This window comes from Chryseobacterium oranimense (assembly GCF_900129755.1).
GTDB classification, from domain to species: domain Bacteria; phylum Bacteroidota; class Bacteroidia; order Flavobacteriales; family Weeksellaceae; genus Chryseobacterium; species Chryseobacterium oranimense.
The window spans coordinates 170,663-227,103 of sequence record NZ_FQWT01000003.1; the positions used below are offsets into that span (position 1 = coordinate 170,663).

A 56,441-nucleotide genomic window follows, 5' to 3' on the forward strand; every position below is an offset into this window, starting at 1 on the left:
GAGCAGGTACCTTCTACCCTATATTCCATCCGATCCCATGAATCTATCGGAGAAAAATTCAGACCTCTTTTCGAAAGGATGTACAAGATCCCGAAAGATGCCAACCTTGAAACAGGAACCGATGAGGAAGAAGTGCTGGAAGCCATTCTGTATGGAAATTATGAACTGCCTTTTATGAGATTTGATGCCGCAGAGCAGTTGTTCAATCCAAGCATCAGGCAAAGTGACGAAGCCCATCATCATCTGAATGAATTCTGGGAAGAGGCAAGAGATCTGATTTATTCAGGGTTTACGCCACAGGCCGGGGATGTTATATTGGTTAATAACCATTTATGTGCTCACGGAAGATCGGCTTTCCGAGCAGGGATAAGGAATATTGACGGGATAGAATATCGCTGCGAAAGAAGAATTATGCTCCGTATGATGAGCAAAGTAAGTTTGATGGACATGAGAGCTCACACCCTTACTGAAGATCCGTTCTTTGTGATTGAAGAACATCTGGGCAAAAACTTTGAAAATATTTAGATTATTTCGATACTATTCAATTATAAAATCCTTTTAAGCCCCATGCTTAAAAGGATTTTTTATTAAATTGTTTTTTAACCATTATGGCTATCTTAAGAAATTAAGTTTAAAAATCTTCTGATTTAATTTTTAGTTACTTCAGGATTTTCTTCATCATCAGGTCGGTCTGTTCATCATCTCCCAACCTGAAGGTATGGTTTCCAAACACTTCAAAACCATTTTTCTCATAAAACCTAACAGCTCTTGAATTATTTTCCCATACGCCCAGCCAGATATAATTTTTATTAAGATTTTGAGCTGTTTCCAAAGCCTGATCATACAGCAGCTGCCCTACTTTCTGACCGTGGTGGCTTTTTTTGACATAAATTCTTTCTATTTCCAAAGCCGTTTCATCCTGAAGTTCTGTTTGTGCAGATCCGGAGTTTAATTTAAGATAGCCTACAGGGATATCTTCTTCCCATGCAATATAGAAATGGGAATCCGGATTATTCAATTCTGACTTTAGTTTTTCTGTACTGAAGCTTTTTTCGAGATAATTTTTCATAGCTTCCTCCGAATTGCTTTCGGAAAAAGTCTCGGAAAAGGTTTGTATTCCAATATTCTGAATGGTTTCAAGGTCGTTTATCCCTGCTTTCAAAACTGTTATTGATGACATAAATGCGTATTTATTATTTTAATTTATTAATCAGATCCTTTATTTGAGGTATGTTCAGTTCTGTTGTTGTTCCTGTTTTTTTAATGTTTTAAAGTTTTAAGACAGACAGTCTCAAATTCAAATAAAAAACAGAGTCTGAATGCGCTATGAAAACAATATCTTTTTAAACGCTTCGGAAGCCAGATGTACCTGCACTGACCAATCGTCCGCGGCATCACTTCCTGCATCATCTGAAATATATTTCAGGCATAAAAACGGAATATTTTCTTTTTGAGCTATAAGAGCCAGCGGATAAGCCTCCATATCTACAATGTTGTAATCCGTTTCGGAATGGTTCATTTCAAAACTGTCGCCACTGCCACATATTCCCTGTTCCAGGCCGTTCATTTCAAGTCCGTATTCCAGAACAGGAGGAATTCCGGATAAGGGAGTTTCATAAAGACTGAAACCCAATCCCCTTACATCCATATCGCGCTGGATAAACTTTGTGCAGCAGACCACTTCGCCTTTACTGAAGCTTTTACTTCCGGCAGATCCGAGATTAATGATCAGTTTTGGCTTTCTGGTATGAATTTCTTTTGTAAGCTCTATGGCTGCGTTTACTTTCCCGATTCCTGTTACCAGCTTATTTTTTCCTTCAAATGCTTTTCCTGCTTCTGAATCCAGAGCAAAGACAAATAAGGTTTCTGAAACGGGATATTCAGATTCAGCGTTTATTTTTATCATGGAATGCAATTATTTGAACAAAAATAAGCATTGAACAGATAAAACGGATGAACTTCTTTACTTTATTAAGATCTGGAATAAGAAAAAAACACCTCGGATGGAGGTGTTTATCAAAATTGTTATCAGAAAGCTGATTTTTATAATTTAAATACTGCAGTTATCCGTATCACATGAAGCGCCTCCCTGAGAAAGATCTTTAAACGGGCTTACTGTTTCTTTATAGGTCTGCTGTAAAGCATCTGCAAAAACCTCTGCCGGCTGTGCTCCGGATACCGCATATTTCCCGTTCAATACAAAGAAAGGAACGCTGGAAATGCCATTATTCTTCGCTTCCTGGATATCCTGATTGATTTCATAATCGAACTCGTCTGAAACTAAAGCCTGTTTTGCTTCATCCTTATCAATTCCTAAATGGCCAGCAAGAGAAATGAGTTCCTCAATATCCCCGACATTTTTTCCATCTGTAAAGTGAGCTTTAAAAAGAGCCTCTTCCATTTCATTGGCCTTGCCATATTTTTTAGCCAGATGAAGTAACTTATGGGCATTGAAAGTATTAATTATCAAAGCTTTTTCAAAGTCAAAATCAATTCCGGCACCCTTTCCCATCTGAGCCACCTGACCAATCATCTGGGCCGCCTGCTCTGCCGGAAATCCCTTCTTTTCTTTGAAATATTCAATTGTATTCTGAGGTTTTAAGGGGTCCAAAGTAGGATCTAACTGGAAACTCTTCCACTCTACTTCCACTTCATCTTTAAAAGGAAGCTGTTCAAGAGCCTGTTCAAAATTATTCTTTCCGATGTAGCAAAACGGACACATGACATCAGACCATATTTCTATTTTCATTCTTCTTTTTTTTAATTCTGGTGAAATTATTTAAAGATCAAAGGTACTGCATTTTATTATTGTAACAAAATTTGTTACAGTATAATTAAGAACACGGAAGAATGATTTTTTCCTTTTCAGCTTTTTTCTCTAAAATACTTCTCAGGATGATCATAAGAAAAGCAAGAATACCGAAAGCCAAACCTATCCACGGATTATATGCTGCTCCTTTGAAGACAATCATCCATCCTCCCAGAGTTGTACCCAAAGTCACGCCCAGGTTTCCGAAGGATGTTGCCAGACTATTGGCAAACTCCAGTGAATCAGGAACTGAAGAAATCATATAGGTAGATGCATTCTGGAAGCTGGGAGAATACAAAAATCCCCAAATAGCAATGCTGATGATATTCATAGTCATATTGTTCCCTGAAAAATACAGTAGAAAAGGCATCAGGACCGTACCGGAAAGAAACAAGGCGGTTGTTTTCGGAACACTCCAGCTCAGCATTTTTCCTGCAACCCAGTTTGAAAACACACCAATGATCCCGAACAGAAAAAGCATATAGCTTACCATTGTACTATCCATTCCCTTTGCTTTATTCAGATAATCTGCAAAATAGCTGTAAGTGGAAAACCATGCGGTAATCATGAAAAAATTCATCAAAGTACTGATAACAAAGGTAGGTTTGGTTAAAATTTTAAGCTGGCTTTTATAGGATTTCTTTTCTGTTACCGGCATTGCAGGAAGCAAAAAATAAATAATGCATAATGCCAGGGTACTTACTGCCGCCTGAACAATGAAAGATGATTCCCAGAACCAAACACTGGCCAGCCAGGTTGCAAACGGAACCGTAGTAACCATAGCCAGGGCAACCCCGATAAATACAATTCCCATTAATTGGTTAGCCTGTTTCTTTTCTGAACCGGATATTGCAACAGATAAGGCCGTTGCAATATACACAGGCTGTAAAAATGCCGGAAGTATCCGGACCAGCATCAGAAGCCAGAACGGCGGCGACATGGCAGAAATAACAGCTGTAAACAGAAAAATAGAAATAGCGGCCAGCATTACCTTTCTTCTGTCAAACCCGGACATTAAAAGAGTCATAAAAGGTCCTGTTACAGCAATAATCAGGGCAAAAGCGCTAAGAAGCCATCCTGCTTTATCTATTCCTATATGGTAATGTTCTGCAATCTGGGGCAGAATTCCTATCACTCCAAATTCAGTAGTAATTACTGCAATAAATCCCAGACAACCAATATATGCATACTTTTTCATCTTTATTTTGTAATAGTTTCAAGATGTTGATGGGCAAATTCCGCCATTTCATGCACAGCCTGATCTACCTCATTCAAAACTTCTCCCATATGCATAAAGCCATGAACCATATCTTTATAAAAAATCGTATGTACAGAAATCCCTGCTTCTTTCATATGTAATGCCAGTTCTTCTCCTTCATCCCTTAAAGGATCATGTTCTGCAATAAGAACCAGTGTAGGCGGTGTATTTCTGAAATCTTTTATCAGTATCGGAGCGGCTAAAGGATCGGGATTGTCTCTGCTTTCAGGATAATACCATTCCCAGGCCTGAATTCCGCCTTCTTTATTAAGAACAGGGCCTGTTTCATACGTTTCCCATGATTTTGTATTGAGCTGATGATCTGCGGCAGGATAAATCAGTACCTGAAATTTCAGCAGTTCTCCTATTTGGGTAGAAACACCTGTTGCAAGCGCACCTCCGGCACTGTCCCCGATAATACCGATCTGATGGGCATCAATTCCTAAAGATTCTGCGTTGTCGGCGATCCATTTTACAGAATCTATGCAGTCATTTAAACCTGCAGGAAAAGGATGCTCGGGAGCCAGGCGATAATCTACAAAGATTACCACTGAACCTGTTTTATTGGCCAGCTTCCGCACTACGGCATCGTGGGTTTCAAAACCGCCGGCAATAAACCAGCCTCCATGGATATAGATAATTGCGGATGAATTTTGAATATTCTTTCCGTTTGGGCGGTAAATCCGGACCGGAATCTGATGACTTTCCAGGGGAATATTCAGCTCTTCTATCATTCTAACAGGTTCTTTTTTTCTGCTAAGCTGAAGTGACATGGTTTCAAGGTATTTCCGGGTATCCTCTAACGGATTCTGGGCATTGAAGGAATGTATCTTTTCTAATTGATTTAAAATCTGATTAATGGGTTCTGTTAACTGCATTACTTTTATTTTTTACGTGAATGTTATTGAGGGAACGTTGAGCGCTCTTGTTCCGGAACTGCTGTTTTATTTTCAGCTTCTGAGTGCAAAATTAATTTTCAAACCTTACATTTGCACTGTATACAGCTAATTGTACGGTACTAACAAATTTGTAAGCTATGGGAAAAATAAAGGAAAATTCAACGAATAACATCAATAAAAAGTACATACAGGAATGTGATTTGTCTTATGCTGTCTGCAAAATCGGAGGCAGGTGGAAACTTCTGATTTTAAACAGGTTAAAAGAAAGAAAGCTGCGCTTCAGTGAAGTCCGCGACCGCATTTCCGGAATTACCGAAAGAATGCTCACCCTTCAGCTCAGGGAACTGGAAAAAGAAGGATTGGTAAAAAGAACAGTACATGCTGAAGTTCCGCCAAGAGTAGATTATGAGCTCACGGATATTGCCAGGGAACTGATCCCGATCTGGGAAGATCTGGAAAAATGGGGAACCAAGCACAGAAGCTTAGTTCAGAAAAATATAAAAGCACAGGCTGAAAATTAAGACTGGGAGGCGTTTACTTTATTGCTGAATACAACATGAGCTACAATGGCAAGCAGTCCGAAAGAGGCTCCTACAAAGCAAACTCCTCCCCACTGTGCATACTGCCAGGCAAGAGATGCCAGCCATGTTCCCAGTGATCCGCCAATGAAATAAGAAACCATGTAAACGGTATTCAAACGGTTCACTGCATTGGATTTAATTAAGAAATAATTGGTTTGGTTCATGATGTGGCTGGACTGCACTCCAAGGTCAACCAAAATAACTCCAATGATCAGTCCCCAGTAAGTTTCACCTGCAAAATAGGTAAAAGCCCAGCTTCCGACAACAATGCATAATGAGTACAATATTATCCTGTTGATATCCAGATACTTCTGAAGTTTTCCCACTTTAGCAGCAGCCAACGCTCCCACAGCTCCAGCCAGTCCGAAGCTTCCCACCACTGAAGAACCTGCATTAAAAGGTGGTTTCTCCATATGAAAGACCAGGGTTGTAAACAAAGCGCACATCGACCCAAAGGCCATCGCCCCACGGAAAGAAGCCAGCTGTAATATAGGCTGCGTTTTTGCCAGGTGGGCAACAGACTGCATTAATTCCTTATAAGTTCCCTTAAAATTAGGCTGCATTTCCGGAAGCATTTTGTACACAGCTATCCAAACAATAACCATCAGGCCTGCTGCAATACCAAACATAGATCTCCAGCCCCACACATCACCCACTATTCCACCTATAAATCTGGATAAAAGAATCCCTAATAATAATCCCGACATCACAGTTCCAATATTGGAAGATTTTTCCTTATCAGAGGACAGTTCAGCAGCAATAGGTATAAATAATTGAGGAATTACTGAAGTTACCCCGATCAGTAAACTCGCAGCATACAGCATCCATAATTGATTGGCAAAAGTCATCCATAATAATGAACCGAAAACCAAAAACAGATCGACCAGAATTAATTTCTTGCGGTAAAACTTATCTCCCAAAGGAACAATTAATAATAATCCTAAGGCATAGCCTATTTGTGTAAGCACAGAAATTTTACCAGCAGCGCTTTCGGAAATGTGAAGATCGTCAGAAATAAGGGCCAGTAAGGGTTGGTTATAATAATTATTGGCTACCACCAGGCCAGAAATAACGGCCATAAGCCAGATTACTGTTCTCGAAATACCGTTCATATTGCTCGTCTGCATAGTCAGATTAAAAGTTTAACTTCAAATGTAAAAATAGAATTAATGAATAAGATGTATCCTGAATTGGAAATTATGAATGATCTTATAAATAGGTTCTATCGCAATTCATTTTAAGAAATGCAAAGATAGGGAATTTAAAAAGAGGCCGCCTATTGCAGACGGCCTCTTTCAATCAACTATGGCATTTAATCTAAAAAAATAATAAATTAAGGTCAGGGATAGGGAATTTTTTTCGTCAGTAATGAGCTTACAGAAAGTAAGCCTTGTGTTATATGCTTACTTTAACGGAAAATAGTTGTTAATATTTTGCAATTATATTATTTTATTCGGATTATTTAAACAGTTTTATTCTAAACACCTTTATATAAAAGGATTTATAACAGGAATTCATTTTTTTTTAGCAAATTTGTAGAAAGACACATTCATACTTGTTCCATGGACTCTAAACAACAGCTTTTACAGCAGTCAATTGAGGCAAAAAAGACTTTTCTGCCCCATATTTCAGCTGACCCCGTTATTTTTGGATTTGAACATAATGAGCTTAAGGTTCTGCTTCTGAAAACCAATTACAGGAAGATATGGCTTCTTCCCGGCGGCTATGTAGGTAAAGACGAGGATCTGGATGATGCTGTCAAGAGAATCCTTAAGGAAAGATCAGGAATTACTGATATTTATCTTGAAGAATTTGGAGTATTCGGGAAGAAAAACAGAAGTGAATTTTACTTTGAGGATTTCGATGAAACACTTTTCCAGAAACAACGTTTTATTACTGTGGGATATTATGCATTATACAGCCCCTCCATGTTCCGCCTGATTCCGGATGAGTTCAGTGAGACCTGCGAGTGGGTTTTCGTAAGCAAACTGCCGGAGATAGAATTCGGGATGGATCATTATGAGATCATTCAAAAGGCTCTGCTTACCCTCAGAAAAGAAATTTCCACAAAGCCTATCGGAAAAAATCTGTTGCCGGAAAAGTTCACTCTTCCGGAACTTCAGAAGCTGTATGAAGCCGTTCTGGGCAAAGCGCTGAACCGTGGAAATTTTTACAGAAAAATAAAGAACCTGGGAATCCTTAAAAAGCTTGATGAGCAAAGACGTGGCGGCGCTCATAAAGCCCCTGACCTTTATTCTTTTGATGAAGAGAATTATGCCAAAGCTATGGAAAACGGACTGAACAGCTGGTAAATTATTGTTTTTTCCAATGCATTCTATTGAAAAAAAGGTTTTCGCGTTTTGGAAATATTAGGGAAATTTGCAGAATGAAAATTATTCCGCTTAAAGAAGGCAATTTTTCTGCCAGCAAAACGAAAGATTTTACCCTGCTCACGGACGAAAATTTTGATACGGTTAAAGGAATCAAAATGTCTGTACAGCCATTCCTGATCGTTACGGAACAAGACTATATTCTTATGGATGCCGGTATCGGATGGAAAAATACTGAAGGAAAAACCGTGATTTCTGAACTACTGGAAAAAGAAAATATCAACCCTGAGCAGATTACCAGACTTCTTCTCTCCCATCTTCACAAAGACCATATTGACGGCAGTATTCAGGAAACTGAAAACGGTTTTGTACCGGTATTTCCCAATGCAAAAATTTATATTCAAAAACGGGAACTGGATTTTGCAATGGAAAACAGAGGAAATCCTTCTTTTGATTTTAACACCTTGGAGAAACTGATCACTCTGCCGAATATTGTATGGATGGATGATGATCGGGGAAATATCAGTGAGGAGATCTCTTTTGAAGTTGTTGGCGGCCATACTCCTTTCATGCAGGTATTCTGGATCAGAGAAAACGGGGAAACTGTTTTTTACGGAGCAGATGATCTTCCGCAGGAATCTTACCTCAGATACCACCTGGCATATAAAAGTGATTTTGACGGAAGAAGAGCAATGGAATTAAGACTGAAATGGCAAAAAGAAGCCGCTGAGGAAAAATGGAAAATACTGCTTTATCATGATCTGGATAAAGCAGTGATCCAAATATAATCTGATACAAAAATTTAAAGGTCATTAAACCATTTGTAAATATCCAGGTCGGAAGGGATATTAAGTTTCTTCCGTATCCTGTTTTTCCTATTCTGAATGGCTTTTGGGGTCACGAAAGTATAGGTTGCGATTTCCTTGGTGGTAAAGTTGAGTTTAAGGTAAATGCAAAAAATCAGTTCAGAATTTTTGAGACCGGGATATACCTTAGCAATTTTATCAAAAAAATCAGGGTAAACTAATCTGAATTTATTCAGCAGGCGTGGCGAATTTTCTTTAGCCAATGCTATAATCTCATCCTGCATTACATTTTTTTGGTTTAAATCTTCTAAATTAGATTGTGGTTTTTCGTTTTTCATAATATTTTCTCATCTCTACTTATTTCTGGCGCTTGATAATAAAGTTTAGCCCCAGTACAAATTCTACTTCAATAGCTAAATGAATAGCTGTTCTATATGAAGGATTCAGGTCGCATGCATCAATTTATATTTTATCGGCGAATATATTTTAGGATTTTTAAAACTTAAAAATTTTCACCAGCTGGTATTCTTTCAATTTTTTTGAATCAAACAAAGAAAGAAAAAATGATTAAAATTTTACAGAATTAAAATACCACATATGTACCACGCCATCCTGTAAACAGTGTATCCGTATAATTTTATGATGATGCCCTGAAATTAATTATTTGTTATTTATTCTTAAGCAAATGTAGCAGATGTAGATTTCGCTTTTTATGATCTCGATCAATGTTTTTGAAGATTTTAGGTAGTATATTATTCCATACACAAAATTTTAGTGAATTTTTATTTCTTAGGTCTTAAGCATGGTCTATAATTCACTATTATTGATCAAGCTGCCTCTGAAATTCTTCCAGATATCTCGCAATATGAATTCCATCCGCCAGCCCGTGATGAGCTTCGACAGAAACAGGAAGAAACTTTTTACCGTCACGGATGCTGAATTTCCCGAATGTAATTTTCGGAACAGATTCGGAGTTATTATAGTTCGTAGGGTGAAGCAGTGCACTGAAAGAATTCCATGGAATGGTTGAATGCCGGATCAGATCTTTACCAAGCTCGCCATTATTCATCCTGATTCCTGATGTGCGCTGTACATCCTCTATTTCCTCCTGCATAATACTATTGAATGTATTAAAATCGCTTGAAAAAGGAATAAAAGCAAAACCAAAAGTCCCGTCTGCCCTTCCTATTGTAGTGCCAGCATGAATGGTATCATATAAAACCACCTGATTGTCCACAATACGCAGTTTCAGCTCGTCTACGGCATTTACAGCAACCATTGACCGGTGAAGATAGGTCGCGAAAAAAGAATGTCCGTTTTCCTTTGCATAGGCATAAGCTTTTGTACAGTCTACTTCAGTGGTAAAGCCAAAGTACGGGCTGTCCATTTTTGAGAAAAATTCAAAATGCTCTTTCCTGTTCCATTTTTCGACGTCTATGATCTTCATTGATTTTTATTTGCTGCAAATTTCCGGAAGTTTTCCGGGTTTTAAAAGTTAATCAACAAAAAATATGGTAAAAATACAGTCTGGTTTTGGTCGGTTTTTTGATGCAAATAGAGCGGACTTACATTATGAAATTACTTTTTTGGTGTAACTAATTTATATTCCGGTTTAAAAGCCATTGTTTAATCAAAATAAAAAAATAAAGCATGCAGAAAGAGAAAATAGGATTTATCGGGTTGGGAAATATGGGGCATCCTATGGCAAAAAATCTTGAAAAAGCAGGATTCCCGCTTTCAGTGTACAACAGATCATCTGAAAAAACTAAAGATTTTAAGGAAAAATCAACCGTTTATACCCAGATTTCTGATCTGGTAAAGAACAGCAGCATTATATTCACGATGCTTACCGATGACCATGCCGCCAAAGCAGTTTACGAAGATATCCTTAAATCGGATATTGCGGGAAAACTTTTTATAGATATGAGCACCATCTCTCCACAGGCCACGGCAGAGCTAAGTGGAGCCGTTAAGATAAAGGAAGCAGCTTTCATCGATGCACCGGTAGCCGGAAGTACCGTTCCTGCTGCAGAAGGAACGCTGATCATTATGGCAGGTGGTGAAGAAAAAGACCTTTCACGGGCCATGCCATATCTTGAAAAGCTTGGAAAAGCAGTGAAACATTTAGGGGAAAACGGAAAAGGAATTGCAGGGAAGCTTTCCATCAATTATTTCCTGTCTGCGATCTACCAGGGATTGGCGGAAACCATTCTGTTTGCAGATCAATTGGGAATCGACCGTACAGCCATGCTGGAAATCATTAATGAAAGTGCCAGCGGAAGTGGCGCTACCAAAGTAAAAACACCCATGCTGATCAAAAACCAATATGAGCCTGCTTTTGCTCTGGATCTCATGCTGAAGGACATTCTGCTTGCTCAGGATGCAGGTGCGGATTTTCCTTTATCCAAAGTATTGAGTGAAACCTATCAATCTGCACACGATGAAGGTTTTGGTAAGGATGATGTGATCGGGATTATTAATTATTTGAAAAATCAGCCTGAAAAATGATACCATGATACACCTTTTTATGCAGAAGCTTATTCTTTACTTTGAACAATTTCATTCTGAGCCGTTGCTTTACTGAAAACAGTTGTTCCTATACTGGCCACAATGACGCAACCAATTGAAATCCATTGTAAAAAACTCAGTTCTTCCGCCAGAAACACCCAACCCGAAAGAGCTGCAAATGCAGGTTCCAGGCTCATCAGAATACTGAAGGTCTTTGCGGGAAGTCTTTTCAATGCCATTATTTCCAGTGAAAACGGCAACGCACTAGACAAAATAGCCACTCCTAAACCTTTTACAAAAATAGAAGGCGTAAGATTGAATACAGCTCCGTCCCATATGGTAAAAGGGATGATAACAAGACTTGCGAATACCATTCCGGTGGTAACCGCATCTTTTCCATCCATAATTTTAGCCACTTTTCCACCCATGACGATGTATACCGCCCAAAACATTCCTGCAAGAAAAGCCAATCCAAGTCCAACCAGATCAACATGATCGCTCTGCCACGGAACAATGAGTAATATCCCAATACAGGCCAGCAATGCCCATACTACGTCCAGCAATTTCCGGGATAAAGCAATGGCCAAAAATAAAGGCCCCGCAAATTCTACCGTAACCGCCAGCCCCAACGGGATCCTTTGAATAGCCATGTAGAAAACGAGATTCATCGCTGCCAGACCAATCCCATACATTGCACAGTACTTCCATTTTTGTGCGGTGAATTGCAAAAATTTCGGACGGTTAATCAAAATGAGCAACACAGCAGAAAGCCCGATCCTCAAACTAACGGTCCCAATAGGGCCTATCAGAGGAAAGAGCTGTTTGGCAATGGAAGCACCTCCCTGTACACATATAATCGCTAAAAGTGTTGCTGAAATTGCCAGGTTTGAATTTTTCATTTCTAAATTTAGTATTCGTCAACAACCTATAAAATGAATTTCAGGATTAAACGAATTTTATTCTATAAGTTATAAACCAGAATTATCATCTAAGATAGTTACCCCAAATATATTAAAACTTTGCTTTTCCGGACACTTGCAATGATCGGTTATCATTTTAAGCATGTTATCAAATAAAAAGAGCAGCGGTAAGCTGCTCCTTTTTTATAGATCTGTGTTTTTATTAAACTTTGCTGGTCGTTAAACCAAACTTTTGTTTAAATGAATAATAGAAATGAGACAGGTTTTCAAATCCCAGTTCAAGATAAATATCAGACGGCTTTTTATTCCTATGCCGGATCTGGTAATACGCTTCTTCCAGTCTTTTTTCTTTAAGCCATTGTTTAGGCGTCATGTTGAAAGCTTTATTAAAATCACGCTTAAAACCCGAAAGGCTGCGGCCTGTAAGCCTGGCAAACGTTTCCACCGGCACATTGAATTTGAAATTCTTATTCATAAACTCCTTAAGATCGATCTTATGCGGTTCTGAAAAATCAAAAAGCAGGTTTTTAAAATCAGGATTAGCTTGCAGAATCAGCTCTATTGCCTCTTTAACCTTTAAAACTGCCAGCCTGGAAGTTGCTGTTTTTGTTTTATCAATATACGGAAGCAGTGAAGTAAAATATCCGCTGAAAAATTCATCAGACTCAAAAAAAAGTCTTTCATTATCTGGAAATCTTTCGGATGGCATCATTTTATATTCTGCTGCATACTGCCGGAGCGTTTCCTGGTCGAGAGTTATGGACAGAAACTGGTACTTTTTATTCTTTGAAGGATGTTTTACCGTTCGGATCAGTTGATTTTTTCTGACAAGTACTACTGTATTTTCCTTTATAACAGTTTTGCCTTTGTCATGAAACGCATGCGTTTCACCGGACAGCTGATAGCCCAGAAAATGATCGGGAATAAATTCCTCGTGCCCCCTGTACATTTCAAACGAACAGGAATAGACCAGTTTATCAAATATGATTTCCGAAGTTTTTTCCATACTGCAAATATCTGAAATTTAAGCCATAACAGCAGCACCTGCCTTTGCAATCTCTTTATCCTGTTCGGGAGTTCCACCGGAAGATGCAATTGCCCCTATGATCTTTCCTTCAGCATCTTTGATGACTACTCCGCCTGCAATAGTAAGAAGTCCCTCATTGGAATTCAGCATGCCGTATCCATGAATATCTGCTCCGGAAATGATTGTCCCCATTATATCACTGTCGACACCGAACATTACTGCCGTTTTTGCTTTCTTAACTGCAAAATCGATAACCCCGTAAACACTGTCCAGTCTTGCCATCGTCACAAGATGTCCTCCTGCATCCACAACGGCAATACTTACAGGAATATTGATGGATTTTGCTTTTTCTGTGGCTGCCTGAAGCGCTTTTGCAGCCTGATTATACGTTATACTCATTGTTTAACTTTTTGCAGTCCATGCATCGGCCTGTAATTGTTTTACAAAATCTTCCGTTTCTTTAGGGTGTACATTCCTGAAATTAGAATTGTCATCCAGCGCTACATTCACAATCACCTCTGCCATAGACTGCGGATCCAGCTGGTGGGCAAGAGAATCGGCTGCCCCGTCAAAAGCAGATTCCGGAGTAAAGTTCACTTCAGGATCATACCATCTGAAAATGGAGTCTACTCCCCTGTCATTAAATCCTGTTCCAAAAACGCCCGGATTACACGTTGCAATTTTGATGTTGAACGGTGCCAGCTCAGTTTTTAACCCCTCTGCAATAGCTTCCATAGCATGCTTTGAGGCGCAATAGGCTGCTACATACGGAACCGTCCATAATCCTCCCATTGAAGTCGTGAACACAATCTTTCCTGGCTTTTTTTGTTCAATGAATTTTTTAACAAAGCCTTGTGCCAGCTGCAATCCGCCAAAAACATTCACATCGAACATAGAACGGATAAGCTCCAGTGGCTGCTCGGCAATAGGACCTCCTTCCATAATACCGGCATTGCTGATCAGAATATCAATATCATATTTTTTAAGGATATAATTGATGTCCTGTGAATTCGTTACATCCAGTTTATCAACCGTAAGATCTATTCCCTGTTCGCCTGCTTCCCGGATTAAATCACTCATCTGTGGATACACCTGTGCTGTTGCGATCACTTTGTGGCCTTTTTTAGCCAGATCAAATGCGGCTATTTTTCCGAAACCGCTTGCTGCGCCTGTAATTAAAATTGTTTTGCTCATTTTGTTTTCTTTATTGTTACAGGACAAAGTTCATAGATTTCAGAAGGATATTTGTTGCTGAAAAGTTCAATGTTTTATTGCTGGAAGGCTCTGTATAAAACAGGTTTATATGGCGAAGCACCTCAGGCTTAACAATATTGTTTAAAACATTAAAATGTATGATAAAAACAGAATTTAAAGCTCGTTGAGAGATTCTCATTGAGAATAGGTAGATGAAACACAAAATAAATTGATTTTAAAATTTTAATTTCAAACTCTTTATTATTTTCATAGAAAATGTACAATTGGTTAGATTTTTGAAGGCTAAAACATAACCAAACTTCTATAAAATGTAACGTTTTATAGAAAATCAAAATATTTTCCATTGAAACTGATAACATTTACAAAAAAAGGCATTTACTGTCCTCAGGGAAAATTTTATATTGATCCATGGAGACCTGTAGATCTGGCAGTGATTACACACGGCCATGCCGACCATGCCCGTTGGGGAATGAAGAAATATCTCTGCCATCATTATACAAAACCCATTCTTTACCAGAGAATCGGCCCGGATATCGAATGCCAGGGTGTTGAATACGGTGAAATCATAATTATGAACGGAGTAAAGGTTTCGCTGCATCCTGCGGGACATATCATTGGCTCAGCCCAGATAAGGTTAGAATATAAAGGATATGTTACCGTTATTTCCGGCGATTATAAAGTGCAGGAAGACGGTTTGAGTAGTCCTTTTGAACTGGTGAAATGCAATGAATTCGTTACTGAAAGTACTTTCGGACTTCCTATTTACAACTGGCTGGAAGTTGCGGATCTCAATAAAAAACTTCAGACCTGGGTCCTTAAAAATCAGGAAAATGCAAAAACATCTGTATTTATAGGATATTCTTTAGGCAAAGCCCAGCGTATTATGAAGGCGGTGGAAGGTTTGGGTAAAATTTATGTTCATTATTCCATCGGAAAGCTCAATGAAGCTTTTGAATCCGTAGGAATTGATCTTCCGGACTATAAAATTGCCGATTTCAAGGAGAATCCAAAAGAAGTCCGCCATGAAATAGTCATCGTTCCGCCGGCACTTTTAGACAGCAATATCATCAGGAAAATTCCGGATGCAGCGACAGCAATCTGCTCCGGCTGGATGCAGGTACGCGGGGCAAGAAGATGGCGGAGTGCTGATGCAGGATTTGCGATGAGCGATCATGCCGACTGGAAAGGCCTGCTGCAGGCTATAAAGGCTACAGAAGCTGAAATGGTACACGTTACCCATGGTCAGACTGAGATTTTTTCTAAATATTTGAATGAAATTGGTATTAAAGCAGATGTGGTGCAGACTCAGTTCGGGGAAGACGAGGAAGAAGCTGAAAAAGAAATTATTGAAAATCCTGAGCCATGAAACATTTTGCTGATTTGATCAATGCTTTGGAAACCACCAATAAAACCAATGCTAAAATAGATGCCATTATTGATTATCTGGAACGCGCCCCGGATGAAGATAAAGTTTGGTTTATTGCCCTGTTTACAGGAAAAAGACCTAAAAGGAATGTGAATACCAATTACATGAAAGAATGGGCGCTGGAAATCGCGCAGCTGCCCTTCTGGCTGTTTCAGGAGAGTTATTCTTCGGTAGGAGATCTCGGGGAAACCATTTCGTTGATCCTTCCGCCTCCTTCAGAAAAAATTGACCGTACCCTTTCCCAATGGATGATGGATATTGTTAATTTAAAAGACAAATCGGAAACCGAAAAAAAAGAATTTGTCCTGAAATCCTGGAACGGCCTGGACTACACTGAACGTCTTTTATTTAATAAATTACTGGGAGGAAGTTTCCGCATAGGCGTATCCGATAAAACACTCATCAACGCACTGACCAGATTTTCATCCCAGGAATCCAGCACGCTGATGCACAGCCTGATGGGAAAATGGATGCCCGGCGAAGTAACATTTCAGGAACTGATTTCGGCAGAAAACGTTAATCCCGATAATTCGAAGCCTTATCCTTTCTGCCTGGCTTATCCGCTGGAAAAAGAACTCGAAGAACTGGGAAATCCCGAAGACTGGCAGACGGAATACAAATGGGACGGAATCCGTGGACAGATTATCCGGAGAAACGATGAAGTCTTTATATGGTCAAGGGGTGAAGAACTCATCACAGACCAGTTTCCGGAAATAAAAGAGACCGTGCAGGCCATGAAAGGAAACTTTGTCTTAGATGGAGAAATACTTGCGGTAAAGGATTCTAATGTTTTAAATTTTAATGAATTACAAAAAAGATTAAACAGGAAAACTTTAACCAAAAAAATGCTGGCAGATATTCCGATTGAAGTTTTTGTTTATGACTTACTGGAACTTGAAGGAACAGATCTCCGTGAAAAATCAATGGCAGCCAGACGGGCCATGCTTGAAGAATTACTGCTGAATGAAGCTCCTCAAAACATTAAGCTTTCTCAGGTTATTAATTTTGAAAAATGGGATGACCTCAATACAATAAGAGAAGCATCAAGAGACATTAACAGCGAAGGCTTAATGCTGAAACAGAAAAACTCCATCTACCACTCCGGCAGGAAAAAAGGCGACTGGTGGAAGTGGAAAGTAAATCCTTTGACGATTGATGCTGTTTTAATTTATGCGCAGAAAGGAAGCGGAAGAAGAAGTGCCTATTATACAGACTATACATTCGCCGTAAAAAATGGTGATAGTCTTGTTACCATTGCAAAAGCCTATTCCGGACTTACCGATAAAGAAATCATGGAAGTCAGTAAGTTTGTCAATAAGAACGCCATTGAAAAGTTCGGACCTGTCCGTACGGTAAAAGCTGAGCTGGTCTTTGAAATAGCCTTTGAAGGCATAGGGTTCAGCAGCAGGCATAAAAGTGGCGTTGCCTTAAGGTTTCCAAGAATTGTAAGGTGGCGGAAAGATAAAACTGTAGCCGAAATAGATGATCTGGAAGAAATAAAAAAACTGATCCAATAATTTGAAAGCATTTGAAAATACAGACGGGTTTAAGGTCATTCAGCAATGGATGGCTGATAAAGGCATTTCCCCTTTTAAATTCCAGGTAGATACATGGCAGAAATTCGGGAACGGATACAGCGGGATGGTCATTGCACCAACCGGGTTTGGAAAAACATTTTCTGTTTTCCTGGCTTTGATTTCAGATTTCATGAATCATCCTGAAAACTACAAAAAAGGGCTGAAAATGATCTGGATCACTCCCCTGCGCTCTTTATCCAAAGACATTGCCAAAGCCATGCAGGAAGCTATGGATGAAATTGGCTTAGATTGGACGGTTGGTGTACGAAACGGGGATACAGATCCGAAAGTCAGACAGCAGCAGGTCCGTAATATGCCGGAAATTCTGGTCGTTACTCCCGAAAGTCTGCATCTGCTCTTAGGACAGAAAAATCATGACCGCTTCTTTCAAAACCTGAAATGCATCGCAGTTGATGAATGGCATGAATTGCTGGGTTCAAAGCGTGGAGTTATGGTTGAGCTGGCTATTTCACAATTGAGAAAATACGTTCCGAAAATGAAAATTTGGGGCATCACAGCAACCATTGGAAACCTGGATGAGGCAATGGATGTCCTGATTCCCTACGACATTAAAAAAACAAAAATAACGGCTAAAGAACATAAAAAAATAGATATTCTTCCGGTTATTCCCGATGAGCTCGAAATACTTCCCTGGGCCGGGCATTTGGGTGCCAAATTAGCCGATAAAATAGTCCCTATCATCCTCGATTCCAAATCCACTATTGTTTTCACCAATACACGAAGCCAGAGTGAAATGTGGTACCAGCTCCTGTTGGATGCTTATCCTGATTTTGCAGGCCAGATTGCCATTCATCACAGCTCTATTGATGCCCATCTCCGGATCTGGATCGAAGAAAATTTAAGTGCCGGAAAACTCAAAGCTGTTGTATCAACCTCCTCGTTAGATCTTGGAATCGATTTTAAACCTGTAGATACCGTTATTCAGATCGGATCGGCAAAAGGGGTCGCCAGATTTCTTCAGCGCGCAGGACGAAGCGGACACTCTCCTTTTGAGACCTCTAAAATTTATTGTGTCCCGACCCATTCTCTCGAGCTGATCGAAGTAGCAGCACTCAAGGAAGCTGTAAAACAGAAAGTGATAGAACCCCGGGAACCCCAGGTTTTATGCTTTGATGTATTGGTGCAGTTTCTGATGACTTTAGCTGTGGGAGACGGCTTTTACCCTGAAGAAACATTTGAAAGGATTAAAAAAGTATTCGCTTTTCAGGAAATGACCGGTGAAGAATGGAAAAGTATCCTTGATTTCCTCACCATTGGCGGAAGTGTTTTAAAGAGCTATGAAGAATTTCATAAGATCGTCATTATGGAAGATGGTCTTTATAAAGTAACCTCCAGGAAAATCGCCATGCTTCACCGCATGAATATGGGAGTTATTGTAAGCGATGCCATGCTGAAAGTAAAATTTATCTCCGGCGGCTATATCGGAATGGTAGAAGAATATTTTATTTCAAAATTGAAAAAAGAAGAAAAATTCATTCTGGCAGGAAGAACACTTGAAGTAGCGATGATCAAAGATATGACCGTGTATGTCCGGGCAGCAAAAGGAAAAGCAATGGCGCCAAGCTATCTGGGCGGACGACTTCCTTTAAGTTCAAATTTAGGACATTTTTTAAGAGAAAAACTTTCCCATGCCTTAAATCCTAAAGCTTCAGAAAAAGAACTCAAATTTTTACATCCCTTATTAGCCAGCCAGGAAAAAAATTCCCATATCCCCAAAGATGATGAATTTCTTGTAGAGCTGATCAAAAACCGTGAAGGCTATCATCTTTTCATGTATCCGTTTGAAGGACGCCTCGTACATGAAGTAATGGCTGCGCTGATTGCCTATCGTGTCTCAAAACTGGCTCCTATTTCCTTTTCCATGGCGATGAACGACTATGGTTTCGAACTGTTCAGTGATAAGGAAATCCCCTTAAACGAAGAGAATCTGGATAAAATCCTGACCCGTGAAAACCTGATGAATGATGTGATAGCCAGCATCAATTCCGCAGAAATGGCACGGAGGAAATTCCGGGATATTGCAGTAATCTCAGGAATGGTCATCCAGAATTATGCAGGAAAACAGCGCTCCAATAAATCCCTTCAAAGCTCTGCAGGCCTTATTTTTAAAGTATTGGAAGATTATGATCCCAATCATTTCCTTGTAAGACAGGCGTATACCGAAGTTTTCAATATGCAGCTTCAGGAACAGCGTCTCGTGGAAGCATTCAGAAGAATAGAAAAATCAAAAATCATTTTAAAATATTCCCATACCTTTACACCCCTGAGTTTTCCGATCAAGGTAGACAGCTTAAGGCAAACCCTTTCAAGTGAAAGCCTGGATACAAGAATCAGGAAAATGGTAGAACAGGCGAGGAAAAACGGCTGAGAAATTAATTTTCAGCTTTCAAACTCAAAGTATTTCCGTCCAACCTTTCTCGATCCCGTTCCACTTCCCTGAAGGGGTGGATTTTTGCAAAGCAAAAAGACGGAGTAGTTAAAACAGATAAAATAAAAAAGCTATACTAGAAAAATTGAATATTGCCACTAAAAATATCACTCTTAACAGCGAAATTTTCACCTTAACCAATCAGCGGGCAGCTTTTTGGAAAAAAGAAAAGGCCTTGATTTTATCCGATCTTCATATTGGAAAAACCGCCCATTTCCGGAAAAACGGAATTGCACTGGCCAATCATATCATGAAAAGTGACCTGGAAAGGCTTTCGGTACTTATTGAATATTTTCAGCCGGAAAAATTTATTGTAGTTGGAGATCTGCTTCATGCAGGGGATAATTCTGATGTGGATGAATTCTGCAGCTGGAGAAATCAGTATCCGGACCTCCAGTTCTGCCTTATTAAAGGGAATCATGACCGTTTATCAGCAGCATTGGAAAAAAAACTGTGCCTGAATTTTAAATCTGAATCTCTCACCATTGATGGTTTTACTTTTGTACATGATTTTGATAAAAACCTTACCGAATTCCAGATCACAGGCCATATTCATCCCGGTGTTGTCCTGAATTCGGCGGTAAAAAGTATCAGACTGCCGTGTTTTGTTCAGACCAAAGATCAGCTGCTGCTTCCTGCCTTCAGTGAATTTACAGGTCTGGATACTAAAAATATTCCTAAAGGTGGAAAATTCTATGTTTTTACAGATTCCGAGATTCACGAAATATAAGCCGTATCGGCTTTTAAGTTTAAAATAAATAAGGACTGCCCGGTAAAAGGCAGCCCTTACAATATACCAAAGGTGAAAACTTTTTAATTTTTACTTAAACGGATGCTGTATAAGGTAATCAGTACGGTCGCCAAAAGGAACAAAGCCCCGATCCACGGTGTACTAGCCAGTCCTAATGAAGATGTTACCACAATTCCGCCGGTATAGGATCCTACAGCAATTCCTATATTGAACGCGGCAATGTTGATTCCTGACGCCACATCTTCAGTTCCCGGAAGCTCTTTTTCAGCAATCTGTACCACCAGAAGCTGAAGCCCCGGCACACTGGCAAAAGACAGGCCTCCCAAAAGGAATAAGGTAATAATGCTTAAAACCTGATCGCCGGCTGTGAAATAAAAGGCAAGCAATACCATTCCCTGTGCTGCAAACATCCACAGAAGTGCTTTTAGAGGATTTTTATTGGCTGTTTTTCCACCCAGAAGATTTCCTAAAGCAATGGCGATTCCGTAAATAAGCAGAATAAATGTTACTGTAGATTCCCGGAATCCTGTGATCTGCTGTAAGATCGGTGACAGGTAGGTAAATACGACAAATGTTCCCCCATACCCCATTGCTGTCATTAAAAATGCGAAAATCATACGTCTGTTTGCAAATACTTTGGGAAGACTTTTTAAAGAAGCGGTCTGATCACTTTTAAGATTTTTGGGAACCAAAAGCATACTGGCCAGCAATCCTATGATTCCAAGGATGGAAACACCGATAAAAGTAGCCCTCCAGCCAAAATGCTGCCCTATAAAAGTTCCCAGGGGAACTCCCGTTACAATGGCCAGGGTAAGCCCTGCAAACATAATGGAGATAGCCGTTGCCCTTTTCTCTTCAGAAACCAGCGATGCTGCAATAGTAGAACCAATGGAAAAGTAAACTCCATGTGCAAACCCGGTCAGGATTCTGGCCATGACCAGGGTAATAAATCCCGGAGCAACAGATGCCAGTCCGTTTCCTATAACAAACAGGATCATGATTGAAATTAAAAGTGCTTTGCGGGGTATTTTTCCTGTCAGTGCCGTCAGTATCGGAGCTCCTATAGCAACCCCGATGGCATAAAGGCTTACCAGAAGTCCTGCTGATGGAATACTGATTCCCAGATCTCCGGCCACCGTAGGAAGAAGTCCTACGATCACAAATTCTGTAGTTCCTATTCCAAATGCGCTTATCGTTAATGCCCATAATGCTGCCGGAAGTCCTTTGCTCTTTACAACAGGATTTATATTCATCTGTATTTCTTTTTGATTATTCATTACGTTGTAATTTTGTTGAATTGACTATGCAAAGTTCCGATGAATAATTGTATTATAAAAATTATTTAAATTCTAGCATATCATCAGAATAATAATAGTTATGTTTTTTAAAATTTCCGTTCCTTTGCAGTAAGCCAGCATATCCTAATGAAAAAATCAGAAGCAACCCGATTGAATATTCTTCAGAAAGCCTTTGAACTCATCTATGTAAAAGGGTATCAAACCACGAGCGTTGATGAGATCATTGCCACTACACAGGTAACCAAAGGAGCTTTTTACTACCATTTTAAAACAAAAGATGAAATGGGACTGGCTATTATAAACGAACTTCTGATCAACAATTTCAAAAGCACTTTCATTGAACCCCTGAAAAATAGTGATCACCCTTTGGAAAGCATTTATCAGCTGATGTACGGAATTTTAATGGAAAACGATTTCCTAAAGGTTGAATACGGCTGCCCGGCTTCTAATTTCACCCAGGAAATGGCTCCCTGGAATATAGAATTCACAAAAGCATTGAACAACCTTTCTGCGCAGTGGGAAAATGCAATCATCCAATGTATTGAAACCGGTAAGAAAAATGGGTCCATAAAAACAGATACTGATGCAAAAGAAATTGCTGTTTTTGTGATATCCGGCTATTGGGGAGTAAGAAATCTGGGAAAACTGGAAAACTCAAAATCAGTGTATCTTATTTATTTGAAAGGACTTAAAGCTTATCTTAACTGCTTTCAATAATTTTTTTACCAAAAAACATACTAATTAGTATGTTTTTGTTATATCTTTGGAATGTCCTAAAAAGTCATCATGTATCAGACGCTTACATTCCTGCATTCCCTCTTCCGTTGGATAGTTTTACTAAGTCTTATTTACTCCGTATGGATTGCTTTCAGAGGGTATTATCTTCATAAGATATTTTCAGGAAAGGATGATCTGGTCCGTCACTGGACAGCAACTATTGCCCATATCCAATTGGTTGTAGGAATTATTCTCTATTCAAAAAGTCCGGTTGTAAAGTACTTCTGGAAAAATTTCAATGAGGCTAAAGGCTCTTTGGATATTCTTTTTTTTGGTGTTATCCATATTGCTCTTATGCTCACTGCCATTGTGCTCATCACTGTAGGCTCCGCTTTAGCAAAAAGAAAAGAAACGGATCGGGAAAAATTCAGAACAATGCTGATCTGGTATATCCTTGCTCTGGTGGTTATTTTTATAGCGATCCCATGGCCGTTCTCTCCTTTTGCCAACAGACCTTTTTTAAGATAATTATGATACATTTATTAAAAACAAAAACCGGACGCCTGAGAATTCTGGCCATTCTGGAAGGAATATCCCTGCTGATCCTTGTATTCATTGCTGTACCCATGAAATACTGGCTCGGAAATCCTTCTTTTGTGAAGCTAATGGGGCCGGTCCATGGAAGCCTGTTCCTTCTTTTCCTGTTTAATACTTTAAGCGTTGGTGTCGAACAGCATTGGAAATTCCGCGAGACCACCTGGAAAGTGATCCTGGCATGCTTTATTCCTTTCGGAACCTTTTACATTGACTATAAAATCCTGAGCAAGTTATGAGAAATCTACTGATTTTTGGTGGAATTATTCTTACGATCTATATCATTTACAGGGTCTACAGATACCAGACATTGGATGAAGGGCTTGATGCATTAATCCGAAAAGGAGCAATTATTCTGGACGTAAGAACAGAAAAAGAATTTAAAACGGGTCATATTGAAGGTTCTGTTAATATCTCTTTGGGAACTATCCGGGAAAGGTATACCGAACTTAGCCGGGATAGAACTTATATCACGGTATGTTCTCATGGTTTACGGAGCGTAAAGGCTGAAAAGATCTTAAAGGAAAGAGGCTTTAAGCATGTGCACAATGGTGGTGCCTGGAGTGATCTTCAGGAAATCATTGATAAATAGTTTTATAAAACCTCCCGCAGGTTTCAATTTTTTTTTCTCGGTAAATCTGCGGGAAGTTTCAAACTTTTCTATTGTTTATCTTCCTTCATCCACACTACTTTCTGCTCCGGATGATGGGGCATTCCAATAATATCTCTGTACAATTCTGGTCTTCTTGCCTTAATATACCTACTTCCACCGGCCTGATGCAACTTTTCCGGGAAAATGGTAATGGTTTCAGAACTGTCATTGAACGAACGGCATTCCGCAATAATATCCCCGAAAGGATCAATGATCATCGAGCAGCCATTTTTCAGCTGATCATCATCCATGCCAATAGGATTTGAGAAGACTACATAAATTCCATTGTCATAAGCTCTTGCAGGCAGCCATTTAATCAGCCAGTCCCTTCCTTTCATTCCGTCAAATTCAAGGCGGAGCGAGGTAGGATCGGCTTCCCTGTTCTTCCATAATTCCGGATCTATGAAGCCTGCTCCCGGCCTGGTGGAAGGTGTACACATGGTAACATGCGGCATGAAAATAAGATCTGCCCCTAAAAGTTTTGTAGCCCTTACATTTTCAATGATATTATTGTCGTAGCAGATAAGAATGCCACATTTCCACCCGTGAATGTCAAAAACGCAGTATTGGTTTCCGGGAGTCAGATGGGGATTAATAAAAGGATGAAGCTTTCTGTATTTGGCTTTCAGTCCGGTTCCATCAACGCAAACATAAGCTTTGAAGATATGATCATTTTCATCTTTTTCGAAGAGCCCTGCCAATATTGTAATGTTATGTTCTGCAGCGATCTGCTGTAATTTTGTTATGCTTTCGCCTTCAGGTATAAATTCGGCAATATCCAGAAGCTGTTCTTTGGAAAGGTTTCTGGCAAAAGTATATCCGGTAACCGAACATTCATGAAAGGCAATGACTTGTGAGCCCTTAGCTGCTGCCTCTGCCGATAGTTTTTCTATTACTGAAAGATTGTATGCTTTGTCACCGCTTTTATTTTCAAACTGTGCAGTAGAAATTTTGAGATTGTCCATCTTTTTTTTCTGCAAAGCTATCATTCAGGATCACCTGAAGATTGTAAAAAACCGACATTTCAGCGCAACTGGATAAAATTGACTGCCAGTTTTTCTGTTTTTAAATATTGATTGGGAGTGAGACCTGTACTGCTTTTAAAATCTTTAATCAGATGAGACTGGTCACTGTAGCCTGATTCGTAAGAAAGTCTGGCCGTACTTTCATTTTCGGCATTTTCCTTCATAAGCATAAGATTGATGAAATGATGAAGACGGATGATATTTCCGTATTTCTTCGGGGTAATGCCAATATAATCTTTGAATTTCCTCTCAAGATGCCGCTCAGAATATCCGGTAAACAACTCCAGTTCTTTTGAGGAAACGATGCCTTTATTTTTAAGCATAAATGTTTGTACAGCCCTGATCAGCTGATCATCGGAATTGATTTTCCCGGATATGAATCTTGTAAAAAAATGATTAAGCTTAATAATAATAGACTCTGGATCCGTTCCGGCCAGGAGATCTTCCTGAAAAGACAAAAGTTCATTTTTCAGAACATTTTCAGCTGAAATGATCTGGTTTTCCAGCTCTTTTGCAGAAATATTGAGAAGAGCCTTAAAAAAATATGGCTGAAAAACAACTGCAATCATTGAAAACGGACCTTCAGTTGTAAAATCTTTGTATCCCGCAGGATGTCCGTAAAAAAATGAAGAAGGAACCTGATCATTTGAAACTGCTGCATAAAGATTCCGGCTGCCGGATAAAATAAGCCCGGTACTGCCATCTGTAAACAGCCTTAAATTTTTACGCTCATATTCCGAATGTTCCAGAAAAATGTAATGCCGGATATAGGAAGATAAATGCTTAGGCGGTTTGATTTGCATTCTGTAAAGTTACACAGAATATTATATCTGCATTTTAGAAGCTGAAAGAAAAAAATTAATCAATGGTACCACATTAAAATAATGTTTGGTCAGGTATTTGAATATTTTAATGAATAAAAATAGCTGATATTCAATTCCCGGAATTCAGTTTTTATTCAGTTTTCAATATCAATCACTAAATATATTATTATGTCAACACAAAACTTAACCCATCTTGAGGCCATTAAAAAGATTAAAGAACTGTCGGAAAAAGCAAGAATATGCATGTTCTGTACAGAACTTGATACCGTTCCTGTAAATTCCCGCCCCATGACCCTGCAGGAAACAGATGACAGCGGAAATCTATGGTTTATCAGCAGCGGAACAAGTAATAAAAACTTTGAAATAAAGGAAGACCGCAGAGTACAGCTGTTTTTTATGAACAACAGTGACTCCCAATACCTTTCCGTATATGGTGAAGCATCTGTTTATAAAGATAAAGCCACTATTGAAGAGAAATGGTCGCCTATGGCTAAAGCATGGTTTGACGGAAAGGATGACCCGGACGTTACCATTATCCGCTTAGAGCCTAAAGAAACTTATTATTGGGATACAAAAGCAGGAAAACTTGTAAGCCTGTTCAGTTTTGTAACAGCTGCCATTACCGGAATTAAAACAGATAATTCGGATGGTGTGGAAGGCAATGCGGTTATTTGAAAAAAATAAAAAAGCCGGAATTCCCGGTTTCTTAGAATAATATTCAATGTATTAAGTTAGTCTGAAAAATTGCTGGCAGCCCATAACTTTGGACTGCCAGTAGTTTTTATATATTAATACATGAAATTATTCCACCTCAAAAACAGCCTGAATTTCCACAGGTGAATTCACAGGAATAGATGAAGCTCCCAGCGTGGCTCTGGCATGTTTCCCTTTTTCTCCGAAAATGTCTACTGTAAGATCTGAAGCAACATTCATCAGATCCGCATGTTGGGTATAATCATCTTTAGTATTGAAAATCCCTGTAAGCTGCACACATTGCTTTACTTTATTCAGGTCACCACCTACAGCTTCTTTTAAAACAGCTATAACGTTAAGCATCGTAACTTTTGTAGCTTCTTTTACATGATTTTCATTAACGTTCACCCCTAATTTACCGGGATTTAAAATCTTGCCGTCTTTCAAAGCAACCTGATTAATGAATACCAGATTCCCGGAGCGTACATAAGGTTTGTAATTCCCGGCAGGCTGCGGAACCTGTGGCAGGATAATATTTTTCTGCTTTAGCAGTTCATTGATATCCCGAGATTGTTCTGAATTCGCCGCTATTACCTGTTTCTTAGTAAACGTACCTTTCAGGGTCAAAGCCGTTTTAGCAAAATTCCTTCCCTGAAGTTCTGCCAGTCCGCGTTCGTCTTTTGTTGGTCTTTCAACATCTTTCAATGATGCCATGCTTGTTATTCCTAACACAGTATTTCCCTGGGGAATACTTTTGTTAACCGTCTCATTTCCTCTGATTCCATTGGATACCAGCACCATTCCGTGAACCGCAAGGCTGTTCCAGAAGGCATTCAGTGCAAGCTCCTTTCCTGCCCCGCTACCCGCAGACATGAAAACCGTTGCAGGCATACCTTCCAGGGCATGATTCGTCCACAAGTTAACCGTTTTCGATAGAAACTCGCTCATTCCTGTACTGATATTGCCGAAATAAACAGGAGATCCGAAAGCAATTCCATCATAGGATGGCAGTTCATCCACTGAAGCTATGGGGATATTCTTCAGTTTTGGATTTTGGGCTTCTTTAACCTGTTTAATGATGGCTGTTGCGTTTTTGCCGCTTTCTATGCCGGATGCTATTTCTTTGGCCAGTTCATAGGTTCCGCCGTTGTCTGAATGGATGAGAACCAGGATTCTGGCTTTGTTTTCCTGTGCCATAACTGTTGTGATTTTCAGTAATAAGATTAATACAAAAACTGTACTTAGTTTTTTCATTTTTAGCTGGATAAATAATTACCATACAAAATTAGTATTGTCGTTTTTATTAAATTTGCCAAAAACTTTATGCAGAACGACACTGTGAAATGCGGTTTATCGGAACAGAACGACAGCAGATTTATAGATACTATTGAAAAGGAAGCTTACGTATGGTGCGAGACAGACTGGAAACATGACGATCATGAGCATTCCCATCAACGTTCACAGCTTACATTTGTGGAAGAAGGTTACCAGTATTTCCATATCGATCAGAAGATCTATATTGTCCCGCAGCACCATGTTATATGGATTCCTTCCGGTAAAGCGCACAGGATTTCTTCAGAAGCAAGAACAGTTAATTTAATGGTCTTTCTGTTCAAAAGTGTTTTTGCCGATGAATTCTATCGACATATTCATATTTTTACAGCTCCTACGGTCTTGAAGGAAATGCTTCTGTATGCTTCCAAATGGAATCAGCTGACTGAAAAAGATGAGGAACAGGATGTATTTTTTAAAGCGATTTTAAAAAGCCTTCCCAACTTCTGCCGGGAAAGCAGCTTTCTTGAAATTCCTGTCCCGTCCGACGCACGACTTATTCCTGTTTGTACCTATATCGATTCCAATTTCAAATACAGCCTCAATACAGCAGATCTGGCAGAAAAAGCGCAAATATCTGTAAGAAGCCTACAGAGAATTTTTAAAAGTGAAACCGGAATTACGCTTCAGAAATATCTTCAGCTTGTAAGGATATTAAAAAGTATTGAGCTGATGGATACAGGCCGGTATACTTTAAGCCAGATAGCCTATAAGGTCGGATACCAGAGTCTTTCTGCTTTTACATCTTCTTACTATTCAATTATGAAAAGCAAGCCCAAAGTAAAAAAATAAGCTAAGGGGTTTCGTCATGTGCCATATCCACTGGCTTGGATTCCGGTGATCCTTTTTCACGGAGCCAGATAGACAGGATAACTATTGAAGCTACTGCCAAAAATTCGCTCTGCCAGTTCTGAAAAGATTCGAACCAGAACCTGGATTCTGAAATATACTCAACCGCAGTTGTCTGAGGCTCATTTTTAGCTTTCTGCTCTTCATTAAAATCTTTCATGCTGCCATAAAAATGCATTCCGAAACTTAGTATAAACAGGATGGCAAAAGCTATGGATAAGGAATGCTTATAAAGGCTAAGCCATATTCCTCCTTTTTTTACCGGCCAGGGCGCTTTTGGATGGGCTTCAGGCTCCTTATCCACCTCTTCTTCTCCTTCGAGGGATTTGGATTCACTGGAACCTTTCTGCCTCAGGGAAACTGTCAGCAGAATATAAAGCATCATCTGCAGGAATTCACTTTCCCAGTTTTCAAAGGTTGCCTGTATAAAATGTCCGCTGTGAATATAAGTTGCCAAACTGAGTTGCGGGCTGCCCTCTTCAGCCAGTTCCTTATTCAGGGTGGTCCAGCCGGTAAAGAACTGTCCCGCAAGACAGGAAAGCATTAATACAATTAAAGCAATACTTAAACTATTACGGTAAAAGAAACTTTTTTTAGACATAAACCACAAGTTTGAAATGTAAGATTTAAAAACTCTTAATCTAATGCTTGAACGGCTTGTTATGAAATCTACCCGTTAACCACCAGACCACCATTCGGATGGATCACCTGCCCGGTAATCTGAGCAGCTCCGCTTCCTGCGAGAAATAAAAAGCTGGCCGCCACTTCTTCGGGGGTAGCATTTCTTTCGAAAGGTGGTTTGTTGGGGTCTTCCTCCTCTTCCCCGAAAGTTTCTTTGGTAAGCGGTGTGGCAACGGGTCCAGGGGCTACCGCATTAATGCGTATGCCTTTAGATTTTGCCTGCAATGCCAGGGAACGGGTGAAAGATACAATAGCGCCTTTTGTAGCAGAGTAATCCAGCAGTTCGGGGTGTCCCTGATAAGCAGTGGCAGAAGTCGTATTGATGACAGAGCTTCCCTCTTTCAAATAAGGGAAAACCACTTTTGTAAGCAGGATCATCCCTATAATATTGGAATCAAAGGTTTTTCTGATATTTTTTTCCTCGAGTTCTCTTATATTTTCTGCAGGAAACTGTACTCCTGCATTATTGATCAGGATATCAATGCCGCCAAATGTAGCAACCACCTGTTTTACAGTCTCTTCACAGAAATCATAATCATTGATATCACCTCCAAAAATAATGCATTTTCTTCCCAGTTTTTCAATTTCTTTTTTTACTTTTTCCGCATCATCATCGTCTGTATGATAGATAATGGCAATATCAGCTCCTTTCTGTGCAAAAAGTAATGCTGTTGCCTTACCTATTCCGCTGTCTGCTCCCGTAATAAGAACTGATTTGTCTTTTAAATCATCCATCTGAAAATTATTTTAAGATTAAAAGCTGGTTAATTTCACTTTTAAAGCATCCAAGGATAAATTCCGTATAATACAGCTGGGCATTCAAAGCCTGTGTTTTGGGATGCAACTCAAGTTTTTTGGTAAGAATGATCTCTCCTTTATAGGAAAAGGCAAAGTAGGCAAAGATTTTATAAGATGAGTTTCTGATGGGTGTACAGTAGCCCGTTGTAGCAATAGACCAGTCTGAGTTAAACATTTTTGCCACGTTAAGCGCCATGGTCCTTGCGATATTTTCTGATACGCAGTCACATTCTTCCGCTTCTTCCCTTTCCACATTCAGCAGCTTTACTTTTTGAGGCAGTGTGTAGGCCGTAACGCCTCCGTTGTAAAACAGGGAGGCATTCGGCATTTGGGAAAAAGCCAGTTGAAGACATCCGGAAGTAACGCTTTCTGCAATAGAAATAGTTTCATCTGCCGTCATAAGAAAATGACTTATATATTCTAAAAGACTTTTTTGAAATTCCATAATTTTAATATTTAATGGTGTGAAGGTGTGTGGTGATTTATCTGTTTCTTTCCTGCTCCAGCTCCCAAACTCTGTGGGCAGCTACAGCTTTAATAAACTGTTCATCGGAACCGCCGTCTTTTTCAGCAATTACAGCAGGATCTTCGTGCTGCTTCATGGCAATATTACTGTTGTCATAAAGAGCGTCTGTACCATTCCCGAAATAAATGGCTTTGCAATGCTTATAAGCTTCATTAATGAAACGCAGGGAAAGGTGTTTGTTTTCCGGCCCCATGAGCTCCTGTGCAGATTTTTCTCCGGCGCTGATATATAAAGCATCAAAACATACGCTGGCAATGCTTGTAAGAGAATGTTTCGGAATTAATGATCCGTCCGTTGTTTTAATAGGAGCTAAACTTGGTGCTATAAGCTCTACTTTGGCACCTTCTGCTTCCAGTTTTGTTTTTAAACCATTAAGAAGAGTACCATCTGCACCATTGGCTGCAATGAAGCCTATTTTCCTGCTTTTAATGGTATCTTTAATGGTGTTTTTCATGCTTAATGCTTCGGATACCCTGGTCTTAGGCTCTCTTTCTTCACTTTGAAGTTCAGCAGGATCAGCATCTGCAGGAATGCTTTGGTTAGGCTGTTTCAGCTTTTTGACTTTTACTCCTAATTTTCCGGCTACTTTATTAGCCAGGGTATCATCGATGAAGGCCAGCTGACCCACCATTCTTTCCCTGATCTCAGGGATCGTAACTTTTGAAAGTTCAAAAACCAGAGCGTTCTGAATATGGATTTGTTCCGGAGCCGACTGACTGTTGTAAAACAGTTTTGCCTGTGAATAATGGTCTACAAAGCTTTGGCTTCTTTTTCTGACTTTTTCGCCGGAAACTCTTTCTTCCTGGGAAGTAAATCCGCCTTCTGACATCATGGCCTGGAAAGGACATCCTCCACCGATAGAATTGGGTTCATAGCTTACTTTTCCTTTGGCAATCTGCTGTCTCATATGGCCATCACGCTGATTGTTATGAACCGTATTCACAGATCTGTTGATAGGAATTTCATGGAAATTGGGTGATCCCAATCTTGACAGCTGGGTATCGGTATAGGAAAATAGTCTTCCCTGAAGCAGCGGGTCATTCGTAAAGTCGATGCCGGGAACAACATGTCCGGGATGAAAGGCTACCTGCTCTGTTTCTGCAAAGAAATTTTCCGGATTTTTGTTAAGGGTCAAAGTTCCGACAAGCTGTACGGGAACTTCTTCTTCGGGAATAATTTTGGTAGGATCAAGAAGGTCAAAATCAAATTTGTGTTCGTCTTCTTCAGGAACCAGCTGTACTCCGAAATCCCATTCCGGAAAAGCTCCGCTTTCGATGGCTTCCCATAAATCTCTTTTATGAAAATCGGGATCTACCCCTGAAATTCTCTGGGCTTCATCCCAGGCTACCGAATGGACTCCCAGCTTGGGTTTAAAATGGAATTTAACGAAATGGACTTTTCCTTCTTCATTAATCAATTTAAAGGAATGCACCCCGAATCCTTCCATCATTCTCAGACTTCGCGGGATGGCTCTGTCGCTCATCAGCCACATGATCATGTGTGAACTTTCCGGCATCAGGGAAATAAAATCCCAAAATGTGTCGTGGGCAGAAGCTGCCTGCGGAATTTCATTGTCAGGTTCCGGTTTTACGGCATGAACAAGGTCCGGGAATTTAATGGCATCCTGGATGAAAAAAACGGGCATATTATTCGCTACAAGGTCATAATTTCCCTCTTCGGTATAAAATTTTACGGCAAAACCTCTTACATCCCTTGCCAGATCAGTACTTCCTTTGCTTCCTGCAACGGTTGAAAACCTTACAAAAACAGGAGTTTCCGTCCCGACTTTTGATAGAAATTTCGCTTTGGTATAAGCACTAAGACTTTTGTTTAATTTAAAAACACCATGTGCTCCTGAGCCTCTTGCATGAACGACTCTTTCAGGGATTCTTTCGTGGTCGAAATGGGTTATTTTCTCCCTTAGAATAAAGTCTTCCAGCAGCGTTGGCCCTCTGTCGCCGGCCTTTAATGAATCCTGGTTATTGTTGATTCTTAACCCCTGGTTGGTAGTCAGTTTTTCGTTTTCATTAGAAGTACTGTACGCATCCAGCTGGTCTAACTTTTTGTTGTTCTGAGTGTCGTTTTTCATATCGCTTTATCTTTTAATGTGGTGTGAAGGTTTAAAAAAAGTCAAACTAAATCTTTTGCAGATCATTCCGCTCCTGTCCTGTTTTTTCCAGGGTACTTAGCAGCTTATTGAGATATTCTTCTTCTTTTAATACTTTATAATAGGCTGTTTTGGCATATAGAGTAAAGGAAGAATTTTCAATGCTTATTTCTGTATCTCTATTTCCGGGAGAAATAGTCTTTTGCCCATGATATTCGCGGATATTCAAAATGTATTCGTTGATATAAGTGTCGATTACATTTTTCAGGATATCGCATTTAGCGTTATTTTTTATCTTTTCCAATGATTTGATCAGAAAAGCGGTAACTCCGTAAGAATTGATCACACTTGGAAATAGGGATTCATTCTCTATCATATTGTTTTTATCATTCAATCCGGAATATTTTAAAGTGTCGTTTTCAAAAATCATATTCGCAACGGTTATTAGTTATCAGAATTTTTTAAATATTTCTCGAAATAGTGAAGATCTTCTTTGTTTTTTATTGAAAGATAAAACATGATCTGTTCCGGTTCTTTCAGCCCTATACTGCTAAAGCAGTCGAAATGTGCAATCAGTGCCTGAATATTCTCAATCTCAATATCTTTCAGAATAACAAATAATAAAAAAATATTATCCTTTATTTCCTTGGCATACACAGCGGCACCATCCTCAAACCAGTCTCCTTTGTTGGAAACCTTAATAAAATCTTTATGCTTCAGGTCTTTTATGATTTTCTGACAATCCATATCTTTGAGTTTTGTGGTTATATAAAATCCTTCAGAAGAAGTTTTATTATTTCAACATCAATTTCTATGAACTGTTGTTATTTTCAGTATTTGCAACTAAAATTTAAATGAATAGCATATCCTGCTGTTCAATATTATACAGCAAAATTTGGATAGAATAATTTACCTAAAAGCCAAAAGCCTTTAACTGCCCTTACTGGGGTCTTAAGAATTGTGTTGAAACTTGCTATCTCAAATATACGCCTGAATAATTCACTTTTTTATGACCTTAATCATATAAATCGGCTAATAGAGAATTTTCCTGTTTTCTATGGTAATATTCCCTTCTTTTTCCATTTTTTTTAAAACTCTGATCACTGTTTCTACCCGGAGCCCCACCAGATTGGCTATCTGCTGTCTTGTAAGTTCTACATGGAAACAGTTGCTACAGTCTTCATCATGGTAGCTCTTAAGGTAATCGAGGAGCCCGGTAAGCCTTGATACTGGGTTCAGGGATGCCATACTCTGCAGCATGATTGCTTTGAAATAAAGCCTTTGAGAAAGACATGCATTCATTTCCAAAGAAAGTTTGAGATCCGTTTTTATTAATTTCAGAAACTGATCTTTTGGAACCCTTATAATTTGTGAAGGGCTGATGCACATTGCATTTGTCGGGTAAAACTTATCCAAAAAGAGCAGTGAATCCCCAAAGCTCTGTTTTCCTGCAAAAATATTATGGATGAATTCTTTTCCTTCATCGTCATAATTGTTAAGTTTCACTTTTCCTTCTATAATCTGGAAATAATAAAGGGCATGGTCTCCTTCCCTGTATATAAGTTCCCCTTTTTTATATTGCTTGATCTCTCCTCCGTATGAATATAGCACCTCTTCGTCTATGTTCATGCAGCTTATTGTTTTCATAAGTACTTCTTTAAATGTTCAATAAAAAATAGTGAAATTAATTATTGAAAACCACTTTTTAATATAAAATTTTTCGATCCCTGATCTGCACAATTTTATTTTTCTCCATATCCTTAATGGTTCTTATCGCCGTTTCTACCCTTAATCCCGTAAGGCTGGCCATTTGCTGCCTTGTAAAAGGCACCATGAAAGAATAGGGACGCTCATCTTCATGAAAGCTTTTAAGATAATCCATTAATCCTTTAAGCCTTACCATTGGGCTTTGGGAAGAAATATTCTGCATCATGACAAATTTGTAATACAGTCTTTGTGATAAAAAGCCACTGATTTCCATGCACAATTCTGCAGATGAATTTAATAAGTTAAAAAAAGCAGACTTATGAAGCCTTAAAATGACACATTTGGTGAGTGCCTGGGCATTCACAGGGTAAGGCTTATTGATGAAAAGAATAGCCTCTCCGCAACTGTGACCTTCAGAAAGTATATTCTGTATAAACTCTTTCCCTTCGTCATTATAATTGTTTAGTTTCACCTCTCCCTGGGTGATCTGATAATAATACATCGGGGTTTCCCCTTCATTGAATAGATATTCCGAGGGTTTATAGTGTCTGATTTCCGCCCCCGCTGAATACAGAATGTTTTCGTCAATAACCATAATATTTTTTTATTTTTTAATCTTCTGTAAAACCAATCTTAGTAAAAAATATATTGGGAACGATTCCGTATGCTTATGCAAAAATCGAGCCTTTACATTGTAAATAAGGTTAAAAATTTTAAAAAAATACAGCAATAATAACAAATTATTTAATTATCAGTACGATATCCATTTAATAACATACAATATTTAAGGAATAATGTAAATACATGAAAAACCGATCCTGCCAGAAATCTGAAGGATACAAAAACCCGCTCCTAAAAAACGGGTTTAAATCTATGACGGTAAAACTTATTTTTTGGTTGTTCTCGCGGAATCCATTTTTCTTACACTTGCCGTATCACCGGTTCGCATAGTATCTGCAGGCATAGGATTAGCCGGAGCAGTCATGGTGTCTGAAGGCATTGTATCGACAACTGTACTGTCGGATACTGTTGTATTATCCACTTTGGTTTCCTTTTTACAACTTAATACGGTTAAGCCTAAAAGCATTAATAATAGGGTAAATTTCATAATTTTATTTTTTGGTGTGGTTCAAAGGTAATCTATTCCATTTTGTAAAAACTATGATTTGAATCATAATCTTTTATTTTTAATTATTTCACAAATTTTTTAGTTCCAGCGACACATAAAATAACTCCAATAGTAACAAACAGCATCCCGATACTCACCTGCTCATGGAGAAAGTAAGCGGCAAGACCAAGCCCGAAGAAAGGCTGCAAAAGCTGCAGCTGCCCTACTGTTGCAATACCACCCTGTGCCAGACCTTTATACCAAAAGATAAAACCTATGAACATACTGAAAAGAGAAATATAAGCCATGCCAAACCACCCCTGAAAACTTACCGTCTCAATATGCTCCGGAAAGTAAATAAAAAATAAAGGAATCATAACTGGCAGCGCCAATACCAAAGCCCAGGAAATTACCTGCCAGCCGCCTAATGTTTTAGACAGTTTCGCGCCCTCCGCATATCCCATACCACATAAGATAACGGCAAGCAGCATAAGAATATCGCCTACCGGTGAAGCAGATATCCCTTGTGACACAGCATATCCGATAACTAAAAGGCTTCCTACTACCGAAAAAAACCAAAATACAGGATGAGGCCTTTCTCCACCACGGAAAACACCGAATACCGCAGTTGCCAGAGGAAGCATTCCCAGAAATACAATGGAATGAGCTGAAGTTAAATACTGAAGTGCCAGCGCAGAAAGAAGCGGAAAACCAATCACACAGCCTAAAGAAACCAAAGCTAAAGGAACCAGCTGTTCCTTGACAGGACGTTTTTCTTTGCCTATCCATAAAACGACAAAAGCAAGTATCCCTGCAATAGCGGCACGCACGATGGTGACAAAAATCGGGCTCATTTCCATTACCGCTAATTTGGTCGCTGGTAATCCGCCACTAAATAATACTACGCCAATAAAGCCGTTGATCCAGCCACTTATATTCTCATCTTTAGATATTTTTTCAGTTAGCATTCTTATATTTTTTTAATTACTCAAAATTAGAAAGGAGAAACGGATAAACACAGTCTCAGTTTTGTATATTTGCATGAGCACAGTTTAGAAAAATGAGTAAAGAATTTATATATACAGAAATTGCTGACGGAATTGCTTCCCAGATCAGAAACGGTGTATTGAAAGCCGGTGACAGGCTCCCTTCCGTGAGAATGATGTGCCAGGAACACCAGGTAAGCATGAATACGGCAAAACGGGTTTTCCTGGAGCTTGAATCCCAGTCTTTAATTGAATCCAAGCCCCAGTCAGGATATTTTGTCAGCAGACTGATGTCTGTAAAGCTTCCCCTTCCTGAAATAAGCCGCCCCTCACTGATTGCCAATAATGATGAGCCGGATGAACTGATCAGCAAAGTATATGAAAACATGGGCAAAAAAGGGATTACCTTTTTCTCTATAGGAATTCCTTCAGGAGATCTTCTGCCACAGGCTAAATTAAAAAAAGAGATCATCAATGCCACCCGTGAACTGAAAGAAGGCGGAACTGAATATGAAGAACTGCAGGGTAACTTAAAACTGAGAAGAATGATTGCTGTGAGATCGTTACAATGGGGAGGCAATCTCAGCGAAAATGATTTGGTTACTACAAACGGCGGAATGAATGCACTCTCTTTCTGCCTTATGGCCCTTGGAAAACCAGGCGATACGATTGCCATTGAAAGCCCTTGCTATCCGGGTATCCTTCAGCTTGCCAATGGATTGGGACTGAATGTTCTTGAACTCCCCACCCACCCGACTACAGGAATTGAAATTGATGCACTGAGAAGAGTAATTCCGCAAATTAACCTGTGTCTGCTGATTCCTAATTTCAACTCACCGCTGGGAAGCTGTATGCCGGATGAGAATAAAAAAGAAATTGTAAGAATCCTTTCTGAAAACAATATCCCTTTAATAGAAGATGATGTATACGGGGATCTTTATTTTGGTTCCAGCCGTCCGAAATGCTGTAAATCTTTTGATAAGGATGGAAATGTACTGTATTGCAGCTCAATCTCGAAAACTTTGGCTCCGGGGTACCGTGTAGGATGGATTGCTCCTGGAAAATACAAGGATAAGGTGATGAAACTTAAGTTGCTTCATTCTACTTCATCCATTTCTATCGTTAATGAAGCAGTGGCGAATTTCCTTAAATCCGGACGCTATGAAAAGCATCTTCAGCAAATGCGCCGGGCACTTCAGAATAATTACCAGAATTATGTGCAGACCATTGCAGACTACTTTCCTGAAGGCACAAAAACAAGCCGCCCGCAGGGAGGTCTTTCCCTATGGGTGGAATTTGATAAAGGCATCCGTACTACTGAGCTTTACGATCTGGCTATCAAACAAAATATAAGTATAGCACCCGGCAGGATGTTTACCCTTCAGAATCAGTTTGAAAACTGTATGCGCTTATGTATCGGCCTTCCCTGGACGGAAGAAACAAAATTATGTTTGCAGCAGGTTGGAAATCTGGCCAAAAAGATCTGATCTTATCTGTCTGGAACAAAGTTCTTGCGGGCCAGTTCTTTTCTTACCCTGCTCAGGCTTTCCGGGGTGATGCCGAGATAAGAGGCAATCATCCATTGCGGAACTCTCAGAAGCAGATCAGGATACATCTTGATAAACTTCATATACCTTTCTTCCGCAGTCTCACCCAATAAAGAATTGATCCTGTTTTGAAGACTTCTGATATGCTTCTGCAAAAGAAAGTCACTTCTTTCGATACTGTTAGGAAATTGTTCTACCAGTTTATTGAAGAAGTCGGGATGAAGAAACAGAACTTCCGTATCTTCCACCGCTTCTATATAATAAATAGATTTTTCGTTAAAGTAAAGACTGCTGCGGTCAGAAATGAGCCAGCTTTCAGGCGCAAACTGTATGATATGCTCTTTTCCGTTTTTATCAATGGAATACATTTTCAGCAATCCTTTTTCTACAAAGAATATGTACCTGCATATTTCACCATACTGTAAAAGAAACTGATTTTTAGGAATTTTCTTTACTTCATAGTGTAAGCTGCACGTGTTCACTTTTTCAATAGGAACATTAAGTACTTTAGCTAGATAAGTGTTTATATTCTTCATTATGTGATCTGGCTTGTGGATATATCTTCATGAGATGCGCTGTTGATGACTTTTCCGTCTTCTATTACAATCAACTGCGGACTCTCATGCCTGATTCCAAGGTTTTCAGATATTTTATTTGAAATCAGTCTGTGTTGAAGCAAATCTAAGTAATATAATTCCACTTTATGATCTAAATTATCTATTTCTTTTTCAAAATTTCTCAATACAGTTTTGCTGATGAAGCATCGTGTTGAATGTTTGAAAATAGCAATTTTATGGTGATAGGAATTTTCAATCGCTTTGGCCAGATCTTCCTCAGTTTCCATATTTTTCCAGAAAGATTCACGCTCAGGTTTTTGATTTTCTTTTCCTCCGAATATTTTATCAAAAAAACTCATAGATTAAATTGTTTTAAATGGTGATCCAGATGTTTATACTCTAAAAATCCCCAGTCTTTTTCAGTCATTTTCCCGAATAATTTGTGGCGCTCCGGAAGATTCTGATTCTCAGATAGGGTCCGGAAAGCTTTCATTGTATTCAGCAGATTGGTTTTCGATTCATCAAAATCACATTCAAAATTAACGATTAGTTTTTGAAAAGTAGGCATTTTTGGGGGAATTCCATTATTAAAGATCCGCATTTCCACTTTGGTTATCACTCCTATTGTTCTGAAAAGGATATTAATTTCCGGAAGTTCAACTTGCCTTAAAGCCACCTGTAGCACCAGGTCGCAGTGTTTCAGCATCTGTGAAGCGGTCATCTTTCCCCATCTTCGAGGAGCATTTTCAGTAAGCAGAGAAATTCTGTGAATAATTTCCTCAAAATAAACCGGATTATGCAGGCTTTTCCTTACCACCCCTTTTCTTTCTTCAGATTTTCAATGTGAGCAAAATGATGATTACAATGCCAGACATACATCGCGAGATAGCTTCTCAGGTCGTAATCGCGGTTTTGTTCAGGGTGATGAAAAGTTCTTTCAAATTGTTTATTGGTAAGGCTTTTAAGCAGGGCAGCCCATCTTTGATGAGTCCCTTTTATCATTCTCATGGCAGGTTTTATGGGCATATTTACGCTGTCCTGAAGCTCTGCCCATTTGGCCTCGTCATAAGGTCTTATGGTAGGATTTTCCTCCGTTAATGCCAGTTTAAGACGAATAAAGCTGTTGATATGGCTGTCCGCAATATGATTCACAAGCTGCCGTACCGTCCATCCTCCTTCTCTGTAAGGGGTATCCGGCTGATCATCCGAGAAGTATTCTATTAGGTTTTTAAGCTTTTCCGGAAAGTTTTTGATGACTTTTATATATTCATCAAGTTTGATATCACAAATATTATCAGGCTGCTGGTATTCACCGATAGGAAATTTTTTCTGCTCTAAATTGCTCATTGGAATAGGTTTAATTTTTGGATAGTTTTTAAATGATCAGGCTCGTAAATTTATCAAAAATTCAAGAATCTGAAATGAAGAAAGCATTAATTGTACACAGAAAATTCTATTGAAAAAGCTTCAATCCTGAAATTGAAGCTCTTATTATTTTATTTACAGGCTAATAACCATGCAAGTTAATGCCTTCCGTTCTCTGGAGTGTTACTTTTTTACCCATTTTCTTTTGGATCACCCTGAAATGCTGCAGTTCATCGTCCGTCAGAATACTGATAGCCGTTCCTTTTTCGTTGGCACGGCCAGTTCTTCCGATACGGTGAATATAATCCAAAGGAGAACGCGGAAGTTCGTAATTGATGACACAAGGTAAAGATTCAATATGGATTCCACGGCCAATTAAATCGGTTGCCACTAAAATCTGAGCGCCGTTTACTTTAAATTCTTCTAAATTATTCCTTCGGGCTCCCTGGGATTTCTGACTGTGAATGGCTACTGCTTTTATTTTATTCTTTTTAAGCTTTTCTACCAGATTATCTGCCGATCTTGTAGATGAAACAAATATAAGCGCTTTTTCAACTTTCTTTTCTTTAATCAGGTAACGTAAAAAAGGCCCTTTATTTTCTGGAGAGACATGATAGGCCAGCTGCTCGATATTATCAATCTCAACTTCTTCTTTTTTAATTTCAATGATTACAGGATTGATGGCTAACCGTTCTTTCATTTCAGAAACCTTATCATTTAAAGTTGCTGAAAAAAGAGTGGTTTGCTTTACAACTGGCATCAGAGTGAAAAGTTTATTCATTTCTTCACCAAAGCCTAATTGAAACATTTTGTCCGCCTCATCAATGACCAGATGCTGAATTCCCGAAATACTCAATGCATTATGATCAATTAAGTCCAGCAAACGGCCGGGCGTTGCAATAAGAACCTCCACCCCAAACATTCCTTTCATCTGCGGATTGATAGAAACCCCGCCATAAACCGCCATTGTACGGATTTCACGTTTTAAATTTCCTGTGAAAGCTCTGAAAACTTCATCAATCTGAATGGCTAATTCACGGGTAGGAACCAATATTAAAACCTGAACATTCCGGTCCTTTTTAACTTCCGAGTTTTGTAGTTTTTCCAGAATAGGCATCACAAAACAGGCTGTCTTTCCGGAACCCGTCTGTGCAATTCCCATCAGATCTTTTCCCTGCAGAATAACAGGAACAGCCTTCTCCTGAATAGGAAAAGGTTTCAGATAGCCTAATTTGTTGACAGAACGAATAATATGGTGTGATAATCCTAAAGATTCAAATGACATAAAATATTTATTTACTGCAAAGATAAGCTATTGTATCTGGTATAGCCTTACCCTAATGCTGTAAACAGTTTAATGATTTCTTTCAGAAAAAAAATATTGCCGATTTGGCCGATAATTTATTTTTGGACAGTTTTTTGAGTAATTTTATCAAAATTCGAGAAATCTAAATATGAAAAAAGCGTTAATAATCGTAGATGTACAGAATGATTTCTGTGAAGGCGGTGCATTAGCAGTTCCGGAAGCCAACGAGGTCATTCCTTACATTAATCTTCTGATGGAAGAAAATGAATACGATCAGATCGTTCTCACCCAGGACTGGCACCCGGCCGACCATAAAAGCTTTGCCAGCAATAACAACAGAAAAGTAGGCGAAAGTATCATCCTGAACGGGGTTCCGCAGTTTATGTGGCCGGATCATTGTGTACAGGGAACTTTCGGGGCAGAGTTCCATAAAGACCTGAACAGGGATAAGGTAACCCACATTATTCAGAAAGGGAAAAATACAGAGATCGACAGCTACAGCGGATTTCAGGATAATAACCACTTTATGAAAACCGGGCTGGACGATTTTCTGAAGTATCATGATATCCAGCTTGTTGAAGTAGTCGGCCTTGCTCTGGATTACTGTGTGAAATTTACCTGCCAGGATGCAGTGGCCAATGGTTATATCACTTGTCTCCATTTCAACGGGACAAAAGCAGTGAATGTAAAACCCGATAATGGCAGAGATGCTATTTATGACCTGATCCAGAAAGGAGTTACAGTTTTAGGGTAAAATATAAAAAGTTTGATAAAAATCTTAAACAAAAAAGGCGCAGAAATAAATTTCTGCGCCTTTTAAATTATACTTTCTTAAGCGATTAAAAACTGAGTTTATTAAAGCATCTTAAGATTATTAACTTCCAGTTCTGTAAGGATTCTCCAGTGTCCACGTTTGATATTCTTCTTGGTAAGACCGGCAAACATCACCCTGTCCAGAGCTTCCACTTCATATCCAAGTCTTTGGAAAATTCTTCTGATCACACGGTTCCATCCGATATGAATTTCAATCCCGACTTCATTTTTCGGCTTTCCTTCGATGAAAGAAATCTGGTCTACAACGGCTACGCCTTCATCCAGACGGATTCCCTCCACAATCAGTTTCATGTCTTCATGGGTAAGTTTTTTATCCAGTGTTACATGATAGATTTTTTTGGCATCAAAAGAAGGATGGGTAAGTTTTTTCGTCATATGTCCGTCGTTCGTTAAAAGAATAACCCCTGTGGTGGAACGGTCCAGCCTTCCTACAGGAAACAGACGGTATGGCGATGCATTGGCCACCAGATCCATTACGGTTTTTCTGGCTTTATCATCCTTGGTTGTAGAGATATATCCTTTTGGCTTATTCAAAAGTACATATACCGGCTTTTCAGGAGTAATCCCCTGCCCGTCGAATACAACTTTATCTGTCTTCTGAACCTGGTACCCCATTTCAGTTACAACCTGTCCGTTTACTTCTACCAGCCCTTGTGTAATCAGTTCGTCAGCTTCTCTTCTGCTGCATATTCCTGAGTTGGCAATATACTTGTTAAGACGGATGGTATCTTTATGAACATCCTTGTCAATCTTGTTTAATCTTCTTTTCTGTACAAAAGATCTTGCCTTGTCATCATTTCTGTCATCCCCGGCGGATGGCCTTCTTCCATATTTCAGGCTGCCTCTTTCATACTTGTCTCTGGTATCAAAATTTTTGCCGCCTTTTTTGGGAGCCGGTTTTCCGAAGCTTTTTCTCTCACGACCTTCACTGGAATTGGTGATGTATGCTCTGCTTTCAGTTTTCGCAGCATCTTCATCTCTGCCGGCAGCATCTGCGCTTCTTTTGAATGGTTTAGATTCAAACCTGGAATTGCTTCCTTTATGGTCGGAATTTCTTTCACCTGCTTTTGGAAAAGGTTTCTTAAAAGGTTTTGATCCTGAAGAATTTCCAGATCTGGAAGCACGAGAATCATCAGAATTGTTTCTTGTTGAAGTTCTTGGTCTTTTCGGTCTTTCTGAATTATTTTTATCTCTGCTCATTCTAAAAATTTCTGCAAAGATAGTAATTTAGTTACGAGTTAAAAATTAAGAATCATAACTTTGCAGAATAGTTCTATTTTAAATTTAAAGAAATTCCAATAATGATAACAATATTAAACGATGAATTTTCTCAATTAAATAACTTCCTTCACGAAAAATCTTTCAGCAAGATCTTTATTTTGGTTGATGAAAACACCCATGAATATTGTCTTCCGGTTCTTTTAGGAAACATGGAAACAGACTTAGGGTTTGAAATTCTGGAAATTGAAGCCGGTGAAGAAATGAAAAATATCAAGACCGCCAACCAGCTTTGGGAGATTCTTACCGAGATGCAGGCGGACAGAAAAGCGCTTGTTATCAATCTTGGTGGTGGTGTTATTACAGATATGGGAGGATTTGTGGCTTCTACCTATAAAAGAGGAATTCAGTTTATTAATATTCCTACTACCCTTTTATCCATGTGTGATGCCTCTATCGGAGGGAAAACAGGGATAGACCTTATGCACTACAAAAATATGGTAGGAACATTTGCCTTCCCTGAACAGATCTTTATTTACCCGAAATTCCTGGAAACTCTTCCGTTTAAAGAATTGCGAAGCGGTTTTGCCGAAATGCTTAAACATGGTCTTATTGCTGACAAAGCCCACTGGGAAAGCCTTATTCAGATTCATAAGCTGGATGTGGATGCAGTAGTTCCTCATATCCAAACTTCAATGGACATCAAACAGGATGTGGTGGAAAAAGATTTCCATGAAAAAAATATAAGAAAAACTTTAAATTTCGGACATACGATCGGACATTCTATCGAAAGCTTGTGCCTTAGCCAGGGAAATCCTATTCTTCATGGTGAAGCCGTCGCAATGGGAATGATCTGTGAAGCACATCTGGCCTATCTTGAAGGTCTTATCCGGAAAGAAGATGCAACAGGCATTATTGAAAACATCCAGAGATACTACCCTTATCTTGATATCAGCGACTTTACAGATGAAAACATCACTGCCCTTCTGCTGAACGATAAAAAAAATACAGACAGTAAAATTAATTTCTCTCTTCTTACCGGAATAGGCTCATGCAACTATGATCACCAATGCAGTCAGGAAAACATTTTGAAATCTCTGGATTTTTACAGGAATATCAATAATGTGTAAATTGTTATTCAAAATCAACACCTTTTCTGTATAATTTTAACGAAGAAGATAATTTAGACTTTTTCTAAACAAACGTTTAGTTAAATTTGTAATTTACTGAATTACAAATATTTAAAATCTTGTTAATTTAAAAATTAAATCGAATTATTACTGACATTTGTCATGTTTTATGTTTTTGGCAAGCAATTTGAAAGATACTCTCCGTCAAACTCAATAGTAAGGTTTGACAGTAGTAAAATTTAAAATTAGAAAATAGTAAAATATTAAAAAATTAAAGTTATGAAAAAGTTAATTTTTGGATTAGCAGTAACTGCAAGTTCACTAGCTTTCGCTCAACAGACGCCATCATCTTCTTCTAACCCGGTAACATTTGGTGTTAAAGGTGGAATGAACGTATCTTCTCTTTCTAAAGACGAAGGTTTAGATGATCAGAAATCTAAGATCGGTTTCAACGCAGGTGTATTTGCGAATATTCCAATCGCTGAATCTTTCAGTGTTCAGCCGGAGGTATTATATTCTCAGTATGGATCAAAAGCAGATCAGACTATTTTTGGAACTAAATATTCTACATCTACTAAGTTAGATTACATTGCTGTACCAGTAATGTTCCAGTATAACTTAATTCCAAATCTTTATGTAGAAGCAGGTCCTGAATTCGGATTTTTGGTAAGTGCTAAAAACAAACTGAAAAACGAAAATAACGGAAACTCTACCACTTCTGACAATTACAAAGATCAATTACAAACATTCAACTTTGGTATCGGTCTTGGTGCAGGATATTACTTCACTCCTAACTTAGGAATTACAGCAAGATATGTAGCTGGGGTAACTGATATTTTCAAAGACAATTCTGGTGATGCTATTAGAAATAATACATTCCAGGTAGGATTAGCTTATAAATTCAAATAATAAGCTTTTAAATTCAGAAAACAAATTTTATATTCAATAAGAAAACCGGATTATTTATTAATCCGGTTTTTTTGTGATTTTTATTTTCAATTTGATGTTTTTTGGCAAGGAGTTTGCCTATAATGTGGTAGCTGAAAAACCTGATTTTATATGGTTCTACAGCAAAAAGTTTCTTCATATATAAATTGATTTCAATAGAAAAGGTCAGGTTTATTCATTTAAGCCTGACTTTTTCGCCTTTAATATGATTTTTGTCACTTTTATCCCTTTGGCGGGAATTTTGATAGAATGAGTGATCGTTTAAAAATTTAATAATCATGAAAAAACTAATTTTAGGTGTAGCATTTGCAGGAAGCCTGTTGGTGAATGCCCAGGAAAAAATGAAATCTTCTTCACCTGTTACTTTTGGGGTTAAAGCAGGTTTTAATGGCTCTACCCTTACAAAATCGTCCGGCGAATATGATAATAACACAAAATTAAAAGCAGGTTTTAATGCGGGCGTATTTGTAAATATTCCAATTGCAGAAAAATTCAGCATACAGCCTGAACTTCTTTTTAACCAGATAGGTTCAAAAGCAGAAGACAAATATGTTTTTCATTCAAACTACCAGACATTTACTCAGGAAAACAATTACAAATTAACTTTGAATTACATTGCTCTTCCTATAATGGTACAGTATAATATTCTTCCTCAGCTTTATGTAGAAGCAGGACCGGAATTCGGGCTTTTATTGGGCGGAAAATCCAAAGGAGAGTACAACTACTCAAATACTTACGAAAATATTACTACAACGGGTGGTGAGACCTATTCCAATAAGATCCCAATGGGGTTGTATAACAAGTTTAATTTCGGAATTGGTATTGGAGCAGGATATTATTTCACTCAGAATTTGGCTGCAACAGCTAGATTTACAGCGGGTATTACGGACATCATCAAGGACAATTCGGGAGATGCTATCAGAAACAATGTATTCCAGGTTGGCTTCGCTTACAAATTCAAATAATAATATATATATTTTCAACAGATGCCGGGCTCTCAGGAGTCTGGCATTTTTATTTTATCATGTTTGTAATCCTGAACTTTACAGCAAACAAAAATGGACTTTTTAACAAACTAACTCCTTTTTTCATTACAGAAATTTGTACCATAAAATTTTAATAATGGAAAATAAAGAAACAGTTTTGGTAACAGGCGGCTCCGGTTTTATAGCCTCCTATTGTATAATTACCCTGCTTAATAACGGGTACAAAGTAAAAGCAACACTCCGCTCACTGAAAAAAGCAGACCTTGTAAAACAAATGCTTAAAGAAGGTGGTATCACTTCCTTTGATGATTTATCATTCGCGGAAGCTGATCTTCAGAACGAATCAAGCTGGGAAAAAGCCGTTGAAGGTTGTCAGTATGTCATCCATGTAGCCTCCCCGACTCCCCATACCGATGCCAGAAAAGAAGATGATTTTGTAATTCCTGCAAAAAACGGGGTACTTTTTGTTTTAAAAGCTGCAAAACAGGCAGGTGTAAAAAGAGTTGTTCTTACATCAGCTTTCGGAGCGGTAGGATTTGGAACGTCAAAAGCAACTCCTTATACGGAAGAAGACTGGACGGTGCTTAATGACAGTGTATTTCCTTATCAAAAATCAAAGACAATTTCTGAAAAAGCAGCCTGGGATTTTATAAAAAATGAAGGAGCGGGAATGGAACTAGCTGTGGTAAACCCTACCGGAGTGCTGGGGCCTGTTCTGGCAGATGATTTTTCACATTCAATCCAAAATATCAAGCAAATGCTGAACGGCAATATGAAGGCCTGTCCTAAAATTGTTTCAGGATATGTTGATGTACGTGATGTTGCCGATCTTCATTATAAAGCTATGACACTGCCACAGGCAAACGGCCAGCGATTTATTGCCGTTGCCGGAGGAGGCTACTCATTATTGGATATTGCCGATATTCTGAGAAAAAATCTGGATGGCAAAGCGGCCAGAGTACCTTCTAAAGAATTACCCAATTGGTTTATCAAATTATTAGCTATATTTAATCCTAAACTGAAAGCCGTTGAACCTTATTTGGGTATGGTGAAAAAAGCAAGCAGTGAAAAAGCGATCATCATGCTGGGATGGAAGCCCCGTCCCGTTGAAGAAGCTGTATTAGCCACGGCAAACAGCCTGATCAAGATGGATTTAATAAAATAAACACAATGAAAACAGCAATTACCGGCACGACAGAATTGACCGGACAAGAAGTAATTTTGATAAGCCTGGAAAATCCGGCTAAATTATCTGCCAGAAAAAAAACATTAGCCTTTCGCAAAATGGGTCCGGGCATGGTCAATTGGATATCAAAGGGATGTAGCCGGTCAATTCCGGAAGTAAAAGATATTAAATTACAGGTACAATAATGAAACGGTCTCTGAAAATATTCAAAATAACAATGGTTGCTTTGCTGTGCATCATTGCTGTCTTAACTATTGCCACTTATTTTTATCTGAAACAACCTCAGTTCGGGGCATTGCCTGAAGGTAAAAGGATGGAAATGATAAAAAAATCGCCTCATTATAAAGACGGAAAATTTAGAAATTTCGTAGAGAAACCTATTATTTCTGAAGGTTACAGCTTCACCGGGGAAATATGGAAAGCCTTGACAAAAAAATATCCTCACACGGAACCCCAGGAAGCACTACCTTCAATAAAGACAAATCTGAAAGCGATTCCGGCTGACAGGAACGTTATTGTATGGTTCGGGCATTCTTCCTTCTTTTTACAGCTGGATGGTGTGAAAATCCTGGTTGATCCTGTATTTAGCGGAAATGCATCGCCATTGCCGGGAAGCGTGAAAGCCTATAAAGGGACTGACATTTATACTGCTGCCGATATGCCGGAGATCGATTATATGCTGCTTTCACATGACCATTATGATCATCTGGATTATGAAACGGCCAAAGCAATGCAGCCTAAGGTAAAACATGTGATCTGTGGTCTGGGGGCCGGTGCTCATTACGAAAAATGGGGTTATACTTCCCAACAGATCCTGGAAAAAGACTGGGGCGATAAAACACAGGTAAAACCAGGCTTTATCATTTATGCTGAAAGTACGCATCACGACGGAGGAAGGAATTTCACAAGTTCACAGGCTTTATGGCTGTCTTTTTATATACAGTCTTCGGCTATGAATATCTATTACAGCGGTGATGGAGGCTATACCGGCCGTTTTAAGGAAATTGCAGAAAAATATCCGCCTGTCGACTGGGCTGTCATGGAGTGCGGACAATACAACAAAGCGTGGCAGTCCGTACATGAACTGCCAGAAGAAGTTGCACTGGCAACCGTGGAATTAAAGGCTAAAAATCTATTACCTGTTCATCACTCCAAATTTACTTTAGCCAAGCATCCATGGAATGAACCTCTGAAACAGATCACTGCACTGTCAAAATCAAAGCCTTATCACCTTGCCACACCAATGATCGGAGAATTGGTAGATTTAGATAACAATTCACAGGTATTCAAACAATGGTGGAACGATGTAAAGTAACAGATCATGAAAATAACTGAAATAAAATCCTGCTTTGTAGGCCCCTTAATTTCACCTGAACAATTTATAGCAGAGCATTTTTTCCTGTTTCTGGCAAAAGGTGAAATGAACGGGTATGACGGCAACAAACATTACAAGCTTACACCCGGGGAAAGCTGTATTATCCGTAAAAACAGGCTGGCCCGATACAACAAGGTAAAAGATAATAATGAGTTTGAGAAGGTGATTTTTATTTTTGATGAAGCTTTTCTTAAGAGTTTTCAGAAAAAACACAATATTCTTTTTCAGAATTATGATTCAGATGACGCTTTTATAAGGCTTAAAAGAGACCAGCTTATAGAAAGTTTTCTGCTTTCTCTGGAGCCTTATTACCAAAATTCAGGAAGTATCGATAAAACATTTTCCGATGTAAAAAGAGAAGAATTATTACTCATCCTTTTACAACTCCATCCGGCACTTTCTGATGTCCTTTTTGATTTTGGTATTCCTGGGCGTCTGGATCTGGAGAAATTTATGCAGCAAAATTACAAATTCAATGTAAGTATGGAGCGGTTTGCATTTCTTACAGGGCGCAGCCTGTCTGCTTTTAAAAGGGATTTCAAAACCATTTTTAATGAAACCCCGAACCGCTGGCTTATAAAACGCAGACTGCAGGAAGCAAGATTCCTGATTGAAGAAAAAAAGCTAAGGCCAACGGATATCTATATGGATCTGGGGTTTGAAGATTTGTCTCATTTTTCATTTGCTTTTAAGAAAGAATTTGGCATCACAACAACTGAAATTTCAGGTAAATACCATTAAAATCTCTATTTATTTATTCATTTTTTCACAGGATTTAATTCCATATCGAATTGTCAACATAAAATCAATTTACTTCAAAATCATGATTAAAAATCAAATTTTCATAATATAATTTTTCATAAAAAACAGTTAAAAGTACTATTAAAGCAATCCTAAAAACCATCACAAAACCCCTTACAGTAAGGGTTTTCAGAGTTTGGCAAGCATTTTGCAAAATAAATCAAGTCTGATTGAAAAATCGGATGAGAAGTAAAATAGTAAAATTAAAAAATAAAATTATGAAGAAGTTATTTCTAGGGTTGGCAGTTACTGCTGGCATGATGACGTTCGCTCAGGAAATACAAACACAAGAAACGAAAACAGTAAACCCGGAACCCGTTAAAAAAGAAAAACAACCTATCAGATTTGGTATTAAAGCAGGAGGAAACTCTTCTTACTTCAGTGAGCAGAAATTAAGCCTTAATAACCAGAAAATCGGATTTCATGCAGGAGTTTTAGTTAATATTCCACTTTCTCAGAAATTCAGCTTACAGCCGGAGGTTTTGTATAACCAGTTAGGGGCAAGAAATGTAATTTCCTCTACGGATGTAACCACTGGTGATACGAACATTAAGACTAAAAGCGATTACAAAACAACCATGAACTATATTTCTGTTCCTTTAATGGTGCAGATGAGACCTACAGAAAGATTTTATGTAGAAGCCGGACCTGAATTCAGTTATTTCATCAACGGGAAAAACTCAGGAAACAGCACTATTTCTACAACGACGGGAGGAGTTACAACTACTCAGTCTGTAACTAATTCTGAGGACATCAATAAGGACGATATTAACAAGTTTAATTTAGGTCTTGGTTTAGGTCTTGGATATGATATTACTGATAACATTGGTATCAATGCAAGATATATCAACAGTCTTACTGATATGAGAAATCATAAGCCTGAAGGTACTGAACCTCTTAACCACAGAACGTTTCAGTTAGGCCTGAATTATAAATTCTAACAATACCAACCAATTTTTTAACCGAAATGCAGATTTACTGCATGGTATAAAATAGCCGGAAGATTTTCTTCCGGCTATTTATATTGATCAGGACAGGTATTATTCAAATATTCTCGGATCATCACTAATGACACCGTCTATCCCTATATCCTTTAATTCTTTCAATCGCTCTTTGGTATTCACTGTCCATGGTATAACTTTCATTCCCAATGCATGACATTCTTTTACAAGTTCCGGAGTAACCAGCCTATGGTCCGGACTGTAAATAGTTGGAGTAAAACTCAGGAATTTTAAATCTCCGGCTACCCCATTCAAATGGTCCGGGTATTCCCTGAATTTAGCTACAGGGATGTTTTCGAAATGATTCATCTGCTGTGCGAGCTTTTTATCATCCACTTTTTCTACCAGCAAGGCAGTCATGACCCGCGGATATTCCTTATGAATAATTTCCAGAGTCCTGGGATCAAACGACTGGATAATCACACGGTTCTGAATTCCTTTTTCAACAATAATTTTCATCATCATATCTACAAATTCCTTAGGTTCAGGGTGAAATATATTATCTGAAAACGGACGTGTCTTTGTTTCTATGTTATAAAAAGGCAAGGGTCTTTTCAGTTCGCGGGCGTAAGCTTCACATGCATCGATTACTTCTGAAAAAAGAGGCTTCTGTGCCTTCATTTTCTTTTGGTCAGGATAATTGTTAAGTTTTTTTAACCCTACGTCAAATGTCCGGATCTTTGCATAAGACATGTCATAGATTTTATAATAGAAACCTGAATCTTTCGGAATATAAGTTCCATCCGGCTTTGTTACCAGTTCAGGGGAAAGAAAAGCATCATGAGAAAGAATTACTTTTTTGTCCTTCGTGATAGCCAGATCCATTTCCAGGGTTGTAACATTCATTTTTAAAGCATTTTTCATGGCCGGAACCGTATTTTCGGGGTATAAGGATTTTCCTCCGCGATGTGCCTGTTTATCGAAAGACTGGGAAGAATATAATTGGGCAAATACGAGAAAAATACCCGTTAAAAAAACTTTTTCCATATCCTGAAGTTATATTGTGCAAAATTAGAATTTGCTCTTCTGTTGTATGATACAGGAATGTTAAGCTTTTGATATATTTATGATAAGTGAGAAGCTGAAAGAAGAATCATGGAAAATGACATCGGACGGTTAATTGCTTATTAATCAAATTTTAACGGATAAAATTATCTTATAACAAGTTCATAAAAACAAAAGACCCGGCTTTATAAAAAGCCGGGCCTATTTATTTCAAATTGACAGAATTAATTGAACAATTCTATCTCCTCTCCTTTTTCTACAGGATATTCTTCTGTAAAGCATCCGAAGCAGTGGTTGGAAGACCCTAAAATCTCTTTAAGGTTGTCTGTGCTTAAAAATTCCAATGAATCCACACCCAGGTAATCTCTAAGCTGCTCTGTGGTCATGTTAGCCGAAATAAGATCATCTTTTGAAGGCGTATCAATACCTAAATAGCAAGGCGCAATGATAGGTGGAGAAACGCTTCTGAAATGGATCTCTTTTACGCCCGCATCTTTCAGAATTTTCACCAATCGCTTGGAAGTGGTTCCTCTTACGATAGAATCATCGATGATCACTACTCTTTTGTCTTTAATCTCGGAAATAATCGGGTTAAGCTTAAGATTTACTACTCTTTCTCTCATTTCCTGTGTAGGAACAATGAAGCTTCTTCCGATATACCTGTTTTTGATCAGAACCGGACGGAAAGGGATTCCTGAAGCTTTAGAGAAGCCTATGGCAGCCGGAACTCCTGAATCAGGAACGCCAATTACCACATCAGCATCTACAGGTGCCTGTTCCCATATTTTCTCACCGGATTTCTCCCTGATCTCATATACATTGATGTTTTCTAAGGTAGAGTCCGGTCTGGCAAAATAAATATATTCGAAAGAACAGATCCTCTGCTTTCCTTTTTCTTCATTCACCATATAGGAATTAAGTTTTCCGGGTTCGTTTTCATTGGTATAAATGATCTCTCCCGGAAGGATGTCGCGAACATACTGAGCTCCTACAGCATCAAGAGCAACAGATTCGGAGGCCACAACGTAAGAATTCTCGTTGATTGCTCCTAAAACCAAAGGTCTGATTCCGTTGAAATCTCTGAATGCAAAGAATTTATTTCTTGTCATTCCCACCACCGAATAGGCTCCTTCAATTTTCTCCATTGTTGCTTTGATTGCTCCACGAAGGCCCAAATCAAGATTTTTCTGGATTAATCTTAAAATAACCTCAGAATCGGAAGTAGCTCTGAAAACTACGCCTTCAGCTTCCAATTCGGCTTTTAATTCTTTTGCATTGGTAAGGTTACCGTTATGCGCTATAGAAAGAATAATCTGGTCATATTCGTTTTTCGCGAAAAATGGCTGGAAATTATACTTCTTTTTGTCTCCTGCAGTGGTATAACGTGTATGCCCGATTGCAGAATTTCCCATAAAAGTTTCAGGATCAGAGATCTCTTTATAAACATCCAAAACCAAACCTTCATCTTTCATATTGGTGATTTTCCCGTCCTTTAAAACAGAAATACCACATGCTTCCTGGCCCCTGTGCTGTAATGCAAAAAGCCCGAACTGTGAAAGAGAAAACGTATCCAGATCATCATCAGAATACATTCCGAAGATACCGCACTCCTCATTCGGAGCGTCCAGTCTCTCTTCTTCCTGCGTTCTGAAAAGATTCCTTCCGTAGGTTTGAGTTTCAAATTGTTTTAAATATTCACTTTTATGAATTTCTAAACTTTTCATTTCTATTTTTTCTAATCTAGATTTTATTTTGATAGATTTTTAAATTAGATGAAAAATTAAATATTATGTTAAATAAAAAAACTTAACATCTAATTTTTTATCTAAAAATCTTACTTCTGAAGAAGCGCTTTAAGACGGTTATAGATTTCCACATAAGCCTCGGTAACTTCACCCAGGTCTCTTCTGAATCTGTCTTTATCAAGCTTTTTCATGGTATCTTTATCCCAAAGTCTGCAGGTATCAGGAGAAATTTCGTCGGCAAGGATAATTTCGCCGTCTGCCGTTTTTCCTAATTCAATTTTGAAATCAACAAGGATGATATTCATTTTATCAAAAAGATCGATAAGGATTTCGTTGATATCAGAGGTAAGCTCATACATTTCATCAAGCTCTTCATAAGTGGCTGCTCCTAAGAAAACAGCATGGTGATCATTGATAAGCGGATCTCCCAACTCGTCTTTTTTGTAGCAGATATCGAAGATGGTAACCGGAGATTTAATTCCTTCCTCCACTCCTAGTCTTTGAGCCATACTTCCTGCAGAATAGTTTCTTACAACCATTTCCAGTGGAATGATGGATACTTTTTTTACCAGTTGCTCTCTTTCGTTCAATTGTTTAATGAAATGAGTTTTAATCCCTTTTTCATTTAAATATTCGAAAATAAGAGTGGTGATGGCGTTGTTCATTTCACCTTTCAGATCCACAGATCCTCTTTTCTGAGCATTAAATGCTGTAGCGTCGTCTTTGAAACGTACCACCACTTCGTTAGGATTATCGGTAGCAAATACCTGTTTTGCCTTACCTTCGTACAACATTTCTTTCTTTTCCATTTCTAAATTCGTATTAGTTAGATTTATTTTATAATTACTTAATTAAAATTCCTGTTAAAACCGCCAATCCGAAACTCAGGAGCGTACCGATCAGTACATATTCCGTCAGTTTCCGCTGTTTGGCCTGTGCCAGATCACTGAATCTGAAAACCGATTTGGCAGCCACCATAAAGCCTACTCCTTCCCAGTGATTCACCATAATAAAAGTGAAAACAAGAAGGCGTTCCAAAATTCCTATATATTTTCCGGCACTCGAAAGAGATTCGGTCTGTAAACTGCTTTGGGTCTCCGGAACCGGAGTCCATGAAGACAATAGTATCCTGATGAAAATTGAAGCCGGCGTCGTAAGGAACAATGCAGCCATCACTACTTTTAAAACTTCCTGATTCTGCAGGAATTCAAAACTGAATTCCTTGTAATAGAATGAAATTCCGGCAATCACAAGAATATGCAGCAGCTGATCAATAAAAAACCATCTTTTTTTATTTTTTACAGTCTGGAAGATCAGTTTTGAAGCATCAATAATAAAATGAGTACCCCCGACAAGCAATGCAACCCACCACAGATCTATATTCCATAGAAAAATGAAACTTAAAACGATATGGATCAGCACGTGAAGGTATAAATACGGGCTTTTCAGTTTACGACGCTCCTTATCTGCAACCCATGAATTTGGCTGAAGAATAAAATCCCCGAGTAAATGTGCCAATATGAGTTTAATAAAGATCATGCTTACAGTTCTGAGATTTTCTTTTTAAAATACTGGTTGGTTTCTACGATAAGGTCGTAGTTGGCGCGTTTCAGTCTCTGGCTTACAGAGGACTGTGAAATAGCAAATTTCTTGGCGAGATCTTCCTGTGTGATATCCCGGTTCATGATCATTTCATGGATGATTTCTGCGGTAGCTACCGTCCAGCTGTCAAAATCCTTTGAAGACCATTTCAGAAGGATATTCAAATCCCTGTCTACAGCTTCATTTGAGGTTTTTATCGAAACGGTGTGGCCGTCACTTTTCAGGTCATTCAGCAGCCTTCCGGAATACACGTAAGCTGTTCCGTTGGATTCGGTGATTTTTTCAGAGGAAAAATTTTCCTCCCCGATGCCTATGGCAATTCTCACATCTAAATTTTCCTGACTTCTTATAAGGGACTTAATGGCTAGGAAACGCCAGAATACTTCATCTATATTGCATTTGAACTGAAATTCGTCTCCTCTGTAGATTTCCCATGCGAGCGGTGAACTTCCCCAGTTTTCCAGGAGATTCTTGAGTCTGGTGATCCAAACTTCTGTGTCTGCATGCTGTGAATTTATAATATCACCGGTTATGACCGCTATCATTGTGCAAATATAAGCATAATTACTTATAAATAAAAAATATAAGCAGAAACACTTATAGATATTGATTATTAGTGAATCTGCTTATATCAATGATGCGTTGTTCAGGCGAAAATGCTGACAAAAACGACTTTTTCTTTTATGTCATTGCGAGCGCAGCGAAGCAATCCCAAACACTTCTTTACATTAAGCAAGTAAAAGATTGCTTCGCTACGCTCGCAATGACGGTTTGTTTATTTCTTGATAAACTGATAGGTTTTATCATCAAGCTTTAGAAGATATACGTCAGATGAAAGGTCCTGTACCGAAATATTATTCTAGTTTTTAAAAGGATTCTGTTCAGAATAGATCAATTTTCCGGAAAAGTCTAAAACCTGAGCTGATTTTACACTTTCAGCCTTACCACTCACAAAAATATTGTCATAGGCCGGATTAGGGTAAATTTTAATTTCATTTCCCGCTAAAATAACATCTGAAGCAGAAAGGGTTCCTAAATTCTGACAGTAATTAACCCCGTACGAATCCCACTCACCAATATTAAATGTTGCATTAGGTTGCGTAACGGTATTTTTTCTGTAAAGGGAAACATCTCCGTATGAATTACTTACAAACTTGCTTCCTATAGCATCTACTGTTGTTGATTTATAGGTTAACTCTACGTACTGGGTTCCTGAAAAAGTCAAGGCATCACCTGCTGTAAGGAATCGTGCATCATTGTTGGTGTAACATGATAAGGCAGATTTAGGATTCAGGACCACGAAAGTTTCGTTGTTGGGCACCTTTCCTTCAAGTTCAAAACTGTTTCCGAAATAATAAGAATCGGAGGTGCTGTTATAATAT

63 protein-coding genes (2 of these 63 running past the window's edge) are annotated in these 56,441 nt (G+C 38.7%); 25 read left to right on the forward strand and 38 right to left on the reverse strand.

Going from position 1 to position 56,441, the window contains the following annotated elements; all coding sequences use genetic code 11:
- Positions 1-525, forward strand: partial view of a TauD/TfdA family dioxygenase gene (locus BUB03_RS11345; protein ID WP_073063169.1) — the end only. It extends 573 nt beyond the left edge of the window; only the last 525 of its 1,098 coding nucleotides appear in the window; the start codon falls outside the window, past its left edge; it ends in the stop codon at positions 523-525.
- A gap of 133 nt (positions 526-658) precedes the next feature.
- On the opposite strand, the gene BUB03_RS11350 is transcribed toward BUB03_RS11345, so the two are convergent.
- The 5 genes from BUB03_RS11350 to BUB03_RS11370 form a co-directional block, all read right to left on the reverse strand.
- Positions 659-1,180, reverse strand: a complete 522-nt coding sequence (locus BUB03_RS11350; protein WP_073063172.1) for a GNAT family N-acetyltransferase — start codon at positions 1,178-1,180, stop codon at positions 659-661.
- Between the two features lie 144 nt (positions 1,181-1,324).
- Entirely contained in the window at positions 1,325-1,906 is a 582-nt protein-coding gene (locus tag BUB03_RS11355) for a 5'-methylthioadenosine/S-adenosylhomocysteine nucleosidase family protein (RefSeq protein ID WP_040995143.1), read from the reverse strand.
- A 144-nt stretch (positions 1,907-2,050) separates the two neighbouring features.
- Positions 2,051-2,749, reverse strand: coding sequence for a DsbA family oxidoreductase (locus BUB03_RS11360; RefSeq protein ID WP_073063174.1), 699 nt, complete (start codon positions 2,747-2,749; stop codon positions 2,051-2,053).
- An 85-nt stretch (positions 2,750-2,834) separates the two neighbouring features.
- A complete protein-coding gene (locus BUB03_RS11365; protein ID WP_073063176.1) occupies positions 2,835-4,007 on the reverse strand; it encodes an MFS transporter in 1,173 nt (390 codons plus the stop codon).
- A 2-nt stretch (positions 4,008-4,009) separates the two neighbouring features.
- Positions 4,010-4,945 (reverse strand): alpha/beta hydrolase, encoded by a 936-nt coding sequence (locus BUB03_RS11370; protein WP_040995147.1) that lies wholly within the window; start codon positions 4,943-4,945, stop codon positions 4,010-4,012.
- 158 nt (positions 4,946-5,103) lie between these two features.
- Between BUB03_RS11370 and BUB03_RS11375 the strand changes: the two genes are divergently transcribed.
- On the forward strand, positions 5,104-5,487 hold the full coding sequence (locus tag BUB03_RS11375) for a winged helix-turn-helix transcriptional regulator (RefSeq protein WP_040995149.1): 384 nt from the start codon (positions 5,104-5,106) through the stop codon (positions 5,485-5,487).
- Here BUB03_RS11375 and BUB03_RS11380 read toward each other — a convergent pair.
- Positions 5,484-6,674: an MFS transporter gene (locus tag BUB03_RS11380; RefSeq protein ID WP_040995151.1), complete on the reverse strand. Its 1,191-nt coding sequence runs from the start codon at positions 6,672-6,674 to the stop codon at positions 5,484-5,486. The genes BUB03_RS11375 and BUB03_RS11380 overlap by 4 nt on opposite strands.
- A gap of 435 nt (positions 6,675-7,109) precedes the next feature.
- On the opposite strand from BUB03_RS11380, the gene BUB03_RS11385 reads away from it, so the two are divergent.
- On the forward strand, positions 7,110-7,859 hold the full coding sequence (locus BUB03_RS11385; protein ID WP_040995153.1) for an NUDIX hydrolase: 750 nt from the start codon (positions 7,110-7,112) through the stop codon (positions 7,857-7,859).
- 74 nt (positions 7,860-7,933) lie between these two features.
- The gene (locus BUB03_RS11390; RefSeq protein ID WP_040995155.1) at positions 7,934-8,665 is read left to right on the forward strand and encodes an MBL fold metallo-hydrolase; all 732 of its coding nucleotides are present in this window, start codon (positions 7,934-7,936) and stop codon (positions 8,663-8,665) included.
- 14 nt (positions 8,666-8,679) lie between these two features.
- Here BUB03_RS11390 and BUB03_RS11395 read toward each other — a convergent pair whose 3' ends face one another.
- Together BUB03_RS11395 and BUB03_RS11400 are read right to left on the reverse strand one after the other, a co-directional pair.
- Positions 8,680-9,021 carry a helix-turn-helix transcriptional regulator gene (locus BUB03_RS11395; protein ID WP_052352594.1) on the reverse strand — a complete coding sequence of 114 codons (342 nt, stop codon included), beginning with the start codon at positions 9,019-9,021 and terminating at the stop codon, positions 8,680-8,682.
- 482 nt (positions 9,022-9,503) lie between these two features.
- Positions 9,504-10,130 carry a chloramphenicol acetyltransferase gene (locus BUB03_RS11400; RefSeq protein WP_073063178.1) on the reverse strand — a complete coding sequence of 209 codons (627 nt, stop codon included), beginning with the start codon at positions 10,128-10,130 and terminating at the stop codon, positions 9,504-9,506.
- Positions 10,131-10,333: 203 nt separating this feature from the next.
- Between BUB03_RS11400 and BUB03_RS11405 the strand changes: the two genes are divergently transcribed.
- The gene (locus BUB03_RS11405) at positions 10,334-11,191 is read left to right on the forward strand and encodes an NAD(P)-dependent oxidoreductase (protein WP_073063180.1); all 858 of its coding nucleotides are present in this window, start codon (positions 10,334-10,336) and stop codon (positions 11,189-11,191) included.
- Positions 11,192-11,220: 29 nt separating this feature from the next.
- Here the strand turns inward: BUB03_RS11405 and BUB03_RS11410 are convergent, their stop codons facing one another.
- From BUB03_RS11410 to BUB03_RS11425, 4 genes are all read right to left on the reverse strand, one after another.
- Positions 11,221-12,090, reverse strand: coding sequence for an EamA family transporter (locus tag BUB03_RS11410; RefSeq protein ID WP_073063182.1), 870 nt, complete (start codon positions 12,088-12,090; stop codon positions 11,221-11,223).
- A gap of 223 nt (positions 12,091-12,313) precedes the next feature.
- Entirely contained in the window at positions 12,314-13,117 is an 804-nt protein-coding gene (locus BUB03_RS11415) for a helix-turn-helix domain-containing protein (protein WP_040995162.1), read from the reverse strand.
- Between the two features lie 18 nt (positions 13,118-13,135).
- The gene (locus BUB03_RS11420; protein ID WP_073063184.1) at positions 13,136-13,537 is read right to left on the reverse strand and encodes a GlcG/HbpS family heme-binding protein; all 402 of its coding nucleotides are present in this window, start codon (positions 13,535-13,537) and stop codon (positions 13,136-13,138) included.
- 3 nt (positions 13,538-13,540) lie between these two features.
- Complete coding sequence (locus tag BUB03_RS11425) at positions 13,541-14,332, reverse strand: SDR family oxidoreductase (protein WP_073063186.1); 792 nt, start codon at positions 14,330-14,332, stop codon at positions 13,541-13,543.
- A gap of 364 nt (positions 14,333-14,696) precedes the next feature.
- Here BUB03_RS11425 and BUB03_RS11435 point away from each other — a divergent pair, with 364 nt between their 5' ends.
- The 4 genes from BUB03_RS11435 to pdeM all read left to right on the forward strand — a co-directional run bounded on the left by BUB03_RS11435 (position 14,697) and on the right by pdeM (position 20,535).
- On the forward strand, positions 14,697-15,719 hold the full coding sequence (locus tag BUB03_RS11435) for a ligase-associated DNA damage response exonuclease (RefSeq protein ID WP_073063191.1): 1,023 nt from the start codon (positions 14,697-14,699) through the stop codon (positions 15,717-15,719).
- Positions 15,716-17,296 carry an ATP-dependent DNA ligase gene (locus BUB03_RS11440; protein WP_073063193.1) on the forward strand — a complete coding sequence of 527 codons (1,581 nt, stop codon included), beginning with the start codon at positions 15,716-15,718 and terminating at the stop codon, positions 17,294-17,296. Before BUB03_RS11435 ends, BUB03_RS11440 begins: the two co-directional genes overlap by 4 nt.
- A gap of 1 nt (position 17,297) precedes the next feature.
- The gene (locus BUB03_RS11445; RefSeq protein ID WP_139258827.1) at positions 17,298-19,745 is read left to right on the forward strand and encodes a ligase-associated DNA damage response DEXH box helicase; all 2,448 of its coding nucleotides are present in this window, start codon (positions 17,298-17,300) and stop codon (positions 19,743-19,745) included.
- Positions 19,746-19,890: 145 nt separating this feature from the next.
- Positions 19,891-20,535, forward strand: coding sequence for a ligase-associated DNA damage response endonuclease PdeM (gene pdeM / locus BUB03_RS11450; protein WP_073063196.1), 645 nt, complete (start codon positions 19,891-19,893; stop codon positions 20,533-20,535).
- A gap of 83 nt (positions 20,536-20,618) precedes the next feature.
- On the opposite strand, the gene BUB03_RS11455 is transcribed toward pdeM, so the two are convergent.
- Positions 20,619-21,833: an MFS transporter gene (locus BUB03_RS11455; protein WP_073063198.1), complete on the reverse strand. Its 1,215-nt coding sequence runs from the start codon at positions 21,831-21,833 to the stop codon at positions 20,619-20,621.
- Positions 21,834-21,980: 147 nt separating this feature from the next.
- On the opposite strand from BUB03_RS11455, the gene BUB03_RS11460 reads away from it, so the two are divergent.
- From BUB03_RS11460 to BUB03_RS11475, 4 genes are all read left to right on the forward strand, one after another.
- On the forward strand, positions 21,981-22,571 hold the full coding sequence (locus BUB03_RS11460; protein ID WP_073063200.1) for a TetR/AcrR family transcriptional regulator: 591 nt from the start codon (positions 21,981-21,983) through the stop codon (positions 22,569-22,571).
- A 69-nt stretch (positions 22,572-22,640) separates the two neighbouring features.
- Positions 22,641-23,099, forward strand: a complete 459-nt coding sequence (locus BUB03_RS11465) for a hypothetical protein (protein WP_073063203.1) — start codon at positions 22,641-22,643, stop codon at positions 23,097-23,099.
- Positions 23,100-23,101: 2 nt separating this feature from the next.
- A complete protein-coding gene (locus tag BUB03_RS11470) occupies positions 23,102-23,404 on the forward strand; it encodes a DUF3817 domain-containing protein (protein WP_040995181.1) in 303 nt (100 codons plus the stop codon).
- Positions 23,401-23,757, forward strand: coding sequence for a rhodanese-like domain-containing protein (locus tag BUB03_RS11475; RefSeq protein ID WP_073063205.1), 357 nt, complete (start codon positions 23,401-23,403; stop codon positions 23,755-23,757). Before BUB03_RS11470 ends, BUB03_RS11475 begins: the two co-directional genes overlap by 4 nt.
- Positions 23,758-23,825: 68 nt before the next feature.
- Here the strand turns inward: BUB03_RS11475 and BUB03_RS11480 are convergent, their stop codons facing one another.
- Together BUB03_RS11480 and BUB03_RS11485 are read right to left on the reverse strand one after the other, a co-directional pair.
- Positions 23,826-24,782 carry a nitrilase family protein gene (locus tag BUB03_RS11480; RefSeq protein ID WP_073063756.1) on the reverse strand — a complete coding sequence of 319 codons (957 nt, stop codon included), beginning with the start codon at positions 24,780-24,782 and terminating at the stop codon, positions 23,826-23,828.
- A gap of 59 nt (positions 24,783-24,841) precedes the next feature.
- On the reverse strand, positions 24,842-25,645 hold the full coding sequence (locus tag BUB03_RS11485) for an AraC family transcriptional regulator (protein ID WP_073063208.1): 804 nt from the start codon (positions 25,643-25,645) through the stop codon (positions 24,842-24,844).
- Positions 25,646-25,834: 189 nt separating this feature from the next.
- Here BUB03_RS11485 and BUB03_RS11490 point away from each other — a divergent pair, with 189 nt between their 5' ends.
- Positions 25,835-26,341, forward strand: a complete 507-nt coding sequence (locus BUB03_RS11490) for a pyridoxamine 5'-phosphate oxidase family protein (RefSeq protein WP_073063211.1) — start codon at positions 25,835-25,837, stop codon at positions 26,339-26,341.
- Positions 26,342-26,467: 126 nt separating this feature from the next.
- Here the strand turns inward: BUB03_RS11490 and BUB03_RS11495 are convergent, their stop codons facing one another.
- A complete protein-coding gene (locus tag BUB03_RS11495; protein WP_073063213.1) occupies positions 26,468-27,613 on the reverse strand; it encodes an Atu1372/SO_1960 family protein in 1,146 nt (381 codons plus the stop codon).
- A gap of 69 nt (positions 27,614-27,682) precedes the next feature.
- Between BUB03_RS11495 and BUB03_RS11500 the strand changes: the two genes are divergently transcribed.
- Positions 27,683-28,483: an AraC family transcriptional regulator gene (locus BUB03_RS11500; RefSeq protein ID WP_073063216.1), complete on the forward strand. Its 801-nt coding sequence runs from the start codon at positions 27,683-27,685 to the stop codon at positions 28,481-28,483.
- Position 28,484: 1 nt separating this feature from the next.
- Here BUB03_RS11500 and BUB03_RS11505 read toward each other — a convergent pair whose 3' ends face one another.
- From BUB03_RS11505 to BUB03_RS11550, 10 genes are all read right to left on the reverse strand, one after another.
- On the reverse strand, positions 28,485-29,141 hold the full coding sequence (locus BUB03_RS11505; RefSeq protein WP_073063219.1) for a DUF6766 family protein: 657 nt from the start codon (positions 29,139-29,141) through the stop codon (positions 28,485-28,487).
- Positions 29,142-29,209: 68 nt separating this feature from the next.
- Positions 29,210-29,956, reverse strand: coding sequence for an SDR family oxidoreductase (locus BUB03_RS11510; protein WP_073063222.1), 747 nt, complete (start codon positions 29,954-29,956; stop codon positions 29,210-29,212).
- A gap of 7 nt (positions 29,957-29,963) precedes the next feature.
- Entirely contained in the window at positions 29,964-30,464 is a 501-nt protein-coding gene (locus BUB03_RS11515) for a CinA family protein (RefSeq protein ID WP_073063224.1), read from the reverse strand.
- Positions 30,465-30,501: 37 nt separating this feature from the next.
- Positions 30,502-32,634, reverse strand: a complete 2,133-nt coding sequence (locus BUB03_RS11520) for a catalase (protein ID WP_073063227.1) — start codon at positions 32,632-32,634, stop codon at positions 30,502-30,504.
- 46 nt (positions 32,635-32,680) lie between these two features.
- Complete coding sequence (locus BUB03_RS11525) at positions 32,681-33,082, reverse strand: hypothetical protein (protein ID WP_040995198.1); 402 nt, start codon at positions 33,080-33,082, stop codon at positions 32,681-32,683.
- Positions 33,083-33,096: 14 nt separating this feature from the next.
- Positions 33,097-33,399: a hypothetical protein gene (locus BUB03_RS11530; protein WP_073063230.1), complete on the reverse strand. Its 303-nt coding sequence runs from the start codon at positions 33,397-33,399 to the stop codon at positions 33,097-33,099.
- Between the two features lie 285 nt (positions 33,400-33,684).
- Positions 33,685-34,299 carry a Crp/Fnr family transcriptional regulator gene (locus tag BUB03_RS11535; RefSeq protein ID WP_228417849.1) on the reverse strand — a complete coding sequence of 205 codons (615 nt, stop codon included), beginning with the start codon at positions 34,297-34,299 and terminating at the stop codon, positions 33,685-33,687.
- A gap of 58 nt (positions 34,300-34,357) precedes the next feature.
- Positions 34,358-34,954, reverse strand: coding sequence for a Crp/Fnr family transcriptional regulator (locus BUB03_RS11540; protein WP_040995201.1), 597 nt, complete (start codon positions 34,952-34,954; stop codon positions 34,358-34,360).
- 291 nt (positions 34,955-35,245) lie between these two features.
- On the reverse strand, positions 35,246-35,467 hold the full coding sequence (locus BUB03_RS11545; RefSeq protein ID WP_040995203.1) for a hypothetical protein: 222 nt from the start codon (positions 35,465-35,467) through the stop codon (positions 35,246-35,248).
- An 83-nt stretch (positions 35,468-35,550) separates the two neighbouring features.
- Positions 35,551-36,435, reverse strand: coding sequence for a DMT family transporter (locus BUB03_RS11550; RefSeq protein ID WP_073063232.1), 885 nt, complete (start codon positions 36,433-36,435; stop codon positions 35,551-35,553).
- A gap of 92 nt (positions 36,436-36,527) precedes the next feature.
- On the opposite strand from BUB03_RS11550, the gene BUB03_RS11555 reads away from it, so the two are divergent.
- A complete protein-coding gene (locus BUB03_RS11555; RefSeq protein ID WP_073063235.1) occupies positions 36,528-37,940 on the forward strand; it encodes an aminotransferase-like domain-containing protein in 1,413 nt (470 codons plus the stop codon).
- A gap of 2 nt (positions 37,941-37,942) precedes the next feature.
- On the opposite strand, the gene BUB03_RS11560 is transcribed toward BUB03_RS11555, so the two are convergent.
- From BUB03_RS11560 to BUB03_RS11580, 5 genes are all read right to left on the reverse strand, one after another.
- Complete coding sequence (locus BUB03_RS11560) at positions 37,943-38,536, reverse strand: Crp/Fnr family transcriptional regulator (RefSeq protein ID WP_040995208.1); 594 nt, start codon at positions 38,534-38,536, stop codon at positions 37,943-37,945.
- On the reverse strand, positions 38,536-38,916 hold the full coding sequence (gene ytxJ / locus BUB03_RS11565) for a bacillithiol system redox-active protein YtxJ (protein WP_040995210.1): 381 nt from the start codon (positions 38,914-38,916) through the stop codon (positions 38,536-38,538). Before ytxJ ends, BUB03_RS11560 begins: the two co-directional genes overlap by 1 nt.
- Positions 38,913-39,374 (reverse strand): DUF1569 domain-containing protein, encoded by a 462-nt coding sequence (locus BUB03_RS11570; RefSeq protein WP_228417851.1) that lies wholly within the window; start codon positions 39,372-39,374, stop codon positions 38,913-38,915. The genes ytxJ and BUB03_RS11570 overlap by 4 nt, the downstream gene beginning before the upstream one ends.
- Positions 39,368-39,904, reverse strand: a complete 537-nt coding sequence (locus tag BUB03_RS11575; protein WP_073063238.1) for a YfiT family bacillithiol transferase — start codon at positions 39,902-39,904, stop codon at positions 39,368-39,370. The genes BUB03_RS11570 and BUB03_RS11575 overlap by 7 nt, the downstream gene beginning before the upstream one ends.
- 160 nt (positions 39,905-40,064) lie before the next feature.
- A complete protein-coding gene (locus BUB03_RS11580) occupies positions 40,065-41,207 on the reverse strand; it encodes a DEAD/DEAH box helicase (RefSeq protein WP_073063241.1) in 1,143 nt (380 codons plus the stop codon).
- Between the two features lie 169 nt (positions 41,208-41,376).
- On the opposite strand from BUB03_RS11580, the gene pncA reads away from it, so the two are divergent.
- Positions 41,377-41,982 (forward strand): bifunctional nicotinamidase/pyrazinamidase, encoded by a 606-nt coding sequence (pncA, locus tag BUB03_RS11585; RefSeq protein WP_040995216.1) that lies wholly within the window; start codon positions 41,377-41,379, stop codon positions 41,980-41,982.
- Positions 41,983-42,083: 101 nt separating this feature from the next.
- Here the strand turns inward: pncA and BUB03_RS11590 are convergent, their stop codons facing one another.
- Complete coding sequence (locus BUB03_RS11590) at positions 42,084-43,262, reverse strand: pseudouridine synthase (protein ID WP_040995217.1); 1,179 nt, start codon at positions 43,260-43,262, stop codon at positions 42,084-42,086.
- 101 nt (positions 43,263-43,363) lie between these two features.
- Between BUB03_RS11590 and aroB the strand changes: the two genes are divergently transcribed.
- The 8 genes from aroB to BUB03_RS11630 all read left to right on the forward strand — a co-directional run bounded on the left by aroB (position 43,364) and on the right by BUB03_RS11630 (position 50,647).
- Positions 43,364-44,410 carry a 3-dehydroquinate synthase gene (gene aroB, locus BUB03_RS11595; RefSeq protein WP_073063243.1) on the forward strand — a complete coding sequence of 349 codons (1,047 nt, stop codon included), beginning with the start codon at positions 43,364-43,366 and terminating at the stop codon, positions 44,408-44,410.
- Between the two features lie 279 nt (positions 44,411-44,689).
- Complete coding sequence (locus BUB03_RS11600) at positions 44,690-45,319, forward strand: porin family protein (RefSeq protein ID WP_040995219.1); 630 nt, start codon at positions 44,690-44,692, stop codon at positions 45,317-45,319.
- A 317-nt stretch (positions 45,320-45,636) separates the two neighbouring features.
- Positions 45,637-46,323, forward strand: a complete 687-nt coding sequence (locus BUB03_RS11605; protein ID WP_073063248.1) for a porin family protein — start codon at positions 45,637-45,639, stop codon at positions 46,321-46,323.
- 157 nt (positions 46,324-46,480) lie between these two features.
- Positions 46,481-47,509, forward strand: a complete 1,029-nt coding sequence (locus BUB03_RS11610) for an SDR family oxidoreductase (protein WP_073063251.1) — start codon at positions 46,481-46,483, stop codon at positions 47,507-47,509.
- 5 nt (positions 47,510-47,514) lie between these two features.
- The gene (locus BUB03_RS11615) at positions 47,515-47,715 is read left to right on the forward strand and encodes a hypothetical protein (RefSeq protein ID WP_073063253.1); all 201 of its coding nucleotides are present in this window, start codon (positions 47,515-47,517) and stop codon (positions 47,713-47,715) included.
- Positions 47,715-48,845, forward strand: coding sequence for an MBL fold metallo-hydrolase (locus BUB03_RS11620; protein WP_228417853.1), 1,131 nt, complete (start codon positions 47,715-47,717; stop codon positions 48,843-48,845). The genes BUB03_RS11615 and BUB03_RS11620 overlap by 1 nt, the downstream gene beginning before the upstream one ends.
- Positions 48,846-48,851: 6 nt before the next feature.
- The gene (locus BUB03_RS11625; protein ID WP_073063255.1) at positions 48,852-49,646 is read left to right on the forward strand and encodes a helix-turn-helix domain-containing protein; all 795 of its coding nucleotides are present in this window, start codon (positions 48,852-48,854) and stop codon (positions 49,644-49,646) included.
- A 278-nt stretch (positions 49,647-49,924) separates the two neighbouring features.
- Positions 49,925-50,647: a porin family protein gene (locus BUB03_RS11630; protein WP_073063767.1), complete on the forward strand. Its 723-nt coding sequence runs from the start codon at positions 49,925-49,927 to the stop codon at positions 50,645-50,647.
- A gap of 99 nt (positions 50,648-50,746) precedes the next feature.
- Here BUB03_RS11630 and BUB03_RS11635 read toward each other — a convergent pair whose 3' ends face one another.
- The 6 genes from BUB03_RS11635 to BUB03_RS22090 form a co-directional block, all read right to left on the reverse strand.
- Positions 50,747-51,694: a glycerophosphodiester phosphodiesterase family protein gene (locus tag BUB03_RS11635; protein WP_073063258.1), complete on the reverse strand. Its 948-nt coding sequence runs from the start codon at positions 51,692-51,694 to the stop codon at positions 50,747-50,749.
- Between the two features lie 242 nt (positions 51,695-51,936).
- A complete protein-coding gene (gene purF, locus BUB03_RS11640; protein ID WP_073063261.1) occupies positions 51,937-53,436 on the reverse strand; it encodes an amidophosphoribosyltransferase in 1,500 nt (499 codons plus the stop codon).
- Positions 53,437-53,546: 110 nt separating this feature from the next.
- Complete coding sequence (purC, locus tag BUB03_RS11645) at positions 53,547-54,266, reverse strand: phosphoribosylaminoimidazolesuccinocarboxamide synthase (RefSeq protein WP_040995234.1); 720 nt, start codon at positions 54,264-54,266, stop codon at positions 53,547-53,549.
- 34 nt (positions 54,267-54,300) lie between these two features.
- Entirely contained in the window at positions 54,301-54,996 is a 696-nt protein-coding gene (locus BUB03_RS11650; RefSeq protein WP_073063264.1) for a DUF3307 domain-containing protein, read from the reverse strand.
- A gap of 2 nt (positions 54,997-54,998) precedes the next feature.
- The gene (locus BUB03_RS11655) at positions 54,999-55,604 is read right to left on the reverse strand and encodes a SatD family protein (protein ID WP_040995238.1); all 606 of its coding nucleotides are present in this window, start codon (positions 55,602-55,604) and stop codon (positions 54,999-55,001) included.
- Between the two features lie 314 nt (positions 55,605-55,918).
- Positions 55,919-56,441 carry the 3' portion of a hypothetical protein gene (locus BUB03_RS22090; RefSeq protein ID WP_228417854.1) on the reverse strand. The gene runs 89 nt beyond the window's last position, so 523 of the gene's 612 nt are visible here — the last part of the coding sequence; its start codon lies off the right edge, out of view; its stop codon occupies positions 55,919-55,921.

Bases quoted from the DNA above. Each gene is read 5' to 3' on its own strand.
- BUB03_RS11535 (WP_228417849.1), bottom strand. From the start codon at position 34,299: ATGAAAACAATAAGCTGCATGAACATAGACGAAGAGGTGCTATATTCA.
- BUB03_RS11655 (WP_040995238.1), bottom strand. From the start codon at position 55,604: ATGATAGCGGTCATAACCGGTGATATTATAAATTCACAGCATGCAGAC.
- purF (WP_073063261.1), bottom strand. From the start codon at position 53,436: ATGAAAAGTTTAGAAATTCATAAAAGTGAATATTTAAAACAATTTGAA.
- BUB03_RS11625 (WP_073063255.1), top strand. From the start codon at position 48,852: ATGAAAATAACTGAAATAAAATCCTGCTTTGTAGGCCCCTTAATTTCA.
- BUB03_RS11470 (WP_040995181.1), top strand. From the start codon at position 23,102: ATGATACATTTATTAAAAACAAAAACCGGACGCCTGAGAATTCTGGCC.
- BUB03_RS11530 (WP_073063230.1), bottom strand. From the start codon at position 33,399: ATGGATTGTCAGAAAATCATAAAAGACCTGAAGCATAAAGATTTTATT.
- BUB03_RS11350 (WP_073063172.1), bottom strand. From the start codon at position 1,180: ATGTCATCAATAACAGTTTTGAAAGCAGGGATAAACGACCTTGAAACC.
- BUB03_RS11385 (WP_040995153.1), top strand. From the start codon at position 7,110: ATGGACTCTAAACAACAGCTTTTACAGCAGTCAATTGAGGCAAAAAAG.
- BUB03_RS11500 (WP_073063216.1), top strand. From the start codon at position 27,683: ATGCAGAACGACACTGTGAAATGCGGTTTATCGGAACAGAACGACAGC.
- BUB03_RS11540 (WP_040995201.1), bottom strand. From the start codon at position 34,954: ATGGTTATTGACGAAAACATTCTGTATTCAGCGGGGGCGGAAATCAGA.
- BUB03_RS11420 (WP_073063184.1), bottom strand. From the start codon at position 13,537: ATGAGTATAACGTATAATCAGGCTGCAAAAGCGCTTCAGGCAGCCACA.
- BUB03_RS11410 (WP_073063182.1), bottom strand. From the start codon at position 12,090: ATGAAAAATTCAAACCTGGCAATTTCAGCAACACTTTTAGCGATTATA.
- BUB03_RS11635 (WP_073063258.1), bottom strand. From the start codon at position 51,694: ATGGAAAAAGTTTTTTTAACGGGTATTTTTCTCGTATTTGCCCAATTA.
- BUB03_RS11460 (WP_073063200.1), top strand. From the start codon at position 21,981: ATGAAAAAATCAGAAGCAACCCGATTGAATATTCTTCAGAAAGCCTTT.
- BUB03_RS11455 (WP_073063198.1), bottom strand. From the start codon at position 21,833: ATGAATAATCAAAAAGAAATACAGATGAATATAAATCCTGTTGTAAAG.
- BUB03_RS11375 (WP_040995149.1), top strand. From the start codon at position 5,104: ATGGGAAAAATAAAGGAAAATTCAACGAATAACATCAATAAAAAGTAC.
- BUB03_RS11370 (WP_040995147.1), bottom strand. From the start codon at position 4,945: ATGCAGTTAACAGAACCCATTAATCAGATTTTAAATCAATTAGAAAAG.
- BUB03_RS11605 (WP_073063248.1), top strand. From the start codon at position 45,637: ATGAAAAAACTAATTTTAGGTGTAGCATTTGCAGGAAGCCTGTTGGTG.
- BUB03_RS11620 (WP_228417853.1), top strand. From the start codon at position 47,715: ATGAAACGGTCTCTGAAAATATTCAAAATAACAATGGTTGCTTTGCTG.
- BUB03_RS11650 (WP_073063264.1), bottom strand. From the start codon at position 54,996: ATGATCTTTATTAAACTCATATTGGCACATTTACTCGGGGATTTTATT.
- BUB03_RS11425 (WP_073063186.1), bottom strand. From the start codon at position 14,332: ATGAGCAAAACAATTTTAATTACAGGCGCAGCAAGCGGTTTCGGAAAA.
- BUB03_RS11545 (WP_040995203.1), bottom strand. From the start codon at position 35,467: ATGAAATTTACCCTATTATTAATGCTTTTAGGCTTAACCGTATTAAGT.
- BUB03_RS11520 (WP_073063227.1), bottom strand. From the start codon at position 32,634: ATGAAAAACGACACTCAGAACAACAAAAAGTTAGACCAGCTGGATGCG.
- BUB03_RS11600 (WP_040995219.1), top strand. From the start codon at position 44,690: ATGAAAAAGTTAATTTTTGGATTAGCAGTAACTGCAAGTTCACTAGCT.
- BUB03_RS11440 (WP_073063193.1), top strand. From the start codon at position 15,716: ATGAAACATTTTGCTGATTTGATCAATGCTTTGGAAACCACCAATAAA.
- BUB03_RS11415 (WP_040995162.1), bottom strand. From the start codon at position 13,117: ATGGAAAAAACTTCGGAAATCATATTTGATAAACTGGTCTATTCCTGT.
- BUB03_RS11355 (WP_040995143.1), bottom strand. From the start codon at position 1,906: ATGATAAAAATAAACGCTGAATCTGAATATCCCGTTTCAGAAACCTTA.
- BUB03_RS11465 (WP_073063203.1), top strand. From the start codon at position 22,641: ATGTATCAGACGCTTACATTCCTGCATTCCCTCTTCCGTTGGATAGTT.
- BUB03_RS11630 (WP_073063767.1), top strand. From the start codon at position 49,925: ATGAAGAAGTTATTTCTAGGGTTGGCAGTTACTGCTGGCATGATGACG.
- BUB03_RS11480 (WP_073063756.1), bottom strand. From the start codon at position 24,782: ATGGACAATCTCAAAATTTCTACTGCACAGTTTGAAAATAAAAGCGGT.
- BUB03_RS11560 (WP_040995208.1), bottom strand. From the start codon at position 38,536: ATGAAGAATATAAACACTTATCTAGCTAAAGTACTTAATGTTCCTATT.
- BUB03_RS11365 (WP_073063176.1), bottom strand. From the start codon at position 4,007: ATGAAAAAGTATGCATATATTGGTTGTCTGGGATTTATTGCAGTAATT.
- BUB03_RS11485 (WP_073063208.1), bottom strand. From the start codon at position 25,645: ATGCAAATCAAACCGCCTAAGCATTTATCTTCCTATATCCGGCATTAC.
- BUB03_RS11390 (WP_040995155.1), top strand. From the start codon at position 7,934: ATGAAAATTATTCCGCTTAAAGAAGGCAATTTTTCTGCCAGCAAAACG.
- BUB03_RS11505 (WP_073063219.1), bottom strand. From the start codon at position 29,141: ATGTCTAAAAAAAGTTTCTTTTACCGTAATAGTTTAAGTATTGCTTTA.
- BUB03_RS11610 (WP_073063251.1), top strand. From the start codon at position 46,481: ATGGAAAATAAAGAAACAGTTTTGGTAACAGGCGGCTCCGGTTTTATA.
- BUB03_RS11515 (WP_073063224.1), bottom strand. From the start codon at position 30,464: ATGGAATTTCAAAAAAGTCTTTTAGAATATATAAGTCATTTTCTTATG.
- ytxJ (WP_040995210.1), bottom strand. From the start codon at position 38,916: ATGAGTTTTTTTGATAAAATATTCGGAGGAAAAGAAAATCAAAAACCT.
- BUB03_RS11555 (WP_073063235.1), top strand. From the start codon at position 36,528: ATGAGTAAAGAATTTATATATACAGAAATTGCTGACGGAATTGCTTCC.
- BUB03_RS11525 (WP_040995198.1), bottom strand. From the start codon at position 33,082: ATGATTTTTGAAAACGACACTTTAAAATATTCCGGATTGAATGATAAA.
- BUB03_RS11400 (WP_073063178.1), bottom strand. From the start codon at position 10,130: ATGAAGATCATAGACGTCGAAAAATGGAACAGGAAAGAGCATTTTGAA.
- BUB03_RS11475 (WP_073063205.1), top strand. From the start codon at position 23,401: ATGAGAAATCTACTGATTTTTGGTGGAATTATTCTTACGATCTATATC.
- aroB (WP_073063243.1), top strand. From the start codon at position 43,364: ATGATAACAATATTAAACGATGAATTTTCTCAATTAAATAACTTCCTT.
- BUB03_RS11580 (WP_073063241.1), bottom strand. From the start codon at position 41,207: ATGTCATTTGAATCTTTAGGATTATCACACCATATTATTCGTTCTGTC.
- purC (WP_040995234.1), bottom strand. From the start codon at position 54,266: ATGGAAAAGAAAGAAATGTTGTACGAAGGTAAGGCAAAACAGGTATTT.
- BUB03_RS11395 (WP_052352594.1), bottom strand. From the start codon at position 9,021: ATGAAAAACGAAAAACCACAATCTAATTTAGAAGATTTAAACCAAAAA.
- BUB03_RS11380 (WP_040995151.1), bottom strand. From the start codon at position 6,674: ATGCAGACGAGCAATATGAACGGTATTTCGAGAACAGTAATCTGGCTT.
- BUB03_RS11360 (WP_073063174.1), bottom strand. From the start codon at position 2,749: ATGAAAATAGAAATATGGTCTGATGTCATGTGTCCGTTTTGCTACATC.
- BUB03_RS11405 (WP_073063180.1), top strand. From the start codon at position 10,334: ATGCAGAAAGAGAAAATAGGATTTATCGGGTTGGGAAATATGGGGCAT.
- BUB03_RS11550 (WP_073063232.1), bottom strand. From the start codon at position 36,435: ATGCTAACTGAAAAAATATCTAAAGATGAGAATATAAGTGGCTGGATC.
- BUB03_RS11510 (WP_073063222.1), bottom strand. From the start codon at position 29,956: ATGGATGATTTAAAAGACAAATCAGTTCTTATTACGGGAGCAGACAGC.
- pncA (WP_040995216.1), top strand. From the start codon at position 41,377: ATGAAAAAAGCGTTAATAATCGTAGATGTACAGAATGATTTCTGTGAA.
- BUB03_RS11495 (WP_073063213.1), bottom strand. From the start codon at position 27,613: ATGAAAAAACTAAGTACAGTTTTTGTATTAATCTTATTACTGAAAATC.
- BUB03_RS11615 (WP_073063253.1), top strand. From the start codon at position 47,515: ATGAAAACAGCAATTACCGGCACGACAGAATTGACCGGACAAGAAGTA.
- BUB03_RS11590 (WP_040995217.1), bottom strand. From the start codon at position 43,262: ATGAGCAGAGATAAAAATAATTCAGAAAGACCGAAAAGACCAAGAACT.
- BUB03_RS11575 (WP_073063238.1), bottom strand. From the start codon at position 39,904: ATGAGCAATTTAGAGCAGAAAAAATTTCCTATCGGTGAATACCAGCAG.
- BUB03_RS11490 (WP_073063211.1), top strand. From the start codon at position 25,835: ATGTCAACACAAAACTTAACCCATCTTGAGGCCATTAAAAAGATTAAA.